This is a genomic window from Bartonella bennetti (assembly GCF_045945445.1).
In the GTDB taxonomy this organism is placed as follows: Bacteria; Pseudomonadota; Alphaproteobacteria; order Rhizobiales; family Rhizobiaceae; genus Bartonella.
In genome coordinates this window covers 692,056-749,726 of sequence record NZ_CP174576.1, presented here as the reverse complement: position 1 = coordinate 749,726, position 57,671 = coordinate 692,056, and the positions used below count along the sequence as shown (strand labels likewise).

The window sequence follows — 57,671 nt, the reverse complement described above, 5'->3', positions numbered from 1 at the left end:
AATGATTCGATCTTTTGATAAGGAGCATATTGAGTCAATAGAATTGCAATCTGCTTTGCAAGAGCGCTATTTGGCATATGCACTTTCTACTATTACGCATCGTGCATTGCCTGATGTACGTGATGGATTAAAGCCTGTTCATAGGCGTATTGTTCATGCGATGCGCTTATTAAAGCTTAATCCTGGACAGGCTTATGCTAAATGTGCGCGGATTGTGGGTGATGTAATGGGAAAATTTCATCCTCATGGTGATGCATCTATTTATGACGCGTTAGTACGTTTAGCTCAAAGTTTTGCTGTTCGCTATCCATTAATTGATGGTCAGGGTAATTTCGGTAATATTGATGGAGATAATGCTGCAGCGATGCGTTATACGGAAGCACGCATGACTGAAGTGGCAATATTGCTTCTTGAGGGAATTAATGAAAATGCTATCGATTTTCGTTTAACCTATAATGAAGAAGATGAAGAACCTGTTGTTTTACCAGGAGCTTTTCCTAATCTTTTGGCTAATGGTTCATCAGGTATTGCTGTTGGTATGGCAACGTCTATCCCACCACATAACGTTGCGGAACTTTGTGATGCCGCGTTGTATTTGATTGCTAATCCTCAAGCAGATCATGAAGATTTAAATCAATTTGTACTTGGACCTGATTTTCCGACAGGTGGTATTTTGGTTGAGCCCAAAAAAAGTATTGAGGATTCTTATCGTACAGGACGTGGATTATTTCGATTACGTTCACGTTGGCATCAAGAGGAGGGAAATCGGGGTTCTTATGTGATTGTTGTTACAGAAATTCCATATCAAATACAAAAATCACGCCTTATTGAGAAAACAGCAGAATTATTACTTGCGCGGCGATTACCGATGCTTGAAGATATTCATGATGAATCGGCAGAAGATATTCGGATTGTGCTTGTTCCTAAAAATCGCACAATTGATCCTGAATTATTGATGGAGTCACTTTTTAAGTTAACTGATTTTGAAGTAAGATTTCCTCTTAATCTCAATGTACTGACTTTAGGGAAAGTACCTAATGTTCTTTCTTTACGTGAAAGTTTGCAACAGTGGCTTCAGCATCGTAAAGAAGTGCTTATTCGTCGTTCAGATTATCGACTGAATGAAATTGATTGTCGATTAGAAATTTTGCAGGGATATCTTATTGCATATTTGAATCTCGATGAGGTGCTTCAAATCATTCGTGAAAGTGATGAGCCTAAAAAAGAATTGATATTGCGCTTTAAATTAACGGAAAATCAAGCTGAATCTATTTTAAATATGCGGTTGCGTTCTTTACGTAAACTTGAAGAATTTCAGATTCGTAAAGAATTTGAATCTCTTAAAATTGAAAAAGAAAAATTACAAAATTTATTGGCTTCTAATATCAAGCAATGGAAAATCATCGCAGAGGAGATCACAAGAGTTCGTAAAATTTTTGGTCCTGAAACTTTTTTGGGGAAAAGGCGGACAACATTTGAAGATGCACCAAGGCATGATGTGAATGATATTCATCAAGCAATGATTGAAAAAGAACCAGTGACTATTGTTATTTCTGAGAAAGGTTGGATGCGTGCTTTAAAAGGCCATTTGAATGATTACAAAACACTTTCTTTTAAAGAAGGTGATTGTTTGAAACTAGCATTTTCAGCATTTACTACAGATAAGATTATAGTGATAAGTACTGGAGGAAAATTTTTTACTATTAGTGCAAATATTTTACCTGGAGGGAGAGGGCATGGTGAACCAATTCGTATTTTAGTAGATATGGATAATGAGCATAATATTCTCACAGCTTTTGTATATAATACGCAAAGAAAAAGACTTTTAATTTCATCCTATGGCAATGGTTTTATTGTTTCTGAAACCGATATTATTGCCAATACACGAAAAGGAAAGCAAGTGATGAATGTTAAATCTCCTGATAGTTTAAAACTTTGCATTCCGGTAGAAGGCGATCACATTGCAATAGTTGGAGAAAACCGAAAAATGCTTATTTTTTCTATCGAACAAATACCAGAAATTAGTCGTGGGAAGGGTGTTCGTTTACAACGTTACAAAAATGGCGTTGTTGTTGATGCTAAAACTTTTACTTTATCAGAAGGTTTAAGTTGGCAAGATACAGCTGAGCGCAGTTTTAATCGCCAGGCTGATGAACTCATTGAATGGATGGGAACGCGTGCAGGAGCAGGACGTTTGGTTCCAAAGGGATTTCCAAAATCAGGTAAATTTTCCGGTTAGGATAACGTAAGTATATTTGATTGCTTGTTTATATAAGTTTCATAAAAACATTGAGAATTTTTTTGTAGGAAAGTTGCATTTTATTGCTAGATTGATTCAGAATTATATTTTGTAAAAAAACGTCCATGCTCAGCCCATAAAACAAGAAGAATAGCTATGAGACTAAGAAAGAAAAATCCGGCTGAATTAGGAATTGTTGTTTCATCGAAGCATTGTGCTATGAAAAAACCAAGACCTGCACCGATGGACGTTTGAAGAAAACCGGATACAGAAGATGCAGTTCCAGCTATTTTTCCTAAAGGTTCTAGGGCGAGTGTATTAAAATTAGCCATAATGCCGCCACATGCAAACATCAGTATGCAATATAATAGCATAAAAAACGGAAAAGATACAACGCCGCCTGTTAAAACTGATCCAACAAACCAAATGCATGAAATACTAGAAAACAGTAAAAGCATTGTATGAGAAATACGTCGCATTCCAAAGCTTCCTACAAGACGAGAATTGAGAAAAGATGATATAGCTTGAAATGCAGCACCAAGAGCAAAAGCGACAGGAAACCAAATGCCTAAATTATAGATTCCTTCATAAGTTTGTTGCGATGTGTTAATAGCAGCAAAAATACAACCTAAAATAATAGAAGTTGCAAGTGTATAACAAAGTGTTGAACGATTGGTAATGATAAGCCATAAGTTATTTTTTACAGAAGAAAAAGAAAGAGATCGTGGTATATAAATGGTTTCAGGTAGACGTACTTGAATCCAAATCATTAATCCAAAACCAACAATTGCCATGAATATAAAAATTAATTGCCATTGTCCAAATAACAAAATAATTTGTCCTATTGCTGGCCCCATCATTGCTGCAAGAAGAAAAATCATCATGACTATGGACATAACTTCTGCCATTTTTCGACCATTGTAGAGATCTCGTACAATGGACATTGTGAGCACACGCATAGCTGCTCCTCCAATACCTTGCAAGACACGCAGAATAAGAAATATAGGAAAACTTGATGCAAATATACATGCGATTGCTGCACATGAATAGCAAGCAAGACCAATAAGAATAAGCTTATGCCGTCCATAACGGTCACTTATTGGGCCAAAAAATATTTGCGTAGCACCATAGCTGATTAGATAACAAGAGATGATATAATGCTGATCATTTTCATTAGTAGCATGCAAGCTGTTTAAAATATCAGGCATAGCTGGTAGCATAATATCAATTGCTATCGAATTGATTGCCATAAGTGCTGCAATGAGGATAACAAATTCTTTATATCCAATTTTTTTTTTAATTGCATCTATGTGCTTTTGTTCGTCGGCAGAATATGACATATGTATCCTTAAAATAAGAATTTCGACTGAACAATACCTAATAAGAATTTGAATAATTAGAGGTATTTATGATTTGGTAAAGGTTATACTTTTTTCTTTCAGCAGTTCCTGCAACTCATTGTTTTGAAACATTTCCTTGACAATATCACAGCCACCAATAAATTCACCTTTAATATAGAGTTGTGGAATTGTTGGCCAATTTGAATAATCTTTTATTCCTTGACGTAATTCGTTAGAAGTTAAAATATTAATCCCTTTATAATTTACTCCTAAATAGTCAAGGATTTGAACAACTTGTCCAGAAAATCCACATTGAGGAGAATTAGGCGTCCCTTTCATGAATAAAACAACTTCGTTTGTTTTAATTTCATTATCAATAAAATCATGAACAGCAGTCATTATTATTCCTCAATATTGCCGATTTTGAAAAACACATATTTATACTAATACCATTTTTTTAACCGTATTAACAGAATGAATGCAAGAGAAAATTTTGAGATTATTTAGGAACACTTGTTTGCAGAGCTAAAGCATGGAGAACGTTTCCCATATTCCCTTTAAGAGCATCATAGACCATTTTGTGCTGTTGAACGCGGCTTTTTCCTCGAAAATTTTCTGAAATAATTTCAGCTGCGTAATGTTCACCATCTCCAGCAAGATCACGAATTATTATTTTTGCATCGGGAATGCTTTCACGAATAAGGATTTCAATTTCATTTGCACTCATTGCCATGGAAATTCTCCTTGATTTATTTACTTTTATCCATAAATTTTGGAAACCAATTTTCATAAGCCTGTGTAAGTTCAGTTATTGAAAGTGTTAATACATCTTTTATATCAAGCGTGTTACCTTCAACTATACCAAGCTCTATTAAGGGAATTGTGTTTGTTTGCGCAAGCATTTTAAGATTATCTAATGCATTAGGTTTAATGGCTAAAAGGTAACGCCCTTGGTCTTCACCAAAAAGTTCAGCGTGATGTGGTGATTGATTACTTAATTCTACTTTGATTCCTTTATTTGCTTTAATTACCATTTCTGCAAGAGCGATAGCTAATCCTCCATCAGAAATATCATGAGCAGCATGAACAAAACCGCGATGAATAACATTGCGAACAAATTCGCCATGTTTTTTTTCAAGGTGTAAATCTACATAAGGTGGAGCACCTGCTTCAATATTTAAGATGTTATGCATATAGATTGATTGTCCTAGGTGTGATCCGCAGGAGCCAACTAAAACAATAATATCTCCATTGTGCATACCATTGATCGTAGCCATTTTTGACCAATCATCAAGGAGGCCAACACCCGCTATTGTAGGTGTAGGAAGAATTGCTGCTCCATTAGTTTCATTGTAAAGAGAGACATTTCCTGAAACGATTGGAAAGTCGAGTATTTTGCAAGCTTCGCTTATACCTTTGATAGCTAAAACAAGTTGCCCCATAATTTCAGGTTTTTCGGGATTACCAAAATTAAGATTGTCTGTGGCAGCGAGTGGTGTTGCGCCTGTGGTGCTTATATTACGCCAGCATTCTGCAACGGCTTGTTTTCCTCCTTCATAAGGATCAGATTCACAATAACGAGGTGTTACATCGGTAGAAAAAGCAAGAGCACGTTTATCATTATTCCTTACACGGACAACACCTGCATCACCACCTGGTCTAACAAGAGTGTTGCCTTGGATCAAGGTATCATATTGTTCGTAAATCCAGCGCCGTGAGCTTTGATTAGCAGAATTCAAAAGCGTAAGAAGTACATTACCAAGATTATCAACTTTTTCAACTTCTTCTACTTTTAAGGCAGGTTTTTTAAGGGGTTCTATCCAAGGACGATCATAGATAGGTGCTTCATTACCAAGTTCTTTGATTGGGAGATTTGCTACTTCTTTTCCTTTATGTAGCACACGGAAACGTAAATCATCAGTAGTTTTTCCGATAACAGAGAAATGAAGTCCCCATTTTTGAAAAATTTCTTCTGCTTGTTCTTCTAGCTCTGGCTTAAGCACCATAAGCATACGCTCTTGGCTTTCAGAAAGCATCATTTCATAGGCTGTCATATTATCTTCACGAACTGGTACTTGATCAAGATTAAGTTCTATACCTAGATCTCCTTTTGCACCCATTTCCACCGCAGAGGAGGTTAGTCCTGCGGCTCCCATATCTTGAATAGCAATAACAGCTCCTAATGCCATTAATTCTAAACAGGCTTCAAGAAGACATTTTTCAGTAAAGGGATCACCTACTTGAACAGTTGGACGTTTTTCATCAATCGTATTATCAAATTCAGTGGAAGCCATTGTTGCTCCACCAACACCATCACGCCCTGTTTTAGCACCAAGATAAACAACAGGAAGGCCTACACCTTGTGCTTTGGAATAAAAAATGGAATCTACCTTCGCAATACCAGCTGCAAAGGCGTTAACAAGAATATTACCATTGTAGCGTTTATCAAAATTAACTTCTCCACCAACAGTTGGCACGCCAAAAGCATTACCATACCCACCAATTCCAGAAACAACACCAGAAACAAGATGACGTGTTCGAGGATGGCCAGGAGAGCCAAATCGTAATGCATTCATAGTCGCAATAGGTCGGGCTCCCATCGTAAAAACATCGCGTAAAATGCCACCGATGCCTGTTGCAGCACCTTGATAGGGCTCAATGTAAGAAGGATGGTTATGACTTTCCATTTTAAAAACAATGCATTCACCATTACCAATGTCAATGACTCCTGCATTTTCTCCAGGGCCTTGGATGACACATTGCCCTTTTGTTGGTAAGGTTTTAAGCCATTTTTTTGATGACTTATAAGAACAATGCTCATTCCACATAGCAGAAAAAATTCCAAGCTCTGTAAATGTTGGTTCTCTACCAATTAACTCCAAAATACGTTGATATTCATCAGTTTTTAAGCCATGGTTTGCAATTAATTCTGGTGTAATGGCAATATCATTGCAAAAGGTCATATTAGTTTTCATTCCGTTAAATTAATTAAAATTAACATTTATTATTGCCAGTAATCCAATAATCCAGATTATTAGCTTTATTCATTTATAAATCAACAATACTGCGTATATAGAGTAATATATTTCATTATGATGGCTGAAGAAACATAACTGATAAAATTTATTTTATATATTTTCGTATTATTGGCTGTTTTGTATAGACAGTTAATGCAAAAATATCTAGAAATTCCAAGAAATATTTTTATGGTCATGAGACTAATTCTAAAACACTTTGAAAAAGTAAACGGCCATCAGTACCGCCATGTGCTGATTCAATAAGGTTTTCAGGATGAGGCATCATACCAAGCACATTACCAGCTTTATTAATAATACCAGCTATATCATTTATTGAACCATTAGGGTTTTCGCCTTTTGCATAGCGGAAAACAATCTGCTTGTTATCTTCCATTTGTTTCAATATATCATTATCAGCAAAGTAATTGCCATCATGATGAGCAACAGGGCAGCGGATAATTTGTCCTTTTTTATAAAGCCGGGAAAATTTCGTTTCAGCATTGGTTACTTCAAGTTTTACTTCACGGCAAACAAATTTCAAGGAAGTGTTACGCATTAGAGCACCTGGCAATAATCCTGCTTCTAACAAAATTTGAAAACCATTACATATTCCTATAATTGTTATACCCTGTTGTGCTTTATCGCAAACAGCCCGCAAAACTGGTGTTCGTGCACCAATAGCACCACATCTTAAGTAATCACCATAGGAAAAACCACCAGGAATAACAATCATATCCACATTTGGAATTGTTGTTTCTGTTTGCCAAATTTTTAATGGCTCAACACCTGTTATATGATACAAAGCTGCAATCATGTCTTGATCGCGATTTAATCCGGGTAATTGAATGATAGCAGTTCTCATGATTAATTTACTTAAAGAAGTTCTATTGTATAATTTTCAATAACAGTATTCGCAAGCAATTGTTCACACATTTGTTCAAGTGTTTGTTTTGCAGATTCAATAGCCATATCATTAAGGATAATATCAAAAACTTTCCCTTGGCGAATAGATTGAATATTTGTAAAGGCTAAGCTATTTAAAGCATTAACTATTGCTTCCCCTTGTGGATCAAGGACACTATTTTTTAAAGTAACTGTGACACGTGCCTTCATTTTTTTTCCTATTATTTAAATAACTCTTTTTTGAAGAATAGTATTTTTATTAAGTAAGTTAGGAATTGAGTTATTTTGCTTTTTATTTAACTAAGACTGGACCACTAGGCCGTGGAGGTTCGTTTTCATTCATAATACCAAGACGTCTTGCAACATCTTGATAGGCATCAATAAGTCCACCCATATCACGCCGAAAACGATCTTTATCCAATTTTTCTTTTGTTTGAATATCCCATAAACGAGAAGAATCAGGTGAAATTTCATCTGCGAGAACAATACGCATTGTTTCACCTATCCATAAACGGCCAAATTCCACTTTAAAATCAACCAACTGGATACCAACGCCTGCAAACAGCCCAGAGAGAACATCATTAATACGAAATGAAAGTTGCATAATATCTTCTACTTCTTGTGGAGCAGCCCATCCAAAAGCAACGATATGTTCTTCTGTTACCATTGGATCATCAAGAGAATCATTTTTATAATAAAATTCAATGATAGATTGTGGAAGAGCTGTTCCTTCTTCTAGTCCTAAACGCTTAGAAAGGGAACCTGCGGCGATATTACGTACAACAACTTCTAATGGAATAATTTCAACCGCTTTAATAAGCTGTTCGCGCATATTGATACGTTTAATAAAATGTGTTGGAATTCCTAAACGACCAAGTTGAGTAAAAATATATTCTGAAATACGGTTATTTAAGACTCCTTTGCCATCGATGATTTCATGCTTTTTTGCATTAAATGCAGTTGCATCATCTTTAAAAAATTGAATATAAGTTCCCGGCTCAGGCCCTTCATATAGAATTTTGGCCTTTCCTTCGTAAATGCGGTGGCGACGATTCATCATATTTTTCTATTCGTTTAGAGGTGTCAAATATTACTACGAAGGAAAACATTATCCTAATTGTCAAGAATTCTCAATGATTGCTATAATATTTACTACAGTTTTTGTTATTTAAAGTATGTGAAAGAAAGGCTATAATAGATTCAGAGTTTTGCAAAGAAATGAGAAAGAATTATCAATCCTTCTGGCCAAGGTCCATGTCCAGATTCTACATTAATATGACCAGACTGTCCAGCATCAATGAAAAGTGCACCCCAGTCATGAGCAAGTTTTTTTGCTACTGAAAATTGGCAAAATTCATCGTTATGGCTAGCTATAACCACTGAAGGAAAAGGTAAACTTTTACGATGATATGGACCAAATGTTATCAAATGTTTAGGATGTATCTTTTCATTCTCTATATCCGGTGGGGCAACAAAGAAAGCACCACGAATTTTTTCCGGATTATGTGCAATTGCGTGAATAGCTGTTGGAACTCCTAATGAATGAGCTATAATAGCGATAGGTTTATTAGCTTGTTCAATAGCAGATTCAACAGCATTAACCCACTCTTCGCGAACAGGTTTTGACCATTGGATTTGTTGTACGCGGCGAGCTGTAGATAATTTTTGTTCCCAACGTGTTTGCCAATGATCAGGGCCAGATCCTTTATAGCCGGGGATAATAAGAATATCGAGTTGATTTGCTTTCATAAACTTTTTTATCCAAAAACCCGTTTGAAAATTGTATCAACATGTTTAGTGTGATAAGAAAGATCAAATTTTTCACGAAGTTCTACTTCACTTAAAATTTTTAAAACATCTTCATCTCTTAGCAATTCTTCTAAAAAATCTTTCCCTTGTTCCCAAGCTTTCATTGCATTGCGTTGTACAATCTGATACGCATCTTCACGGCTAGTACCAGCTTGTGTAAGTGCTAAAAGTACACGCTGCGAATAAATAAGGCCACAAAATTTGTTGAGATTTTTTTTCATATTTTCTGGATAAATAATTAAGTTTTCAATTACAGATGTTAATCGGGCAAGAGCGAAATCAAGTGTAATAGTAGCATCAGGACCAATATAACGTTCAACAGATGAATGAGAAATATCACGTTCGTGCCAAAGTGCTACATTTTCCATTGCAGGTACTACAAATGCGCGTACCATGCGGGCTAATCCAGTTAAATTTTCTGTTAAAACCGGATTACGCTTATGAGGCATTGCTGATGAGCCTTTTTGACCAGAGGAAAAATATTCTTCTACTTCAAGAACTTCTGTTCGTTGCAAATGGCGTATTTCTATGGCTAATCTTTCAATAGATGAAGCGATAATACCAAGTGTTGCAAAAAACATAGCGTGACGATCACGTGGTATAACCTGAGTGGAAATAGTTTCAATATGCATACCTAATGCTTTTGCTACATATTTTTCAACACGTGGATCAATATTAGCGAAAGTTCCAACAGCTCCAGAGATAGCACAGGTAGAAATTTCTTCTCGTGCAGCGAGTAAACGTTTATGACAACGAGCAAACTCAGCGTATGCGAAAGCAAATTTGACCCCAAATGTCGTAGGTTCAGCATGAATACCATGACTACGTCCAATCGTAATTGTTTCTTTATGTTCAAAGGCACGTTTTTTCAATGCTGCAAGAAGATGGTCTATATCTTTTAGAAGAATATCGGTAGCGCGCATCAATTGGATATTGAGCGTTGTATCTAATATATCTGACGATGTCATGCCCTGATGAATAAAACGAGACTCTGGTCCAATAAACTCAGCCAAATGAGTTAAGAATGCTATTACATCATGCTTAGTAATTGTCTCAATTTCATTAACACGATTCACATTAAATTTGGCAATTGCACCTTTTTCCCAGATGGTTTTAGCTGCTTCTTTAGGAATAATACCAAGCTGAGCCATTGCATCACAAGCATGTGCTTCAATTTCAAACCAAATACGATATTTTGTTTCTGATGACCAGATAGCCACCATTTCAGGACGAGAATAACGTGTGATCATGATTTTTCCTTATTGTGAGAGAATTACAGCTTGGCGCAGTGCACTAATACGTGTTTTGTAAAGATTTTTGTTACCATTTTTATAAATTGCAGAGCCTGCAACAAATATATTTGCACCTGCTTTTGCAGTTTTTCCAATTGTATCAACTGTAATACCACCATCAACTTCAAGATCAATAGGACGATTGGCAATCATATTTTTTACTCTTTTGATTTTATTTTCCATATCTGGAATAAAATTTTGCCCACCAAATCCAGGGTTAACTGTCATAATAAGGATGAGATCTAATTGATCCAGCAAGTATTCGAGTATATGTTCTGATGTGCTTGGATTTATTGCAATGCCGGCTTTTTTACCCATTGCTTTGATCATTTGCAATGAACGATGAAGATGAGTACTTGATTCTGCATGAATGGTTATAATATCTGAACCAGCTTTTGCGAAAGCTTCAAGATAAGGATCTACAGGTGCTATCATAAGATGAACGTCAAATACTGCTTTTGTTTGTGGACGTAAAGCTTTGACAACATCTGGTCCAAAGCTGATATTAGGGACAAAATGACCATCCATGATATCAAGATGAATCCAATCTGCACCAGCATCAAGAACATCTGATAATTCTTGACCAAGTTTAGAAAAATCAGAAGCTAAGAGTGAAGGGGCAATAAGATGGGAACGGGACATTAAGATCTCCTTAGTTGATCTTTTTTAGCATGTAATTTTAAATGATAAAATATACATTTTATTTTTCATATATGATATTAAGAGAGTGATAGTGTATAATAAAAGAAAATATTGAAATATATTTTGAAATTTTAATAGCTGTATAAGTCAAAAATTATGTCTAAGCATAAAATATATTTAACATCGAAATCTCAATCAATAGTTCCTGTTTCGTCTCAAGAATATCGGGATACAATGAGTTATTTTGCAGGAGCTGTCCATATTGTAACAACAGATGGTATTAAGGGTAAGCGTGGAGTAACAATTTCAGCTTGTTGTTCCTTATCAGATGATCCTCCAACACTTCTTGTCTGTTTAATGCGATATAATACTGAAAATAAGCTATTTATGGAAAACGGAAATTTTTGTGTCAATAGTTTAACAGGAAAACATCGTTTATTAGCTGATGTCTTTTCTGGACGCTATAGTTTCACGCAAAATGAACGTTTTGCTGCAGCTGAATGGGGTATTTTGCAGACCGGTGCTCCGAGTTTATCCAATGCTTTGGCTTCGTTTGACTGTAATTTAATTTGTTATCATGAACATGCAACTCACTATATTTTGATTGGTGAAGTTGTTGCAATAAACCGTAATCAAGAAAAAGATTCTTTAATGTATTTTAATCGCGACTATCACACCTTATCTTTACCTTTGTAAGCGTATATTTTGCAAATGTTGGTAATTTGTTATTAGTACGTTTAACATTTTAGTTTGGTGATTAGCTTATTCTAGGATAAAAAAATCTTTGCTAAATCATACTAATATTTAAAATATATGTATATCTGGTCTAGCAAGATAAACAATCAGTTATATTGGCTTGATTAACCTTTTTTGCAATTTTTCTAAAATTTCATGTGCTTCTCTTATTATATCATTTTTTCAAAGAATTAATTTAGCACAAAATATGTTTTTTCTGCTCATTTATAAAACGATCATTTTTACTAGCATAATATTTATCATCATTCATTTTATACAACTTCTACATATAAAAAGCTTAAACGCATATTTTGAATATAATTGGAGTGATACAATTGAATTACGTATTCTTGGTCGATGAAAAAAACTGTTGCAAAAATAGATGCAGCTTTGAAGCGTATTGATGATGTTAATTACAGATTTTGTAAGAGAAATGAAGAATCTAATCGTATAAAGCATTTTGAAATCAGACTAATTGGAGTTTTGCATTGGCAATACAAGAAAACGCTACGAACAACAAAAAACAATCTATCGTGCTGATTTAAAAACAGCTATTTGGGAGAACATACATCAATCAAAAAACTTACTGTCTAAATTTTAATATAGTCATAAAGGGAGAGAAAATACTAGCTATAAAGAAGTATAAATTTACGGAAGAGGATTTTGTTTCTAAGAGTTAGAAACATAGAACAAATATTGATTTCTACTGTATTAATATCAGCTATCTATTTTTGGGTTATTTATATGAGGTATTTTATGCAGTATATTTTCTAACAATATCTGATTCCACATTGGCAATATTTGATTCTATAATAACAGCTGTTGATCCACCGATAAGAACTAAATGTTCTATATTATCTCGGCGTATTAAAACGAGACGATGTGTACGATCAATAGCGACTGTATCACATATAGCTAACCGTGGTTGATACTTTCTGCTAGTTCTAAATTGTATTTTATTTAACTTAGTTAAAAGCTTAATAATTATGGCGATTGCTACAATTATTAGCATGAGATAAAAAAAGTTGATCATCACTTGTGTTATCGGCACGTTTATATAATCTGATAACCAACTTTTCATATTATCCCTCTTAAATCTTAATAATAAGCCTATTATTTTTCCATTTATAATATTATAAAAATTAGACTTTTAAAATTACATTATACAATATATTATTTAATATCAATAATTTATAGAAACCGTAAAGGCAATTTGTGACATAAAAATAGTCATAATTGAGGTAAAAATGGATAAAAATTTTGAGAATATTAATAAATTATTGTCTACTTTCGTGCGTCGGGAAATTATAATTGGAGTTACTATTTTTACAATAATTTTTTTATTCATTATTGGATTGATAGGTTTTTTTTATCCGCAAGGCTATTTTTATAAGACTGCTTTGATATTTCTTTTAGTTTTAGCGATAATAGGTATTATAGCACTTTTTTTATTAGGAATGAACATTTTCAGATGTAGTGCTGTGCAATTACATAAAGATTTAGATTTTAACATTTTTAATGAGATAGATGATATAATTATAGTTTCTGATTTATCTGGCTTTGTTTATTATTCTAATCAAAATTATCAAAAAATTTTTACTTATAAGCCTGAAGCTTCTTGTTATGTAGTTATTGCTGATCTTCCAAACACTGGGGCGCTTTTATACCGTTTAAAAGTGGCAGCATTAAGTGGTTCTGCAGCTCAAGAAGTATTGAGAATGGATCGATCAATTTTTATTAATTCAAAACAAAAAGACGCTATTTGGTACAATATTTCTACTCATCCTATTACAGTTAAGAGGGGAAAGAAGCTTTTATTTTGGCGTATCACAGATGTTTCTCATTTACAGCAATATCATCAGTACAATGAAGCTTTTTTCTTAAATTCACAGGAAGCTATTAGTTATTTAGATCAAGCTCCTATTGGATTTTTATCTGTGAATGCACAAGGAATAATTATATATTTGAACACTATTTTTGCTAAATGGTTTTTAATCGATTTAACAAATTTTACTGTTGGTCAATATAGTTTTGATCAATTATTTCATTCCGTTGGAAATAATAGCACATGGAGTGATATCTGTTCGAACAATAACAAATATCAGAATTCAAATTGCACGATACCCTATACATTTTCTTTATGTTCGATTTCAGAAACTGGTAATAAAAGAATATTCAATTGTTTTATGTATGCTTCTGCTCTTGTAGAAGATGAGGCTATTTATCGCATTATTATGATACCACAGAAAATAAAAAAGAATGAAAGTAATAGCCAATCAAAATTGCCAAGCATATTGATCGAATATTTTAATGCGAGCCCTTTTGCGATAGCAATCGTTACTCAAAACGGGCAATTTATATATGTCAATAATGCCTTTTTATTACTCACGGGAAAATCTAGTAAAGCTGTTAGTTTTTATGATATTATATCTCCCTGTGATCATGAACAGTTAGATCGTGTATTTCAGCAGATTACAACGAATAAAAACTATTTAGCTCCAATAGAAACAGTATTAGAAGGTAATCAAAAACGCTATTTGCGTCTTTATACAATGCTTATAACATTAGATCACGATAATGCATTACAAGATTTAGTGATTGTATCTGGAATAGAAATAACAGAACAAAAAATCCTTGAAGATAAAATGATACAAAGCCAAAAAATGCAAGCTGTGGGACAGTTAGCTGGTGGTATTGCTCATGATTTTAATAATGTTTTAACAGCAATTTTAATGTCATGTGATTTTCTTTTAAATACACATCGCAGTTCTGATCCAGCACATGCTGATCTTATTAACATCAAAAATAATGCTAATCGTGCAGCTGCACTTGTACAACAGTTATTAGCTTTCTCCAGAAAGCAAACGCTTCGACTTGAAAAAATTGATTTTACAGAGCTTTTATCAGATATACGTAATCTTATTTTACCTCTTTTAGGGAATAATATTCAATTAAAAATCATTCATGGAAAAGATCTGTGGAACGTTAAAGTTGACCAAGCATCTTTTCAACGTGTTATTATGAATTTAGTTATCAATGCGCGTGATGCTATGCTTGATGGAGGAATAGTAACAATTGCGACAAATAATATTACAAAACAGCAAAGTGCAGAATTCGATTATGCTGGTTTTGTTGTTGGTGAATATGTACAGTTAAGCATTTCAGATACAGGAACTGGTATATCTGCTGTTATACAAGAAAAAATGTTTGAACCATTTTTTACAACAAAAGAAGTTGGTAAAGGTACAGGGCTTGGCTTATCAATGGTTTACGGTATTATCAAACAGACAGGGGGATATATTTACTGTGATAGTCAAGAAGGAGAAGGCACAACATTTCATATTTTTCTACCACGTTATATTCCTATGAGTGGGGAGATTTTTCAACAGATTGAAAAAGTAGAAGAACAGGAAAAGAATACAGATCTAACAGGTTCTGCTACTGTTTTATTAGTTGAAGATGAAGATTCTGTAAGAATGAGTAGTGTAAGGGCTCTCCAAATGAGAGGTTATACGGTTTTAGAGGCTGCAAGCGGGGTGGAAGCACTTGCTATACTTGAAAAAAACAGAGGTGTTGTTGATATTATTGTATCTGATGTAGTTATGCCAGAGATGGATGGACCTACTTTACTCATAGAAGCACGTAAAAATTATCCTAATATAAAAATCATTTTTGTTTCTGGATATACAAAAGATGCTTTTACTAAAAATCTTCCAGAAGAGGCTGTTTTTGGGTTCTTATCTAAACCATTCACACTTAAACAGTTAGCACTAGCAGTTAAAGAAACCCTCGCACAATAGAATATGCATTTTTATATTTTTAACTTTTAAAAGCCATAAGACTTCTATATTTTCAAGTATTGCACCTTAAGTAATAATGAATAAATGCTAAATGTATTCCTATGTTAAATATTCTTTTAGCAATTTTGTATTTTTATCTTAAAATTCTTGATAGAAAATTGTTGTTTAAAGGGAAAAAAGTTGTTGTTGATAATCTGTTGCTTTATTACTTCCTTGAATAAATGCTTTTAAGGCTTCTGGATAGAGTTTATTTTCAGCTTTTAAAACTCTTTGTGCCAAACTTTCTACAGTATCATGGGGGTGTATTGGAACCGCAGCTTGCGCAAGAATCTTTCCTGCATCCATTTCTTCTGTAACCAGATGAACAGTACAGCCAGTGATTTTCATTCCCGCTGCTAAAGCTTTTTCATGGGTATTTAGGCCCCTAAATAAAGGAAGAAGAGAGGGATGAATATTAAGTATCCGTTTTTCATACAGCTTGATAAAATATGATGAAACAAGCCGCATATAACCAGCAAAGCAGATTAGATCTGGTTGATATTGGGATAAAATAGTGAGGATGTTCTCTTCATGTGTTTCTTTTGTTGGATAATTTTTGCGATTAACGACATGAATAGGTACATTATTATCACGTGCTTTTTTAATGCCAGCAGCATGAGGATTATCACAAATAACCGCAACGATTTTAGCAGGATATTCTGTTTGTTGGCTAGCCTTAATAAGCGAAACCATATTAGATCCGTTACCGGAAATAAAGACAATGACTTGTTTTTTCATAAATTAAGCTTACCTTTATAAGTAACTTTTTTATTTTGGTATTTTTTTAAAATACCAATTGGAGTAATGGTTTCTCCTTGCTCCTCAAGTGCTTTTGTAACAGCTTCAACTGAATTTTGTGCTACAATAACAATCATGCCAACACCACAATTAAAGGTTCGGAGCATTTCTGTTTCTTGTATTTTACCCAGTTGAGCAATCCATAAGAATATTGGTGAAATAGGAATTGCAGAGAGGTTAATTTCAGCGCAAAGAGAAGATGGTAGAACACGTGGAATATTTTCAGGAAAGCCACCCCCTGTGATATGAGCAAGAGCTTTAATTCCTTTGTTATTCCTTATAACTGGCAGAAGAGATTTTACATAAATACGAGTTGGTATTAGCAGTGCTTCACCAAGAGTTATTTCAGGATTAAAAGGAGCAGGGTAATTCCATTTAAGATCATTTTGTTTAATGATTTGTCTTATGAGAGAGAAGCCATTTGAATGAACTCCAGATGAGCTAAGACCTAAGATAACATCCCCTTCTGCAAGGTCTTTTGAAGGTAACAATGAATTCCGTTCAGTAGCCCCTACAGCAAAACCTGCTAGGTCATAATCCCCTTTTGCATACATACCAGGCATTTCTGCAGTTTCCCCTCCGATAAGAGCTGCTCCTGCTTGTTGACATCCTGCTGCAATACCAGAAACAATTTCTACTCCTTGTTTTGTATCTAGTTTTCCAGTCGCAAAATAGTCTAGGAAAAAAAGAGGCTCCGCACCTTGTACAATTAAATCATTAACACACATGGCTACGAGATCAATACCAACAGTATTATGAATACCTGTTTCAATAGCAATTTTTAATTTTGTACCTACGCCATCATTAGTTGCTACGAGAATAGGATCTATAAAACCTGCTGCTTTTAAATCAAATAGACCACCAAACCCGCCTATTTTTGTATCTGCACCTATTCGTTTTGTTGAGTGCACATAGGGCTTAATTTTTTCTACCATTATATTGCCTATGTTAATATCAACGCCGCTATCTGCGTAGGTAAGATTCTTATTAGTTTTTTTATTCACTAGTTGTTGATTGCTCATTGGAGCCTTCCTTATAGGAAATGAGATTTTGATATTTATGCAATGCCATGATAAAGTTATCTCTGCAAGAGTTATTGGATTTATTAATCAAAATACAATTATTGTTTACTTGACTCAAGCAGAAGAAATTCCATAATCTTTTAAAAGAATTTCAGTAATATTTATTAAATGGATATCAAGTAGTTAAAAGAACTCTTTAATGCCAATGAACAAGAAAATGAATAAAAAAAACAAATCTCACGATTATTATACGGCCTATATACCCGCTTATGCCCAAGTACCATTACCAAATGGTATGAAAAAGCAAATTTTTTTCTGGCTAGGCACATTGATTTTTTTTGTTATTTTTATGTTTATTTTTGGATCAATTTTGTTTCCTTTTATAGCAGGAATTGTATTAGCATATTTTCTTAACCCAATTGTACAAATCTTTGAAAGAATTGGAATTCATCGTGTTTTTGGTACTGTACTAATTACTTTGTCTATTATTATTATTTTTGTGGTTGCTTTAATAATTTTGATTCCTATTATCAGTGGACAAATACAACAATTTGTAAGCAACGGTTTACCGATTTATGTCAATCGCATTCAAACTTTTTTTGTTGAGCATAATTTTGATTGGGTAAGGCGTTACTTTGATAGTGATCCAAATGAGCTACATACTAATATTAAAGCGCTTTTAGGACAAAGCTCTGACTTTATTACGTCTCTATTGAACTCGCTTTTAAAGTCAGGAAAATCTATCGTTAATATTGTTAGTCTATTTGTAGTAACGCCAGTAGTAACATTTTATATTTTATTAGATTGGCCACAAATGGTTAAAGCCGTTGATTCTTGGATACCACGCAGTCATCTTATAACTGTCCGCAGTCTTTTTCATGAAATGGATAAAGCTGTCGCAGGTTTTGTACGTGGACAAGGAACTGTTTGTTTAATTCTGGCGGGGTATTATGCTATTGGTTTAACTATTACAGGACTGAATTTTGCTCTTTTAATTGGTATATTTGTTGGTCTCATAAGTTTTATTCCTTACATTGGTACAATGATTGGCTTTATACTATCTATTGGTGTTGCATGGGTTCAATTTTATCCAGATGATTGGGGTTGGGTTTTTGTTGTGATGATAGTTTTCTTTATTGGACAATTTATTGAAGGTTATATTCTACAACCAAAGCTTGTTGGTTCATCAGTTGGCCTTCATCCAGTTTGGTTGATGTTTGCACTTTTTGCTTTTGGTTCATTATTAGGATTTACAGGTATGCTTGTTGCCGTTCCTGCAGCTGCTATTATTGGCGTTCTAGTTCGTTTTGTTCTGCATATTTATCTGAATTCTCAGATGTATGCTCAAAATGAAAATTTGGAGTCAATAGAATGAATAAATATGAAACGCAGTTACCTTTGGATCTTTCTCATAAATCAGTTTTTCAATTTGATGATTTAATAATGACAGATAGCAACCGCATGGCTTTTCAACTGATTAATCATTGGCCGAATTGGGTTCCACCTATTGCCGCCTTAATCGGAGATAAAGGATCTGGGAAGACGCATTTTTCTAGTATCTGGGCTCAAAAAGCTAATGCTTTAAATATTTGTCATGATGAAATTGATCAGGTTATAGCCATAGCTTCTTCAGGTAAATCATTTTTAATTGAGGATATTGATTCAGCTGAGATCAGTGAAATTGGTCTTTTTCATCTAATTAATAGCGTTAAACAAGCAAATCTACATATGAATCAAGCTACTTTATTGATGACTGCACGTACATTACCGTCTACATGGAACTTGCAATTGAATGATCTGAAAAGTCGCCTTAACTCAGTTATGCTAGTTGTGTTAAAACAGCCTGATGATGCATTATTAACGGCTATTGCTTTTAAACTATTTTCTGATCGGCAAATTACAGTTCATCCAAGTGTTATTCATTATCTTATAAACCGTTGTGAACGTTCTTTGTTCTCATTAAAGAGTATCATTGATTCCGTTGATCAATTAGCTTTACAAAGAAAAAGTAAAGTAACGCGTGCTATTATTAGTGAGGTTATCAATATGCAAATTCAGTAAATACTTTTTGACATATTCTAATGTTTTTTAATCTTAATGTTATATAAATTTATGATAAAAATACAGCTTATTTTTTTAAATAAATATCTATTTAACGAGTAATTATTTCATTTGCAGTTTTTAGTATGGGCGTATTTTCTGATTTTAATGATAATTTGAAGGATAATATTAGGATATTTTATAGTGCATTCTATTATAAATATACATAATAATAGCCTATCATTTGCTATAATGAATTATTATTAACTTCGTTGAAAATCTATATTAAGGACATTTTATTCTACCTGATATGGATTTTGTTTCTTATAGAGTATTTTTTTATTTTTATAGTTTATCATTTGATTAAAAAGTGTTTAAAAGAATTATTATATATTAAGGAATAGAAAAATTAAAAAAAGTGTGTTTTTCTCTTGCACTTCTGCTATGAAAATTTTAGGGAAGATAGGTTAAATATAAATGACGGAGCGTAGCGCAGTCTGGTAGCGCACCTGATTTGGGATCAGGGGGTCGTAGGTTCGAATCCTATCGCTCCGACCATGTTTATTCGATGAAAGATAATATCACGAATTGGATGATATGTGGTAAAGTTATTATTTAGCTTTAGCTATTGTCTTATCTAAGGGAAAAAAAGATCTATGGTTGCGCGTATTTATAGTCCTGCAAAAACACCAATGCAGTCAGGCAAGGCAAATACTGGTTTTTGGATTCTTCAATATGAGCCAGCACAGAGAAAAATGATTGAACCTCTTATGGGTTATACAGCAACATCTGATATAAATAGTCAAATAAAAATTCGGTTTCAAACAAAAGAAGAAGCAATAAATTTTGCTATAAAAAATGCTATTCCTTATCGTGTAGAAAATTTGCATAAAACTTTACGACGCGCTATTTCTTATTCTGATAATTTTCATAGTAATCGGCAACAACCTTGGACCCATTAACAAGGATGTCGCTCATAAATTAAGATGTTTTTTGTTTGGTCCCGTAGCTCAGCTGGATAGAGCAACGGCCTTCTAAGCCGTAGGTCACAGGTTCGAATCCTGTCGGGATCGCCAAATATCAATAAAATAAGTGAGCTATATAAAAGTTAAAAATTTTTGCTCATATTGATTTAATTTTTTATTTCCTCTGTGTTGCTAATATTTTCTGAGAATGCTCCATCATGGTGGAAAAAAGTTTGGAAAGCATTTATAAATACTATAAACTTTTAATTTATTATCTTATCAAATATTTGAAATGGTTCGAATAGATGATTTTCACTTAGATTATCCAAATTATTAATCAAATCAATTCGATAAATAATTATTATTAAAGAACTCAAAAATGCTGATAATCTATAAATAATAGAATGCTTTAGCAGTTTTATTACACAATGGAGCTCACGGAATATGACTGAATATTAAAATAATACTCTGAATGCAAATATTTGTATTGAGTGAGCTTTTTCATATTTAAAACTAATTTTTATAAAATATTTAGCAATATTAAATATACTATTCGTCAAATGAGATATCATCAATTAATATAAAAAATCATTAAAATTTATGAGATTGAGATATATAATTTAATGCCTTTATGAGTAAAATACGTTAAATATTTTTTTAACGCCATGTATAAAAAAGTATAAGCAGTATTTGCTTTTATAACTGTAGATATATATTTGATTTCAAAATTATTGAGTTTCTTTTTTGGTTTTAAATCATAAATTTCTCAGCTTTTTGAGTAATTTAAATATTATTTTTTATTGAAATGATATTTATAATTAATTTAATTGTATCACTGTACGATAAATAATGAAAAAATGCTTCTATTATGGTTTATTTAGATTTTTTAAAATTTATAGTTTTTTATCATCTTAGCTTAGTGATAATTTATTCTAGTATATAATAGCCTTTTTATATAGGAAGGGCAGGAGTTATACGAATGTTAAAAAAAGTCATGATCGTGGAAGATAACGAACTTAATATGAAGCTATTTCGTGATCTTATAGAAGCGTGTGGCTATGAAACCATTGAAACGCGTAATGGACTTATTGCGTTAGATCTAGCTCGTTCCTCAAAACCTTCTCTCATTCTCATGGATATTCAATTGCCTGAAATATCAGGAATTGATATTATTAAACAATTAAAAGAGGATGAAGAACTTAAATCTATTCCCGTTATTGCTGTAACAGCTTTTGCTATGAAAGGAGATGAAGAACGAATTCGCGCAAGTGGGTGTGAGGAATATATGTCAAAACCTATTTCTGTTCCTCATTTTATTACAACGGTAAAATCTTTTTTAAATTAAAAGCTTTATTTTAGACAGCAACAAGAAAAAATATCGTTTTATTAAATAACTTTAGTTGTTTTTTAAAACAAAAAAAACTCCATTGAAAACAGAAATTGAACATATCATTATAAAAATTCGAATTAACGTTTTGAAAATTGGAAAGAACGCCGCGCTTTCGCTTTACCGTATTTTTTACGTTCAACAACACGGCTATCACGTGTAAGAAATCCTCCTTTTTTTAAAATAGTGCGGAGTGTTGGTTCGTAATAAGTTAGCGCTTTTGAAAGTCCATGCCGTATTGCGCCTGCTTGACCGGAAAGACCTCCTCCAGCAACGGTTGCAACAACATCAAATTGAGTATCCCTTTTGGTTGCTACAATTGGTTGGCGAAGAATCATTCTAAGAACAGGACGAGCAAAATATTTGTCGAACTCTTTATCATTAATAGTAATTTTTCCAGATCCTGGTTTGATCCATACACGAGCAATAGCATCTTTACGTTTGCCTGTTGCATAAGCACGTCCTTGTGAATCAAGTTTTTGTACGTGAATGGGAGCAACATTTTCATTAGATTCTACAATACCTGCTGCGGTACCAAATTGAGAAAGAGAATTGAGTTCAGCCATATCTAAGCAATCCTTTTATTTTTGCAATTTAAAGCACCTACATCAAGAACTTCAGGCTGTTGTGCTGTATGTGGATGCTCATTACCAGCATAAACACGCAAGTTTTTCATTTGACGGCGACCAAGAGGACCACGAGGGATCATACGTTCTACAGCTTTTTCAATAACTCGTTCAGGAAAACGCCCTTCGAGAATTTGGCGAGCTGTGCGTTCTTTAATGCCACCAATATAACCAGTATGCCAATAATACTTTTTATCGGTATATTTTTTCCCGGTGAGAGCTACTTTATCTGCGTTTATAACAATAACATTATCTCCATCATCAACATGTGGAGTGAAAGTAGCTTTGTGTTTTCCACGTAAGCGGTTAGCAACGAGCGTAGCAAGACGACCTAAAACGAGGTTTTCTGCGTTAATAATGACCCATTTTTTTACCACTTCGGCTGGCTTTTGTGAAAAAGTTGCCATGAAGTATCCTTTATAAGAATCCCTTTGAAAGTAAGGGCATTTTTTGTTGCTTGGCGTTGTGTATTACTATCACAACAAAATACATTACAAGTATGCTATTTATTTGATATAATGTCTGATGATTTGCGTCAAGAGAAAATAAAACTTATATACGTGTACTGTTATAATAACTTTACCAATGATGATTTACTCATTTAAGGCGTGATTGTATTTTTGTTACTTGTTGGAGTATTATCAACAATAATGCGGCGATTTCGTTATTTACTTAATGTTCAATCTTCTGCTTGTAATCAAGCTTGGATTGATGCTCTTGATATGGATAGGATTAATAACGCTCGTGCCATTTCTCAAAAATTTGGTTTACCAGATCAACTTGCGCGGGTTCTTGCAGCGAGAGATGTTGATGAATCGGAAGCTATAGCTTTTATTAACCCAACACTGCGTATTTTAATGCCTAATCCAAAAAAGATTACAGATGTGGATTGCGCAGCAGAGCGTTTAGTTAAAGCTATTATAAATCGAGAAAAAATTGCTGTTTTTGGCGATTATGACGTTGATGGTGCTTGTTCAGCAGCGCTTTTAGCGCGTTTTTTACATTGTTTTGGTATAATAGTAAAAATCTATATTCCTGATCGTATTATTGAGGGATATGGTCCAAATGAACAGGCAATGAAAGGATTGGTACAAGAAGGGGCAAGTTTAATTATTACTGTTGATTGTGGTGCCAATAGTCCGGATGCAGTAAGAGCAGCGAGGCTTGCGGGTGCTGATGTCATTGTTTTAGATCATCATCAAATGGAGAATATTCACGAAGAAGCTGTTGCCCTTGTTAACCCTAATCGTCCTGATGATTTTTCTGAGCAAGGACATTTATGCGCTGCTGGTGTTGTATTTATTACATTAATGTGGGTTAATCGTTTATTGCGGGAGAAAAAATGGGGAGGGGCGCTGCCTGATCTTTTAAGTATGCTTGATCTTGTTGCATTAGCTACTATATGCGATGTTGTTCCATTGCAAGGTGTTAATCGTGCTTTTGTGGTTAAAGGGCTTCAGGTAGCTCGGTCTATGTATAATCCTGGAATAGCTGCTTTAGCGAAGGTTGCACATATAGGAGAGCCACTCAATAGTTTTCATTTGGGTTTTTTATTGGGACCCAGGATTAATGCGGGGGGACGTATTGGAAATCAGGCCTTAGGAGCATATTTGCTCAGCTGTAATGATAGAGATGAAGCAGATAGAATAGCACAAGAGCTAGACCGACTTAATAAAGAACGTCAAGAAATGGAGATGACTCAATTAGTTCAAGCTGAATCTTATCTTGATGCTATTTATCAGGAGAAAACAATACCATCATCTTTTGTGATTGCTCATAAAGAATGGCATCCTGGTATCATTGGCATTCTTGCAGCTCGTTTAAAAGAACGCTTTTTTTGCCCTGTTTTGGTAATAGCTTTGAAAGAAGATGGAAGAGGTATTGGATCGGGGCGTTCAATTAGTGGTATAAATTTGGGAGCACTTGTACGTGAAGCAGTTACATTAAATTTATTAGAAAAAGGGGGAGGACATAGTATGGCAGCGGGATTTACAATTCAGTCAACAAAAATTGAAGCTTTTCGTGAATGGCTAGAAGAAAAAGTGTCTTTACTGGTTTCACAATTACGTGCTGAGAAGTCTCTCAGTATAGATGGTTTTCTTTCTGCTTCTGGTGCTAATAAAGATCTTTTTGATATGATTGAAAAGGCTGGTCCTTTTGGTTCAGGAAATGCTATACCTGTTTTTGCCTTTCCTTCTCATCGGTTAGTTAACTTATATGAAGTTGGAAAAGGCCATTTGCGCCTTATTATTTCTAATATTGAAGGCGAAAAATTGCAAGGAATCGCTTTTGGTGCAGTAGGAACACCACTTGGTCAGTTTCTTTTTGAAAATATTGGTAAAACAATTCATTTGGCTGGTAATCTTAGTTTAAATCATTGGAGAGGAAACGTCAGTCCACAATTGCGTGTTATTGATGCAGCTGCAGTAGTTTAATAAATACATTTTAAAGATCAAATATCTAGATTATCTGCAAAAGTGGAGTTTTCTTGTATAAATCGAAATCGTGCTTCTGGTTTAGTCCCCATTAAACTTTCGACTATATTTGTAGTTTCTTGTATGTTAACTGAATCGATAACAACACGTAAAAGCGTGCGTTTTTGCGGATGCATGGTTGTTTCTTTAAGTTGTTCAGCGCGCATTTCTCCAAGGCCTTTAAAACGTCCAATTTCAATTTTAGCCTTTCCAGTAAATTCAGTTTTTAGCAATTCATCTTTATGGATATCATCACGCGCATAAGCAACTTTTCCTCCTTGTGATATTCTATAAAGAGGAGGCACAGCGAGATATAAATGGCCCTGACGAATAAGATCAGGCATCTCTTGAAAGAAAAAGGTAATCAAAAGTGATGCAATATGAGCACCATCAACATCTGCATCTGTCATAATAATAATACGCTCATATCTTAAATCATCTTCCCGATATTTAGAACGCGTTTGACATCCTAGTGCGAGAATGAGATCACTAATTGTTTGGCTTGCACTCATTTTTTCACGCGCTGCACTAGCTACGTTTAATATTTTTCCACGAAGGGGTAAAATTGCTTGATTAATTCTATTTCGTGCCTGTTTGGCAGAGCCACCAGCAGAATCACCCTCAACAATGAATAATTCAGCTCCAGCAGCAGAATTTTGGCTACAATCTGCTAATTTTCCAGGTAGTCTTAATTTACGTACAGCAGTTTTTCGATTTATTTCCCTATCTTGGCGCCGTTTTAAGCGTTCTTCAGCTCTTTCAATAACCCAATCAAGAAGTTTTGTCGCTTCTTGTGGAGAATTAGCGAGCCAATGATCAAAAGGATCACGTATTGCATTTTCAACAATACGGTGTGCTTCAATTGTAGCTAGTCGATCTTTAGTTTGTCCAACAAACTCAGGTTCTCTGATAAAAACTGAGAGGATTGCAACTGCTGAGATCATCACATCATCAGAAGTGATGATGGCAGAACGTTTATTACCTATTAATTCGGCATAAGCTTTTAAGCCACGCAAGAGAGCTTGTCGTAATCCTGTTTCGTGTGTTCCACCTTCTCCAGTCGGAATAGTGTTACAATAAGATTGTACACAAGCATTACCACCATACCAAGCGATAGCCCATTCAACTGAACCATGACCACCATGTTGTTTTGTTTTACCAGAAAAAACTTCAGAGGTTACACGATATTCATTTTTTAATGAGGATAATAAATAGTCTTTTAATCCATCTGGAAAATGAAAAATAGCTTTTTCAGGAACATTTTTTATACCTTCAAGTATTATAGGATCACAATTCCAGCGAATCTTTACTCCACCAAAGAGATAGGCTTTAGAGCGAGCTATCTTATAAATTTTCTCTGGTTCAAAAGCTGCTTTTTCGCCAAAAATTTTACTGTCGGGATGAAAGCGCACACGCGTACCGCGACGATTATAAACATCACCTAGATTTTCTAAATCAGATTGAGGAATACCGCGTGAAAAACGTTGGCGGTAAAGTTTACGTTCTCGTGCTACTTCAACTTCCATATCATCAGAAAGAGCATTAACAACAGAAATACCTACTCCATGTAATCCACCAGAGGTTTGATAAGCTTTTCCATCAAATTTCGCGCCTGAATGAAGTTGTGTCATAATGACTTCAAGGGTAGATTTATCCGGCATTTGGGGATGATTTTCAATAGGAATTCCACGCCCATTATCTGTAACTGTTATATAACCTTGTCCATCTAATGAAACATCAATTAAATCGGCATAACCAGCAACAGCTTCATCCATTGCATTGTCGATAATTTCAGAAAATAAATGATGAAGCGCTTTGCTGTCTGTTCCGCCAATATACATCCCAGGCCGTAAACGTACAGGCTCTAAACCTTCAAGTACTCGGATAGATAAAGCGTTATATTCATTTTCTTCTGTATCATTTTGGGAAGCAGATACAGAAATTGCCCGAGATACCTCTTGCCGGCTTACTGAAATTGGCTTATTTTTTTCTTTCGTTTCTATGCGAAATTGAGCATTATTTAAAATACTAAAAAGATCTTTATTATTGTCGCTCATAGCACTCGATCGTTTATCTAAATTTAGGTTATATAAATAAACCTTTAATCAGAATTAAGTTTTATGCCTGTTTTTTATTTAAAAATCAATGCACTTAAGAAATAGCAATTGTTGGACCAAAAATTTGTTCAAAAGTTTGTTTCATAGCAATATCAACATCATGCATTGTTACAGGTAAACCTAGATCTAATAAACTTGTTACACCGTAATTTGCAATTCCGCAGGGAACAATTCCTGTATAGTGAGATAGATCAGGATCGATATTAATACAAATGCCATGAAAGCTTATCCATCTACGCATACGAATACCAATAGCAGCAATTTTATCTTCTGCTGGTGTTCCATTTATTGTTGGTGGACGATCAGGGCGAATAACCCAAACACCAACTCGATCTTCGCGACGTTCTCCTTTAATGTTAAACTGTGCAAGTGTTTCGATGATCCACTGTTCTAATGCACTAATAAAAGCGCGTATATCTTGTCTTCGACGTTTAAGGTCAAGCATAATATAAGCAATACGTTGTCCTGGACCATGATATGTAAATTCACCACCACGACCTGCTTCATATACAGGAAGAGAATGAGGAGCTAATAAATCTTTTTGTTGAGCACTTGTTCCTGCTGTATAAAGAGGAGGGTGTTCGAGAAGCCAGACTTGTTCGTGTGCAGTTTTTGCAAAAATATTCTCCACGCGTTCTTGCATATAGCGTAATGCTTCAGGGTATTCGACTAAACTATCACTTATTTTCCACTCAACTGGTGAAGTATGGTGAGTTGCTTTAAAATAATGTGATAAATGATTGCGATCAGTATATTTCAATTTAGATGTCACCAAAAAAATGTATATTAAAGTTATTTGGTCTTTTATCACTTAAAATGATAGCACACGATATAGAGTTGCTTCTTGAAATGAAAATTAAAAAATAAAGAGTATCGACATTGTCATTAAAATGAAGGTTATTATTCTAAATCATTACAGTCTAACAAAATCTTAAAATAATTAGAAGATTTTTGATTAATAATTGAATTTATTATTATATTTCGTTTTTTAATAATTTTTTATCGTATGGATTAATATTTAATATATGAAGTGATAAAATTCGTCTTTTAAAGATATTTTACCATCTTCCTGACGCTCCACCACCACCTGATGAGCCACCTCCACCTCTAAAACCACCGCCATTTGAATGTCTTCTGAAGTTACCATCGGAGCGTCTGCCATTAGTGCTCAAATTGATAAACCAAAGAGTAAAAATGATTCCCATCCAGCGATATTTTTGTGGACCTACTTTTTTACCAAAAATCATTGCTAAGATGGGTAAACCAATCACTGTAAAAAAGATTAAAAATATAATTGCATTAACTATCATTTCTTCTTCTTTTTCTCGTTGACGTTGTATTTCAATGGCTTTAGCCTTTTCTTTGATTCGAAAAGTAAAATCAGAATCATTTTCTATAATAATTCTCGCAATTGCATTGATTGCTTCGATAATTCCCTGTTGATAATTTTTTTTACGAAAATTAGGAAGAATAAAATTATTAATAATGACGGCAGAAACTGCATCTGTTAATTCTCCTTCTAAACCATAGCCAACTTCAATACGTACTTCACGTTCATTTGGTGCAACAACAAGTAATACGCCATTATTAATCTTCTCCTGACCTAAAGCCCATTTTCGGAAAAGGGTATTACTATAGGTTTCAATATCAATTCCAGAAAGAGTAGGGATAGTTACAATAACAATTTGATCACCTGTTTTTTTTTCTAAAGCAGAAAGCTTTGTTGTCAGATTTTCTATTGTTGCTTGATCAAGTAAGTGAGCTATATCATTAACGTGGCCAGTTAAGCGAGGGAATGAGCTTTGAGAATAGACAACACTATTCAATATAGTAATTAAAAATAAAACACTTATAAAAGCCAAAAAATATAAAATAATACTACGTTGAATAGAATATCGAAATAGCATCATTTAATTAAAATTAACCTGTGGTGTTTGGTGAGCATTACTGTCAATAGTAAATGTTTGCATAGATTTTGCATCGCGAAACCATAATTTTGCCCAAAGCATTGTTGGCATTGTTTTAAGTGCAGTATTATACATACGTACTGCTTCAATATAATCACGACGAGCAACAGAAATACGATTTTCAGTTCCCTCTAATTGTGATTGAAGAGTTAAAAAATTCTGATTTGCTTTAAGGTTGGGATAATTTTCAACAATAGCCATCAGGCGTGAAAGTGCGCTTGATAAATTTGCTTGATTACTGAGATATTGTTGCATAATTTCTGGGTTATTTAACATATCAGCATTAATGGTTGTTTGCGTTGCTTTTGCCCGTGCTTCGATAACATCAGCAAGTGCAGTTTTTTCGTGTGATGCATAACCTTTAACAGTTTCTACAAGATTAGGAACGAGATCTGCACGACGTTGATATTGGTTTAACACTTCACTCCACGCTGCATGCGCTTTTTCTTCATTTGTTGGTATCACATTAAATCCACATCCGCTTAAAAATGGTATTAAAAACGCTAAAAAAATAACAATAAAAAATAGCTTTAATATTTTTAATTTAGGATAGACAGTTATAGTTCGTTGTGTAGTGAGTGCATCTAGCATAAAATATCTCCAAAAACTTATTCATGTATATAGGGCATAGCTTATTATATGACAAAATTTATATGACAAAATATTTTGAACTTTGTAAATTAGCTCATTTATATTAACGGATTAGTCTAATTTTCAATAACTAGTTTAGCGAAAAAGCTAATTATTCATTCTTTAACAAGAATTTATGAATCTTGGTTATTTATTAATGATTAAAAATTAAAATGATTATTGAAGTTACTCCGCACAAAAAATGTAATTATGGAATTCCAAGTGTTTGTGTTATCTCTGCTAAAGAGACAACAGGAAAGCTTAAGCCAAATTCAATATTTTTAGAAGAAATTATAGATAAAATACGTTAATAAAAAAGTTTTCAATCAGAACGAAAATTAATCAATAAAAAAAATCTGATAATGGCAGTAGCTGTATTTTTTGCTTTGTTTGAATTATTAGCAAAAGTTTTTTGCTTGGTAAAAAAGCTGAGAGCTGTAATGTGCTTTTTTGTATTGGTTTGTCTCTAATTTATCTGAAGAGAGAAGACTGTACTGTCATCAGCTCAAAAAACAAAATTTGATAAGACAGATCTTAAAGTATAGCAAAGAGATTGGCCTTTATCGCTTTTATGTCTGTTATTGATATTACCCATCTTTATGGGATGCATCAAATTCTCATTAAAAATAGTTTAGGCTTTTAAAAGCTTGAGTAAATGGACTTTATTATAGCATATAATTTCACAACTCTAATTCCTACGTGCTCATCAATAATATTTTTTAATATTTTCTATGCATAAATTAATAAAAAATTGTTGAGACGATTCGTTGAATATGTCTATCTGCTATTCTTAAATTAAAAGCATTTATAAGTTATTCACATAAATATATACTATTTGTTTAATAAACTATATCGTGATTATTTTATTCAAGATTCTACTTTAATGAATTGATTTTATTAAACTTTAATGACTATTTTATCTTTTTAAAATGGTATTTATCATTTCTAATAATATAATAAATATTTTGAACGTTGTGTTAAGCTATTGATAAAAAGTCAATTTTAATAATACCATACACATTCGCATGGGAGTAAGGATTTTTAATAGCGTTAATTTCCTTATCATATGCAGAGATTTTAGTTTTGTTTGTTTAAATGATGTAAATATAGAAATAAGCGGGTTGATAAATGCTTTTAGATAGCAGAGTAAAATTTACCTCCATTGTTAAACTGATATTTCGATTTATTTTTATAATAGTTGCCACTCAATTGTTGACAGCTTGTGCAAGTCCAATAATGCAACTTTCAACAAAAAATATTGATAATAATAAAGTTATAAAGGCTAAAGCTGTTTCTGTACCTGAAAGAATTTTAAATGGACAAAATAAATCAAAAAATAAAGTTGTAAAACGAGCTGTTATTGGTAAACCTTACCAAATAAAAGGAAAGTGGTACTATCCAAAAGCTGATCCAACATATCAGCGTGTTGGGCAGGCATCGTGGTATGGTTCGTATTTTCATGGACGCTTAACTGCAAATGGTGAAGTTTATAATATGAATCTTTTAACTGCAGCACATCCTACTATGCCGTTACCTAGTTATGCTCGTGTTACTAATTTGAAAAATGGATCCTCTATCATTGTTAGAGTAAATGATCGTGGTCCTTACATGAAAAATAGAATTATTGATCTATCAAAACAAGCTGCAACAATGCTTGGTTATTTAAATCAAGGCACCGCGGATGTTAAAGTAGAATATGTTTCTGAAGCACCCATTAATAATTATGATAGTGAATATTTAATAGCTTCTTATAAACCTGGAAATTATAACCCATCTATGATGATGGCATTATCAAATAGCATAGAAGCACAAAAAGATGTTACATTATTTACTTTTAATGCGAATAATGATAATGTGAGCAATCAAAATGAAACTATTTCAATAAAATTGCCGCAAATTGGCCCGGTTTTGCTTGATAAGCCCACGTCATTCTATCAAGTTGCTTCTATTAAATATTTAAAATAGGTTCAGTAAGCTAGGCGTTTAAAGCATTTTTCTAATCTGCAAACACTTTATTTAAAAAGAGAATAAATCTTTTCTTGTGTAATAAACCTCTTTATGTTGATTCTAAAAAATAGGGAGAATCAGCATGTATCTGTTATTAAAAGTTTTATTTTCCTTAGTTTGGATATTAATATTCAATGAACAAGGACAAACAAAAAAATTTCAGACATCTGCATTACAATTACTGATATTTGATGATAATACAGATACAATACTTTTTGAAAAACAAAGCGACGTTGTTTTTTTTCCTGCTTCATTAGTAAAATTGATGACAGCTGAAGTGGTTTTTTATCAACTTAAAAAAGGATTTTTAAATAAAACACAAAAATTTAAAGTCAGTGAAAATGCTTGGAGAAAAGGGGGGGCACCTTCCGGTACAACCACTATGTTTGCAAAGGAAAAAACAGAAATTAGTGTTTTTGATCTTTTGCAGGGTCTTATTATTGTTAATGGAAATGATGCAGCTATTACTTTGGCTGAAGGAATAGCTGGTAATGAAACTAATTTTGCAAAATTAATGAATAAGAGGGCTAAAACACTTGGATTGCTACAGAGCCATTTTGTTAACGCAACAGGGCTACCTGAAAAAGGGCAATTTATAACATTACGTGATATAATTACGTTAGCACGCCATATTTCTCGCGAATATCCTGATTATTATGCTCTTTATCGTGAGCCTAAATTTACTTGGAATAAGATTACTCAACATAATAAAAATTCCTTTGTTTTTCAAGAAAATGATATAGAAATAGAGGGGCTAGGTTTCGGTTATAGTGAAGAAATAGGTTTTTCAACAGTTGTTTCTGCTTGTAAGAATCAGCGACGTATTTTTCTTGCAGCTAACGGTTTGCAAAATAAAAAAGAGCGTACAAAAGAAATAGAACGCATTCTTGAATGGGCTATGACAGCTTTTGATCTTAAAACAGTTTTTACAAGAGGTGAGACGGTTGGTTACGCTTCTGTTTATGGTGGAGCACAAAATTCTGTTCCGCTTATTGTTAAAGAACCGATAAGTTTTATGCTTTCAAAGCAAAAAACTTTTAATGATGTTAAAGCAATAATTCAATATCATGGTCCGTTAAAAGCTCCTATCACTATAGGGCAAAAAATTGGTATTATTCAAATTTTTTCAGATAAACAACTTCTTGTTGAAAAATCAATCTGGGCTGGAGCAGATATTCAAAAAGGCAATTTTTTTGCAAAAGTAAAAGATGCAATTTATGAAATAACAATTGGATGGTCACGAAAATACTTATAATGCGCAAATGTGCACCAAAATAAGGAATTAAGAGATTCTTACATGTCAGGCTATTTTATTACATTTGAAGGAGGAGAGGGCACAGGAAAAACAACTCAAATTTCTTTGCTTGCTCAACATTTAGGTAGAAAAGGTTACGATGTTATTATAACACGTGAACCTGGAGGAACAGCAGGTGCAGAAGCAATACGCTATATTTTATTATCAGGTAGCGTAGCCCAATATGGGCCATTTATTGAAACGTTTTTATTTACAGCAGCACGTGTTGATCATGTTTCTGAAATCATTAAACCTTCTTTGCAAGCTGGAAAGATTGTTTTATGTGATCGATTTATTGATTCTACACGTGTTTATCAAGGATTAGATAATAAAGTGGATGCACATATTTTTTCTATTTTAGAGCATATTGGTATGCAAGGAATAAAACCTGATTTAACGTTTTTATTAGATATACCTGCAAAACTTGGGATGGAGCGTGTAAACTTACGAAGAAAAAAAATAGAAAAAATTGATTATTTTGAAAAAGCTAGTCTAGCTCTTCAAGAACAAAGACGCCAAGCTTTTCTTGAATTAGCGAAACATGAACCTCACAGATTTCAAGTTATTGATGGGACATGTTCAGTCGAAATAATCGCAGATCAAATAAAAGATATTTGTCATCAGGCACTATTGGCTTTTCCATGAATGATATAAATTTTTTACGTCAGTATGACGATATTGATGGCATTTTATCACCTTCACAGAATAATATCCTCATTGGCCATGAAGAGGTTCGTCATTTTTTAGAGCAAATGCTTAGAGAAGGGCAGCTACATCATGCGCTATTATTTGAAGGAGAACGTGGAATAGGAAAAGCAACGTTAGCATTTCATCTTGCTTGGAATATTTTAAACTCTCAAAAAAATAAATTTTTACAACCAAGACAAGATTCAATCATATGGCGCCAAATTAAGCAGGGTAGTCATCCTGGTATTATACACGTCTCACGTCGTTTTAATGCAAAAACAAAAAAGTTCAAAACGGGTATCACAGTTGACGATATCCGTGATATCAAGCATTTTTTAAGTCAGACGTCTCAAGATGGTTTGTGGCGCATTATCATTATTGATTCTGCGGATGATATGAATAGAAATGCTGCAAACGCTATTCTTAAGACACTTGAAGAGCCTCCAACAAAAACTTTATTCATTATTATTTCTCATTCTTTAGGAAAATTGCTTCCAACAATTCGTTCACGTTGTCAAAAAATCTCTCTAAGACCTTTACATGATGATGAAATGCAAAAAGCCATTTCACATTTTTTTCCTAATCAGGTATTAACTAATCCGCAAAATATTGAAACAATTATTCAAAAATCTCAAGGTAGTCTTCGAAAAGCAGCATTACTTCTTTGTCATGGTGGACTTGAAATTATTCAAACCATTAATAAACTCTTAGAGCAATCTATTTGTGATCCAGTTATTGTACATAATCTTGCTCAAGCACTTTCGTTATCTGATACAGACATACAATTTCAACAGTTTTGTGATGAAATTCTTGATAGAATTCATAAAAAAGCTATTATGTTGCTAAAAGAGGGAGCTATTCATTTATCGAAAAAGTATGCAGAAACATGGCAAAATATCTTTCAAGAAATAATAGAAATACAATCATTTAATCTTGATAAAAAGCAATTCGTCATTAATCTTCTTTTTAAAACTCATGAGATTGTTTATGAAAATAAGCTTTTTCCGTGACAATGTTACAAACAAACGTTATGTCATTCATATTCTTTGATTACATTTTATAATGGGCATAATTATGCGTGACATATACTATATAACGACTCCAATTTTTTATCCCAATAGTGCTCCGCATATTGGACATGCCTATAACGCAATTGTAAGCGATGCCTTGGCCCGTTTCCAAAAAGCCGATGGAAAAAATGTATTTTTTCTATCTGGTACGGATGAGCATGGTCTAAAAATGCAACAAACAGCACAGATGTTAAATATGACACCTCAACAACTTGCAGATCGCAACAGTGCTGTTTTTCAAAAAATGCTTGCAATGCTTAATTGCTCTAATAATGATTTTATCCGCACAACGGAAGAACGGCATCATAAAGCTTGTCAAGAACTTTGGAAAAAAATGGAAGCTAAAGGTGATATTTATCTTGGTTGTTATGCTGGTTGGTATTCAGTTCGTCAAGAAGCTTATTATGAAGAAAAAGATACCGAAATTGATCAAGAAGGGATCCGTCGTGAGAAAGAATTAGGATCTCCAGTTGAATGGAATGAAGAAGAAAGTTATTTCTTCAGGCTTTCACGTTATGAAAAAGTTCTTCTTCAGCATTATGAAAAATATCCTGATTTTATTGGGCCTAATGAACGACGCAACGAAATTATAAATTTTGTCAAATCAGGCTTAAAAGACCTTTCCATTTCACGAACAACTTTTGATTGGGGAATTCGTGTTCCAGGGAATCCAAAGCATGTAATGTACGTTTGGGTTGATGCACTTACAAATTATCTTACTGCAGTTGATTTTTTTGATGAAAATTCAAAGAAACGTAAGTTTTGGCCTGCAGATATTCATATTATTGGTAAAGACATTATTCGTTTTCATGCGGTTTATTGGCCAGCATTTTTAATGTCTGCTGGAATTGAATTACCTAAACGGATTTTTGCACACGGATTTTTACTTAACCGCGGTGCCAAAATGTCAAAGTCTGTTGGAAATGTCGTTGATCCTTTTGAAATGGTTGAGCGCTATGGTCTTGATCAAGTACGTTATTTTTTTCTTCGTGAAGTACCATTTGGACAGGATGGTAGTTACAATCATGATAATTTTGTCAATCGCATTAATGCTGATCTTGCTAATGATCTTGGTAATTTAGCTCAACGTTCTTTATCTATGATTGAAAAAAATTGTAATATGAAAATTCCTACACCAGCTGCATTTCTAATTCAAGATGAACAGCTACTGAAACAATCTCTTCAAGTGCTTGAAATTGTACGCCGAACTATGTTAGATCAGGCCCCACATTTAGCGCTTTCAGCTATTTTTTCAGTTGTAGCAGATGCCAATCGTTATTTTGCTAGTGAAGAGCCTTGGAGTTTACGTAAAAATAATCCAGAAAGATTTTCTACAGTTCTTTATATAACCTTAGAGGTTTTGCGACGAGTAGGGATCATGCTTTTACCTTTCATTCCACAATCAGCAGCTAAACTTCTTGACAGTCTTGCAGTTGCTGAAGAGGATCGACTATTGCATCATATTAGTGATTTAAGAATTAAAGAAGAGACTGTACTTTCACCACCAGTGCCAATTTTTCCTCGTTATATTTCTAAAGAAAGCTGATATTGATGATGTTAATTGATACACACTGTCATCTTGATTTTGAGGATTTTTCGCAAGATTTGAATGGAATTATTCAGCGAGCTCTAACTGCCAATGTTGGACGTATGATAACGATTTCAACGCATATTCATAAATTGGATAAGCTTTTAGAAATTACACAGACTTATGATCAAGTCTTTTGTTCTGTTGGAACTCATCCTAATTATGTAAATGAAGAACAAAATATTAAAGTTGAAAATCTTATTCATTTATCAAAGCATCCTAAAATCGTTGCATTTGGTGAATCTGGACTTGATTATCATTACAATTATTCTTTACCTCAAGAGCAAAAGGAAAATTTTATAAAGCATATTATCGCTTCTCAAGAAACACAATTACCTCTTGTAATTCATTCGCGCAATGCTGATTTAGATATGGAACAAATATTACGTGAGAAAACAAAAGAGAAATGTTTTCCATTTATTCTTCATTGTTATTCTTCTGGAATGCAACTTGCTCATACTGCTATTGAACTTGGTGGCTATATATCTTTTTCAGGTATTCTCACTTTCAAGAATGCTCTTGAAATTCGTGAAATAGCGAAAATTGTTCCTCATAAGCGCTTATTGATTGAAACAGATGCTCCATTTTTAGCACCTGTTCCTTATCGTGGCAAAACAAATGAGCCATCTTTTTTGTGTCATATAGCTACTGTTCTTGCTAAAACTATTAATTTAAGCATTGAAGAAACAGTACAAGTAACAACGCAAAATGCCTTTCGTTTGTTTAGTAAAATGAGATAGAACACAAAATGTCTGATCGATACCGTTTTACAATATTGGGTTGTGGTTCATCACCAGGGGTGCCACGTCCTAATGGCTATTGGGGAGTTTGTGATTCAAATAATCCTAAAAATAAACGTTATAGAACTTCTTTATTAGTTCAACGAATTGATAAATCAGGAATGAAAACGACAGTCATTATTGATACTGGTCCGGATTTTCGTTCACAAATGATTAATGCGCGTATTAGTCATCTTAATGCTGCTGTTTATACGCATTTCCATGCAGATCATACTCACGGTATTGATGATTTACGCAGCTATGCCCTCGCACAAAAATGTTTAATAGACATTTATGCAGATGCTTTTACGTTAAAACACCTTAATAAAGCTTTTGGTTATTGTTTTCAAACACAAAAGGGATCACATTATTCACCCATTTTAAAAGAAAATCTTATATATGAAAACAGTGAGTTTAAAATCCAAGGGCAGGGTGGAGCCATTGTTTTTAAGGCACATTTACAGATTCATGGTGCCACTCATTCTTTGGGTTTTCGTATTGGTAATGTTGCTTACTGCACAGATGTTAGTGAATTTCCTGAAAAAACACTGTCAGGTCTTATGAATTTAGATGTTTTAATTATTGATGCTCTCCAATTTAAACCTCATCCAAGTCATTTTTCAGTTGATCAAGCATTATATTGGATAAAATATTTTAAACCAAAACGAGCTATATTAACACATATGGATAACTCACTTGACTATAATGATGTTGCAAACTATGTCCCAGCGCATGTTGAACCAGCTTATCAAGGACTTATCTTTGAAACGAATGTATTATAGTATTATAAGCGTAGCGGATATTTTATAAATTATCGCATAATATATATTATGGAACTTTAATTCATTAAAACTGATGTAAGAATAATTAGGTTATTTTTTATTATCTTTTACACCTAATTTTGGAAAAAATTGCATAACAGCACCAATACAATAAATGTAAAGACCAGAGATTGAAATACCAATTTTAATCCAATTTGGAGCATTTAGCTGGTAAAAAAATGCAGCTATACCAAAACAGCACCATATAAGAAAAATTGAAAAATTAAGCATACGTAATCGGATAACTCTCACTGGATGGATAAAATAAATGGGTAAAAAAGATACAATTGCCGATAAAGAAATAATAATGAAAGCAACCCATTCCCCCGGTCTTACCACAAAAAGCATAAAAATCATCATATTCCAAACGACAGGAAATCCTTTAAAAAAATTTTCTTCAGTTTTCATTCCAGTATTTGCGTAATAAATAGCTGATGAAATGACAATAATAGCGCTTGATATAAATGATAATCTAGGATTCATAAAACCACTTTGGTAAAGTGCAAATGCTGGAATTAAAATATAAGTTATATAATCAATAATACTATCCAGTATTTCACCAGACCATGCTGGAAGTATATATTTTATGTCTAATTTACGTGCAATTGGCCCATCAATACCATCGACAAAAAAAGCAAGTCCAAGCCAAAAAAACATAGAGACCCATTCTTTTTCGGATGCAGATATTAGAGAAAGAAATGCCAAAAATGAGCCTGATGCTGTTAATATATGAACAGAAAATGCTTTTGCTTGCAACACTGTCATTATTTTTGGATATAATCTATCTCTATTAATTTGAGTCTTAAGTTTCAAGGCTTTTCTATCCTAAATTAGAGCTTTTATTTATTTTCTCAAATGCTATCTCTATTTATTATATGACTGATAGCTAAAAAGAGTACAAGATAATTATTTTATATTTATTTAAGTATATAATAAGATATAATTTATTTGAAGATGCTGTAACGATTAATATTAAAAAGGCTTAAACAATCGTGATATCTAAAAAAAATATGCATCAAAACATTGCTGTTATTGGTGCAAGTCAAATTGGTATGTTAGCAGCACTTAATCTTGCTCGTAAAGGACATTCTGTATCTCTGATTGGTCCACCTGCTGCAATAGATGAATTACGAACAACTGCTATTATGATGCCTACAATCCGTATGCTGCAAACGCTCAGTATTTGGGATACTATAAAATGTCATGCAGCTGCCTTATCTTCAATTAGAATTATTGATGTAACATCTCAGATTGTACGAGCTCCTACTGTAAATTTCCATTCCACTGAAATTGGTGAAAAAGCTTTCGGTTATAATATACCTAATTTAAAATTAAATGACGCTTTGATCAATACTATTAAACAAACACCAAATATTACCAGGTTCTTTTCTTTAGCAAAAGACTTTGATCATCAAAAAGATCATATTTGTATTACTCTTGAAGATAGACAAGTTATTAAAGCATCACTTGCCGTTGCTGCTGACGGACGTTATTCTCCGACAAGAGCTGCTGCTGGAATTAATATTAAACAATGGAATTACCCACAAATAGCACTTGTTTTCAATTTTTCACATAATTTACCTCATCAAAATATATCAACTGAATTTTATACAAAAGATGGTCTTTTTACACAGGTTCCTTTACCAGGAAATAAATCTAGTCTTGTATGGATTGGTAACTCCTCTCGTGCTAAAGAGCTTTTGAATATGAAATTAGAAGCAGTTGCAAAAATAATTGAAAATCAAATGCAATCAATTCTTGGTGAAATAAAAATAGAAACTAAAATTCAAACATGGCCTCTTTTAGGCCTTATTCCTAATCTTTTTGCCGCTAAAAGAATAATTTTGGTTGGAGAAGCAGCTCATGTTTTTCCTCCTATTGGTGCGCAGGGATTTAATTTAGGGATGCGTGATATTCAAACTTTGGTTGATCTTATACCTAATGAAATATCTACTGCTATTTCTCAAAAAATCACTGCGAATTATAATCAACATCGTAAATATGATATTTTTACTCGAAGCGGATTTGTCCATGCACTTAGCTATACTCTGCTCTCCAATATGCTACCTGTTCATATTTTGCGTAGCGTTGGGCTTGAATTGTTACGTAATTGCTCACCATTACGTAATTTATTTATGAGAGAAGGAATGTGTTATGGTTATAGCTTAAAAACAATTATGAATATGTTTATAACAAAATCAACTAATATTAAGATTGAATAATAAAAAATACGTTCTTATTCACCCCTGCACGGGTCTATCATATGAAAATGGAAATCTTGAATTTTTTTTCATTATTAATATAGGCTCTAGTAGCTAGAAAATTCCTAAAAAGTTTTTTTCATAAATAAAGACCGATATATAAATGCGCACGCATTAAAACAAACCTTCGTACAATTTGTTAAAACGAAAACAATCTTATTTATTCGATAAACAAGATTTGAAAATAAAATGTTAGGGAACCGATTAAGAATAAAAGGGTTAAGTTAACATGAAAGTAAATATTTTAGAGATTTTTTTAATCAATGGCAAACATAAATGAAACTAAATAAAAGTTTTAGAGCAACTATTATTCTTTTTATGGTGATGGTTTGTATCTCGCCCACCGTTATAGCTTTACCAACAAATATTTATTACGATCCCTGTTATCAAACATCCCAATATATTTTCTTTCAAAAAAACAGCAAAGCAGGAAAAAACTCATTCACCGCTTCACAAATCAAAAATCATCTTACAGAAAATGGTTTTAAAAATATTAAACGATTACGTTTAGATGATCAAGGTATTTGGCGTGCTTTAGTAGAATTTAAAAACTGTTATTTTCTTATATCCATTGATTATTCTGGAGCAATTAGTATTCAAAATGAAAGAAAAAAATATGATTAATTTTAAAGCGCATAGCGATATTAACTCAAAAAATTATGAAAAAAACTTTTTGAAAAGAATCTATTATTGTATTAAAGATTCAGCATTTATTGGAGGCCTCAATGGTAGTTTATCAGGAGCACTTGCGGCAATTCTTGCGAATTATGGCTATATTGCTCTTCCAGGATTTGGCCCAATTGTGGCAATAGGTATAAGCCTAACACTTCCTGCTGGAATAATAATTGGCGTTACAGTAGGATCAATAATAGGTGTTATTATTAGCATTGTTTTCAATTTTTTAAATAATTTTAATATTTTGTAATAATTATTTTTTAAGTTTTGTGGTGAGAAAAAATTCCCTTATTTATATTATTTTGCTAAATTGGCTCACTATACCTTGCAAACATGTTAATTGATATTTGTTAGAGTATTGCGTTTTTTCTGTATTCTAATGATAAATGTTATAAAATATTAATCTCTGAAAAGACGAAAATAGTAATCTGTTTTGATCAAAGTAATTTTTATGTGTTTGAACAAAAAACTAAACAAAAGTTCATAATTTGAATGATCGCCCTCCTCCCCCTTTTCTGCTTTTTAATATTAGAATTTACAATCTGGCTTCTTAAAAGTATTACTATTATCGATAATGTTTATTCATTTTGATAAAAATACTTAAAACGATTTAATTAAAATGTTTAGAAATACAATTTAGGTCATTGACCTTTTAAAAGAACCTTGTAAAAAGTATATTGCTCTTTAAATAAAGTTGTATTTACTTTGGAGGGGTGGTCGAGTGGTTTAAGGCACCGGTCTTGAAAACCGGCGTGCAGGAGACTGTACCGTGGGTTCGAATCCCACCCCCTCCGCCACAGCACTTTTATAGTTCTATAATATTTTGATTTTGTACATGTTTTTTTAAGGCGCAGGATAACAAAATAAAGGTTAGGGAATAGGAATTCACATATTTTCTCTAAAATATATGTGGGTCAATATCGTTTTTTAGGTCTTTTTAATTTTTATGATTTGATCTTTTGCGCATGTTGGCACCCACAGAAATGTTCACCTTATTTGTTATGCTTTAAAATTTTTTTGCCACGCTTGAGTCAATGACAATACATAATTCTTTCTTTTCAAATATATTGTGGAGACTGGCCAATACAAGAGAGCATTTCATGAATGCTATGAGGCTAACAACGATAGTGCATGATAAATGAATATGCTTCTTGGATTAATGTTTTTTTACATCGGTTTGTGATGTGATGATTCAATACGAATCAATTGGAAAAAAAATATTTATCTGTGATAAATAAAGCGTCAACTATTAAAATAAGCATAAAGAATCAATCAAAAGACTACAATCAAGTTTAGAGCTCCAAAAAAACTAAAAAGAATCAATAGAAGCAAAATTTCTGAATATATAATCTACTGATTTTATTTAAATATGGTGAGCGCGCAGGGATTCGAACCCTGGACCTACTGATTAAAAGTCAGTTGCTCTACCGGCTGAGCTACGCGCTCCCCAAACAAGTTAATCTTGCTTATAGAAAGTGGGTCGAACATACGATTGACTCTTCATTTGGTCAACACTTTATTAAAAAAAATATCATTTTCTAATTTTATTTATTAAAATTCTATAAGAGTGTAAGTTTGATTTATAAAATATTTAGCGCAAAAAGAAATTAAATACTTAATTTACAAAGTTATTTAATAAATAACCTTTCTTAAGAAAAGTAGTAAAATGGCAGAAATAATGAATCAAATGAGACCTTCATTAAAGAATTTGCAGGAATTGTTATGGTAGCGCCTCGTATTAGTTTTGTTTCTCTCGGTTGTCCAAAAGCACTTGTAGATTCTGAGCGCATTATCACACGCCTTCGTTCTGAAGGTTACGAGATCTCAAATAAACATAAAGGAGCTGATTTAGTTATTGTTAATACCTGTGGTTTTATTGATTCTGCTCGAAATGAATCATTAGCTAATATTGATGAAGCTATCAAAAATAATGGAAAAGTTATTGTAACCGGATGTCTTGGTGCTCAACCTAATATTATTCTTCAAGCACATCCTAATGTATTAGCTATTACTGGACCACAAGATTACGAAAGTGTTATACGAGCAGTTCATAAAGTAATACCTCCAGTTCATGATCCTTTTGTAGATTTAGTACCTCCGCAAGGTATTCGTTTAACACCTCGCCATTACGCTTATTTAAAAATTTCTGAAGGATGTTCGAATCGGTGTAGTTTTTGTATTATCCCTACTCTACGTGGTAATCTCATTTCACGCCCTATAAGCGATGTTCTTCGCGAAGCAGAAAAACTTGTACAAGCAGGTGTGAAAGAACTTTTGGTTATTTCTCAAGATACTGGCGCATACGGGATTGATCTTAAATACGCTGAAAGTGTTTGGAAAAATCGCATTATCAAAACAAAATTTTTAGATCTTTGTCGCGAACTAGGTGAAATGGGAATTTGGGTGAGAATGCACTATTTATATCCTTACCCTCATATTGATGAAGCTATTGAGCTCATGGCTGCAGGAAAAATTCTTCCTTATCTAGATATCCCTTTTCAGCATGCATCACCAACTGTTTTACGTAATATGAAACGTCCTGCCCATGTCGAAAAAATAAGCCGTAGAATTGAAAGATGGCGAAAAATTTGTCCGGATTTAACGTTACGTTCAACATTTATTGTTGGCTTTCCAGGAGAAACCAATGAAGATTTTAATATGCTTCTTGAATGGTTAGAGGAAGCAAAAATTGAACGTGCTGGCTGCTTCAAATATGAAGCAGTGAAAGGTGCTGTAGCAAATGATCTTGGATTGGAAAATATTACAGAAGAAGTGAAAGAACAACGTTGGCATCGCTTTATGACAAAACAACAAAAAATTTCCGCACATCTTTTAAAGAAAAAAATTGGAAAAAGACTTCAAGTTCTTATCGATGAAACACAAGGTAAAATCGCTAAAGGTCGTAGTAAATATGATTCTCCAGAAATAGATGGTGTTGTGCATATATCATCTCGGAGACCACTTCGTATAGGTGAATTTGTTACTGTTAAAATCGAGCAATCAGATTCTTATGATCTTTATGGAAACGTAATTTGAAAATATCAACAACTTAAACTTATTTTCTAGTATCTTATAATTATAACAAACTCTTAAAAGAAAAAAGTTTTTTATCAAGTAAATGACTAGGACGAACATTTGTCAAGGCACGGATCATGATGTCTTTGCGTCCTGGCATTTTTTTTTCAATATCATTGAGCATTTTTTTCATTGCATTGCGCTGTAAACCATCTTGACTCCCACAAAAATTACAAGGAATGATAGGGAATTGCATCGCTTGAGAAAATTTCTCTATATCTTCTTCAGCAGCATAGATAAGAGGACGTAAAACAAAAAGATCTTTTTCATCATTTATAAGTTTTCCAGGCATAGCTGCTAATCGGCCGCCATGGAACAAATTCATAAGGAATGTCTCTAAGACATCATCACGATGATGACCAAGTACCAAAGCAGAGCATCCCTCTTCACGTGCAATCCGATATAAATGTCCACGTCGCAACCGAGAACAAAGTGAACAATATGTTTGTGTTTGTGTTAATTTATCTGTAACAATTGAATAAGTATCTTGATACTCAATGCGATATGGAATCTGATGGTAATTTAAAAAATCAGGAAGAATATGCTTTGGAAAAGCTGGCTGACCTTGATCAAGATTACAAGCTAAAATGTCAATAGGTAGAAGACCACGCCATTTTAAATCAAGCAAAAGTGCTAGTAAAGCATAAGAATCTTTTCCACCTGATAAGGCAATAAGCCATTTTTTTCCTGAAGAGAGCATAGAAAAATCATCTAATGCCTGCCTTATATGGCGCAAAAGACGTTTACGTAATTTATTAAATTGTACAGTTGAAGGAGCAACCCGGAACATCGGATGACAATCATCAGTCTTTTCTTCCAAAGGATCACTCGTATCCATATTTTTTTTTTCATCACACAAAATTTGATTAAAATTCAATTTATAATATCATAACTCTGTATAATACAATGATTTAATCCTGCAATAATAAATTATAATCCAATAGCAGACATATCACATAATCTAAGTCTATTTTAATCAATTTGTACGTTTGAATTATACAAGAAAAAATCATCAAAATGCACTGCTATAGAGCACAATAATAGATACCACCCGTTTCTATTATCAAGAACACTGCTATAGCATAACAATTTTGATATATAGAGAAAATTAAAACAATGATCTCTGTATTAAAAAGCTAACGAGAATAAAACTCAACAACCAAATTGGGCTCCATATGAACAGCATACGGAACATCTGCAAAAGCAGGTATACGGATAAAGGTTGCTTTCATCTTGTTATGATCTACACTAATATATTCAGGCACATCACGCTCAGCTAATTGTACAGCTTCCAAGACTAAGACAAGTTGTTTTGATTTTTCACGGACCTCAATCACATCTCCTGGTTTACAACGGTATGACTGAATATTTGTACGCCGACCATTTACATTAACATGACCATGATTAATAAATTGACGAGAAGCAAAAATGGTAGGCACAAACTTTGCACGATAAACAATAGCATCCAAACGCGACTCTAAAAGACCTATAAGATTTTCACCTGTATCTCCACGACGACGAGCAGCCTCTTCATAAGTTTTGCGAAATTGCTTTTCTGAAATATCGCCATAAAACCCTTTTAATTTTTGCTTAGCGCGCAACTGGACTCCATAATCAGAAAGTTTCCCTTTACGGCGTTGACCATGTTGTCCAGGACCATATTCACGACGATTAACTGGAGATTTTGGACGCCCCCAGATATTTTCTCCCATACGGCGGTCAATTTTATGTTTTGTTGTTTCGCGTTTACTCATCGCATTTCCTTTAAATAAAAAATAAGATCAAAAATTAGATCTTAAGGAAACGCACCCTCCTCTGTTTTCAAAAAAGAAAACCGACAGGACAACACCTGCATTAACTGCAAATTACCCACGGGACACGTCAATTAATGATCTTTCTCAGAAAAAACATTCTAGCTTCTACTTATCTTACAATTTAAAGTCAACTCCCTTCATTATTTTTAAGTGAAACTTTTGCAATAAATTTTCAGTTGAAGGGCTTATATTTTGTGATGTAAACAAAGTGAAATCTGTATATTCCTTCATATTCTTGTTTTGGATTTTCATTGGTAATAATGATCTTATGTGTTTAGCTATAGCTTTTGCTGGATCGATCCAATCAACTGGCCATAAAGCTTGTTCACGAAATAAGTTGATCAAAAAAGGATAATGTGTACAAGCTAAGACAATAATATCAGTTAATTTGCCATTTTTCTCAATAAAGCATGGCAAAATTTCATGGCGTAATTCTTCATAATTGATAGGATAACCACGTAAATAATTTTCAGCAAATCCTGCTAGCTTTTCACTTCCTACAAGCTGTACATAACATTGACCAGCAAAAGAATTGATTAATTCATGTGTGTATGCACGTTTAACTGTGCCAGGAGTTGCTAATACTGAAATAACACCAGATTTTGTTTGTTCAGCAGCTAATTTAATTGCAGGAACAGTTCCTACAAAACGAATATTAGGAAATTCTCGTCGTAAATCTTCTATCATTAATGTAGAAGCTGTATTGCAAGCAATCACACATAAAGCAGGATTATAAAGTTCTAGAAGATATGTAAAAATCTTTAAAATACGGTGTTTTAACATCTCCTCTTCCCAGATACCATAGGGAAATCCTGCATCATCAGCAACATAAATAAATTGGTATTCGGAAACAAAAAGGCGTACTTCTCTTAATATTGTTAGTCCACCAATACCACTATCAAAAAAAAGAAGAGGTTGTTCACTCATTAAGTATTCACATTTTTTTTAATTTTTTGCGATCACGCCCTTCGGGGGCTCCACTACCCCGCGGAAATTTAGGCGAAAAATGATCCAGTGAAGATATAACACCTCGTAAGAGCTGAATTTCAGACTCGCTAAAATTTGCGCGTGTAAAAACAGAGCGTATATTTGTAACCATTACTTCTTTACGCTCTTGAGGTCTAAAATATCCACGAACATCTAAAGCATCTTCCAACTGTGATAAAAAACCATGAAGTGTTGCTTTATCGGCTGGTTTTAACTTTATTGCACGAAAAGCCGTATCACTCAAATCTTCCAAGCCTGATTTCATCCATTCGTAAGCTATTAACAAAACGGCTTGCGCTATATTAAGTGATGCGAAAGCAGGATTAACTGGAAAAGTAATAATCTCATCAGCAAGGCTAATTTCATTATTTTCCAATCCCCACCTTTCTCTTCCAAATAAAATACCTGTTTTATGACCAATATTCTCATAATAACGCAAAATATTTGCAGCTTCTACAGCACTTTTAACAGTTTTAAAACCACATCTTTCACGTGCTGTCGTAGCGTAAACATAATTTAAATCCGCAATTGCATCGCATAATGTATCAAATATTAGTGTATCATTAATGATATGATCTGCTTTGCTGGCCGTAGCCTTAACTTTTTCATTTGGAAATATTTCTCGTGGTTTAACAAGTCGAAGTTTTGATAAACCAAAATTGGCCATCGCCCTTGCTACCATACCAATATTTTCTGATAATTGTGGCTCAACTAAAACAATAATTGGGCCATTCATTACGTTTTGACATTTTCTATTTGTTCCGGCCATTTACTTCACCAGTTTTCATAAATTATGCCTTCATTATTAATTTTTTGAATGCAACTTTTTAAATGAATATTTCATAAAATAACCTTATTGAGGACAACCATAACTAATTTATTTTTGTAAATGATGCTATTCTATTGATTGAATAGTCAATAGAATAATGAACTTTGAAAGAAAAATAACTAAAATATTTATAACAATAATTATAAAGACGCTATTTAAGCGCTAAGATAACGTTAGTATAACTTCTTTATTATGATCCGAGTTGAATTAAAAAATCATACATTTTAATAAAGGCCTTATGTTCTTTGTTTCCAAACTTCATCCTGCAAAACTTATTTGTCGTTATAAACGCTTTCTTGCTGATGTCAAAAAGAATGATCAACACATCTTTACGGTTTCTGTTCCTAATACTGGTTCGATGCTTGGATTAACAACTTCTGATTCTAATGTTTGGCTTTCGTATAGTGATGATCCAAAACGGAAATATCCGTATCGATTAGAAATTGTTGAAGCAGATAATACCTTAGTTGGTATTAATGCAACTTTAGCAAATAAACTTGCTTTGGAAGCAATTCAAGGTGGGATATTGCCTGAATTTAGTGATTATAAAACAATTTTGAGCGAACAACGCTACGGCCAATCACGTATTGATTTTCTCTTACGCAATAACGATTTGCCTGAATGTTATTTAGAAGTAAAAAATGTCCATTTTATTCGCCAAAAGCAATTAGCAGAATTTCCTGATACCATAACAAAACGTGGTGCACGCCATCTTGAAGAACTTATAAAAATTGTGCAACAAGGAAAACGAGCTGCCATGTTGTATGTAATTCAACGAGAGGACTGTTCCGCTTTTAAAATTTGCCATGACCTTGATCCCGTTTATGGATGTAAATTTGATTTAGCATTAAAATCAGGGGTAGAATTTTATGCTATAAAATGCCACGTAAGTGTCGAAGGTATTTTTCCGATTCATCAAGTAAAGATAGAAAATAGCAAAAAAAATGGTTAGTTATATTGAATATAATAAAGCTCCCTTAAAATTTAATGGTCAAATCCGTATTTTCGATGATTATGCTTTTTCTCAAATGCGTAAAGTTGGTCGAATTGCAGCAGAATGTCTTGATGCACTCACCGACATTATTAAGCCTGGTGTTACAACACAAGAAATTGATGATTTCGTTTTTGTTTTTGGAGCTGAGCGAAATGCTTTGCCCGCTGATCTGAATTATCATGGATATGGTCATTCGTGTTGTACATCTATCAATCATGTTGTTTGCCATGGCATACCAAATGAAAAACCCTTACAAGCAGGTGATATTGTTAATATTGACGTCACATTTATTCTCAATGGTTGGCATGGAGACTCAAGCCGTATGTATCCTGTTGGAAAAATCAAGCGCGCTGCAGAACGCTTATTACAAATAACTCATGAAAGCCTCATGAGAGGAATTGCTGCAGTCAAACCTGGAGCAACTACAGGTGATATTGGTGCTGCTATTCAACATTATGCAGAATCTGAGCGCTGCTCCGTTGTAAGAGATTTTTGTGGACATGGAATTGGTCAACTTTTTCATGATGCACCAAATATTTTACATTATGGAAAACCAGGCGAAGGTGTAGAGCTTAAACAAGGCATGATATTTACTATTGAGCCTATGATTAATCTTGGCAAACCACAAATTAAGCTTTTATCGGATGGTTGGACTGCTGTTACCCGGGATCGTTCTCTTACGGCACAATACGAACATACAATTGGCGTAACAAGTGAAGGATGTGAAATATTCACTCAGTCTCCTAAAAACATTTTTTATACTTTAAATTCACCTGCTTAAATAAATGTAGAAATATCATGGCAAAAAAGACTAATAAAAATGGAGGCGCCGAAAATAGTTCCTTTGAACTAACATCAAGTGTTCCAACTCATCCAGTGCCACAAAGGAATAATAAAAAAATTAAGAAAAATTCAAAAGTAAATAGACATTATCAAGGACATCGTGAACGTCTTCGTAAACGCTATTTAAAAACAAAGGGTAACGCGATTGAAGATTATGAATATCTTGAACTATTGCTTTCTCGTACTATTCTTCGAGCTGACATCAAACCAATAGCTAAAAATTTATTAGCGAATTTTGGTTCATTAGCTGATGTGTTGACAGCGGATATTCATCGACTTCAAGAAATTGAAGGATGTGGTCCAGCTACTGCTATCGATCTAAAAATTATTTCAGATGTAGCAGGACGTCTTGCTCGTGCACAATTGTATAAACGTGATATTTTTTCTTCATGGGATAAAGTATTAGCTTACTGCAAAGCCGTAATGGCTCATGAAACGCGTGAGCAATTTCGTGTGTTATTTCTTGACAAAAGGAACGGTTTGATTTCCGATGAAGTACAACAAACTGGAACTATTGATCATACCCCTGTTTATCCTCGTGAAGTAATTTCTCGAGCTTTGGAATTATCGGCATCAGGATTGATCTTAATTCATAACCACCCTTCAGGGAATGCTTCACCTTCTAAAGCAGATATATCGATGACACATAGATTAAAAGACGCTGCAAACGCATTAGAAATTACTATTCATGATCACATTATTATCGCACGTAATAATTATACAAGTTTTAAAGACTTAAAGCTTATATAAAAATTCACTTAGAGAGAAATTCTGTTTAATTACAATCATATATCAATTATCTAAGTCGATACCTAATATGGCCATAGAAAAATTGTAAGATACTTCATTATCCTCTTCATCGCGATAAATAATACCTAAAAACTCATCTCCTATATAAACTTCGCAAGAATCATTCTTTTTAGGTCGTGCCTTTATTTGTAAGGATGAATTTTGAAATTTGGTTTTAAAATAACTATCAAGTTTTTTCATTTCATCAACATTCACTGTACTCTCCTCTATTTTGAGATTACTAACTTAAAACATTATTGTATCAATAAGCAGCTCTTATTACCATTGGTAAAGATAGAAATTTTGTCTAAATCCTCAATCAATAATATATGTATAAGCAAGATTACTTTTTATAAACTTTACTAAATGATCTTTACATAAAATTTGTAATGTTAAAATTTATCCGATAATATATGGCATAAAGGCTTTTCTTCGATGCATAAATAAAAATTTTAGCACTCATTACATCTTTTAGAACTGTTATGATAGATAGATTCTATATTTCATTGAATACACCACACGTTATTACTTATCTTTTATAAAATCTTATGGAAAATTTTTATTTAGATTTTTACTCATTTTGATATTAAAGAAAATAAAAAAATAGATAATTTATTCAATGAATTAGTATTATTAGATATTCTAAAGTTAAGATTATAAATTCATTTTAAATCCAATATCATACATTTTAATTATTACAATTATTTGTAAATCTCGTAATTGCGATTATTGTAATTTTTTTATAAAAGCTCGTATATTGCATTTTTTATCAAAAGCGAGCAATTATATTATGCATTAAAATATAAGAATTTGATAAGGATTCAAAAAAACAAAAACATAATTTATTGTTTTTTATATATTTTCTCCTTTTATCAATCTATCATTATATTCGCTAAAATTCTCGTTTCTTGTGAAAAGTGTACCATTTGATGATAAAAATTGTATTAAGTGCACAATATATAAACAGATATATAGTTAGAGGGAATGAGATTCATGTTTGCTTTTAAATCTGAATTTTTACATATTATGAGCGAACGGGGATTCATTCATCAAATTTCAGATGAAAAAGGCTTAGATGATCTTTTTTTAAAGGAAACCGTAACTGCTTATATTGGGTTTGATCCTACAGCTTCGAGCCTACATGCTGGAAGCCTTCTTCAAATTATGATGCTTCATTGGTTACAGAAAACTGGTCACCGCCCTATTATATTAATGGGTGGTGGAACAGGCTTAATTGGTGATCCTTCCTTTAAAGACGAAGCTCGGCGTCTTTTAACACACAATGATATTACTGAAAATATCATGAGCATTAAAAAAATATTTACGAATTACTTAACATTCGGCAATAAAAAAACTGATGCATGTATTGTGAATAATGCTGAATGGCTATGCCATTTAAACTATCTAGAATTTTTACGCAATGTAGGAAAATATTTTTCAGTTAATCGCATGTTATCATTTGATTCTGTTCGACTAAGACTCGAACGTGAGCATTCTTTATCATTTCTTGAATTCAATTATATGATTCTGCAAGCTTATGATTTCGTGGAACTTAATAAGCGTTATGGCTTACGGGTACAAATGGGTGGTTCTGACCAATGGGGTAATATTGTAAATGGTATTGAATTAGGACATCGCTTAGAAACACCCCAATTATACGCATTAACTTCACCATTACTTACAACTTCTTCTGGTGTCAAAATGGGTAAGTCATTCAATGGTGCTATATGGCTCAATGCAGATATGTTTTCTCCTTATCAATTTTGGCAATATTGGCGTAATACAGAAGATCTTGATGTTACACGATTTTTAAAGCTTTATACTACATTACCAATGACCGAGATCGCTAAACTTTCTGCATTAAAAGGTACTGAAATTAATGAAGCAAAAAAGATTTTAGCAACAGAAGTTACAGCAATGCTACATGGTCGCACTCTCGCAAATGAAGCGTTAGAAACCGCACGTAAGACCTTTGAAGAAAAAATGTTTGGAGAAAATCTTCCAAGTATTAAAATCAATGCTACAGAATTAAAAGCAGGCATTGGAGTGCTTACTCTTTTAGTGCAAGCAGGGCTCGCTAAATCAAATAGTGAGGCACGTCGATATATCCAAGGCAGTGGTGTACGTGTAAATGATCAAATTATTGAAGATGAAACGCACCTTATTGTTGAAAAAGATGTCAATGCAAATGAAGTAATTAAGTTGTCTTTTGGTAAGAAAAAACATGTTTTAATTAAACCAGTATAATTATTTATTTATATTAGTACACCATATTATGATAGAGAAAAGTTTTCTGAGTAATCTATCCTATAATTGAATAATTTTGTGCTATACGTTCATATCTTATGAAATGATTTTACATAACAAAGAGAGATAATTTAATGACAAGACTCATGAAAGGTGATACCGCTCCTAATTTTAATTTGCCGCGTGATGGTGGAGGCCAATTAAGCCTTTCTGATTTTAAAGGAAAATCAGTTGTTTTATATTTTTATCCAAAAGATGACACAAGTGGATGCACAAATGAAGCGATTGATTTTACCCGATTAAAAGAGAAATTTAATGAAATCGGAGTCACGATCATTGGTATATCTCCAGATAATATTGCTAAACATGATAAATTTAAAATAAAACATAAACTTGATATTATCCTTGTTTCAGATGAAGAAAAAACTACACTTGATGCTTACGGCGTTTGGGTTGAAAAAAGCATGTATGGACGTAAATACATGGGTGTTGAACGAAGTACTTTTCTAATTGATTCAACTGGAAAAATCGCTGAAGAATGGCGTAAAGTTTGTGTATCTGGACACGCTGAAAATGTTTTAGCCGCTGCGTGTGCTCTGTGTGCTGTAGGATAATACTACATAATTAATATCTCTCAATTCTTGTTTTTTCCGTGAACGCGTTGAGCAAGTGCGGCTTCTATAAACGTATCTAAATCACCATTGAGCACAGTTTGTGGATCAGTATTTTCAAGTCCTGTACGCGAATCTTTAACAAGCTGATAGGGCTGAAGAACATAAGATCTAATTTGATGTCCCCAGCCAATTTCTGTTTTAGACGCCTCAACTGCGTTAATTTCTTCTTCTCGTTTTTTTAGTTCTTCTTCATAAAGGCGTGCGCGTAACATTGACCAAGCTGTTGCTCTATTTTTATGTTGAGAGCGTTCCGTTTGACATTGAACAACAATACCAGTTTTTATATGCGTAATACGTACTGCGGAATCTGTAGTATTAACATGTTGCCCTCCAGCGCCTGATGCACGATACGTATCAATACGAACATCTGCTTCTGATAGATCAACTTCAATATTTTCATCAACAACCGGATAAACCCAAATGCTTGCAAAAGAGGTATGTCGTTTTGAATTTGAGTCATATGGTGAAATACGAACTAAACGATGAACGCCTGATTCAGTCTTTAACAAACCATAAGCATTATGTCCTTTTACAAGAATAGTAGCTGATTTTATACCTGCTTCTTCACCATCATGAGTTTCTAGTACTTCAACTTTCATTTTATGCTGTTCAGCCCAACGAGTGTACATACGCAAAAGCATAGAGGCCCAATCTTGGCTTTCTGTTCCCCCTGCTCCAGCGTGAATTTCTAAATAAGTATCGTTTGAATCTGCTTCTCCTGAAAGAAGCATCTCAATTTGTCGCTTGTCTATTTCGCTTTTAAGTTGACGTATTGTATTTTCAGTTTCAGTAATAATTCCTACGTCATTTTCTTCTTCACCCATTGCTATTAGCTCGATACATTCCTCAAGCCTTTGTGCAAACAACTGAGTGCTATTCATCGAGTCTTCGAGATTTTGACGTTCACGCATCATATCTTGTGCTTTTTGCGCATCATTCCAAAGCAATGGATCTTCTGCTTTTTGATTGAGATACTCAAGGCGTTTTAGTGACTCCTCCCAGTTAAAGATGCCTCCTTAGCAAACTAATCGCCTGCTGAATTTCACCGACTAATGTTTCTATTTCTGCTCTCATAATTTAACACCTTAGTCATTATTTTTAAAATAATAATTTTTTTGAATTTTTTATTCTAATAATTTTACAAAGTTATTTATTACATCTCAATTATGAATAATACGGCGAATATTATTCATATCTGTTACCCTATCAAAAGAATTTCTTTTCAAATCAATATAATCCACCGCTACCATCTTGAAGAGCTTTATTAACTTGTGGAGAAGTAGTGACGGCTGGAATTCCTTCTTGAAAAAAATCTGTTCCACCAATCACTTGATATATATCAGCAGGGCCAGTTCCTGGTTTAAATGCTTCTATGATAACATCATTATCTCCTGCTTGAGCAAGCATGCCTGTTTTGCGATTAATTGGCATTAAAATCATATCTTCTGGCACTTTAAACGGCACATCTGGTTTGCCTTGCAGAGCAGCTTGTATAAATTCACCAAAAACTGGTATTCCTAATGAACTTCCTGTTTCGTTATATCCCAATGAAGCTGGTTGATCATATCCCATGAAAACACCAACAACAAGGTCAGGTGTAAATCCTACGAACCATATATCTTTAGAATTATTGGTTGTACCCGTTTTACCAGCGATATGCCGATTAAGATAACGTAAACGTGCAGCTGTACCACGTTGAACAGCTCCTTCCATCATAGATGTAATTTGATAAGCCGTCATAGAATCAAGAACTTGATCTCGTTCATCGATTAATGTCGGTTCGCTTTGATTATCCCACGATTGAACATTACAATTTTCACATAGACGGTTATCGTGACGGTAAATAGTTCTGCCGTAACGATCTTGAATTCGATCTATAAGAGAAGGTTTAATAGAACGTCCACCATTAGCAATAACTGAATAAGCTGTTACCATCCGTAAAAGTGTTGTTTCTCCAGCTCCTAAAGCCATGGGAAGATAAGGTTGCAATTTATCTGTAAGACCAAAACGCTCTGCATATTCAGCAACAATAGACATGCCCATATCATTGGCAAGCCGCACAGTCATAAGATTACGAGAGTGTTCAATTCCATAACGTAATGTAGAAGGTCCTGCAAATGTACCACCATAATTTTTAGGTCGCCAGATTTGCCCATTAGTTTGACGTACTTCAACGGGACCGTCTAAAATTACTGATGCTGGTGTATATCCATTATCGAGCGCTGCAGCATAAACAAAGGGCTTAAAAGCAGAACCTGTTTGGCGATAAGCTTGCGTTGCACGATTAAATTGAGATTCAGAAAAGGAAAAACCTCCTACCATTGCAAGAACACGTCCTGTATGAGGTTCCATAGCAACAATAGCCCCTTCAATTTTGGGGATTTGTTGTAAACGATAAGTATCATTACTATTTGATATTTTTTCGACAAAAATAACATCTCCAACTTGCAAGACATTCGATAAACTCTGAACAGTTTTTCGATCACCATTTTTGTCAATAACACTCAATGCCCATTTTGATTCAGATTCGGATAATGTAGCAATTTCTTTTTTTTGTGATAATAAACCTGAATTTTGATTCTGTGGCTGTAAACCAATTTTTACTGTATTAGTGTCAGTAGAAAGAACAACCGCTAAACGCCATTCAGGTACATCACTTAATCCAGCAATACCTTTGAGTACACTATCCCAATCATCTCCGATATTGATATGTTTATAAGGCCCACGCCATCCCTGCAAATGATCAAATCTAATTAAACCATTTCTCAAAGAACGTTGCGCAATAAGTTGAAAATTTGGATCAAGTGTTGCACGAACTGAAAGCCCACCTTCATAAAGTGTTGTGGCTCCATAGAGATTCATTAAATGACGGCGTATTTCTTCAGCAAAATAATCAGCAGCAAAAACATAGCTATCACGACCGCGTATCACTGCTCCCAAAGGCTTTTCTTTAGCTTTCTCACCTCGTTCTGGCGTTACATATCCATTTGCAACCATTCTATCTATAACCCAATTTCTCCGATCAATGGCACGCTGTATATGCTTGAATGGATCGTAATTTGCTGGACCTTTAGGAAGAGCAGCCAAATAAGCACATTCTTCCAAAGTAAGTTCACTCACAGGCTTATTAAAATAGGTCAGTGAAGCTGCTGCAACACCATAAGTACCACGACCAAGGTAAATTTCATTGAGATAAAGTTCAAGAATATGATCTTTTGAATAAGTTTTTTCAATACGCATTGCTAAGATGGCTTCTTTTAATTTACGCTCAAATGTTGCATCTGAGCTTAAAAAAAAGTTTTTAGCAACCTGTTGTGTAATAGTTGAAGCTCCTTGTGGACGTTGGCCAGAACCAATATTCATAATGTTTTTGATTAGAGCTCTAAAGAGCCCAGCAGGATCTAAGCCAAAATGATGATAAAAATTTTTATCTTCAGCTGCAATAAAAGCTTCTTTAAGAATCTTCGGTATTGATTTGATAGGTAAATAAAGGCGATATTTGTTGGCAAATTCGGCCATAAGATGACCATTTGCAGCATGAACACGAGTCATCACAGGTGGCTCATATAATGAAAGAACCTCATAATCAGGAAGCTCTTTAGCTTGATTAGGAGTCATTATTACCCACATCATTGCTCCACAAAGCGCAATAACTTTAGAAAAATTCAAAAAACATCTAAAAAAAATTATCATTGAAATGGGTATCACTCTCTTTAAAATTTATCAGACGGAACATACTTTAATTTACCGCTAATGAAATGTAATTTTTACTAATATTGAGACAAATATAAGACTATTATTTATTTTCATATAAAATATTAATATTGTTTACTCTATCTTCCCATATACTTAAAGAGACTGTATAGTTTTCTGCCGATCTGCTGCAAATTGGCGAATAGAGTTAGCAATAGCAGTAACCATTTTTTTTCTCCATTGGGAATCATTTAGTAATTGTTCATCTTCTTTATTAGATAAATAACCTATCTCTATCAAAATAGAAGGGATATCTGAAGCTTTTAAAACTAAAAAATCAGCATATCGATGAGGTTTATTTATCAAATTGATTTTATTTTTTGATAAATTTAAAATAACACGATTAGCAAAATCAATCGAGAATATCTGAGTTTCACGTCGAATAAGATCAATTAAAATATCTGTAACTTCAGCTGTTTCTTCTGCTATTAATCCATCAAAAAAATCTACTTTATTTTCATGATCAGCTAAAGACTTTGCAATAGCGTCAGAGGCTTTATCAGAGAGAGTATATACTGTAACACCACGAAGGGAAGGAATATTAATACTATCTGCATGAATGGATATAAAAAGATCAGCGTCAAAATCTTGTGTTTTTTTGACTCTTTCGCTTAACCTTAAAAATTCGTCAGAGTCACGTGT

The 57,671-nt window shown here is 33.5% G+C and carries 52 protein-coding genes and 4 tRNA genes (2 of these 56 only partly in view); 27 read left to right on the top strand and 29 right to left on the bottom strand.

What is annotated here, in order from left to right; genetic code table 11:
* Nucleotides 1–2,239, top strand: the 3' portion of a protein-coding gene (parC, locus tag ACJTDF_RS03450) for a DNA topoisomerase IV subunit A (RefSeq protein ID WP_407966157.1). Its footprint begins 11 nt before the window's first position; the window shows 2,239 of its 2,250 coding nt (coding positions 12–2,250); its start codon lies beyond the left edge, outside the window; it ends in the stop codon at nt 2,237–2,239.
* Nucleotides 2,240–2,325: 86 nt separating this feature from the next.
* On the opposite strand, the gene ACJTDF_RS03445 is transcribed toward parC, so the two are convergent.
* The 10 genes from ACJTDF_RS03445 to rpe form a co-directional block, all read right to left on the bottom strand.
* Nucleotides 2,326–3,579 (bottom strand): multidrug effflux MFS transporter, encoded by a 1,254-nt coding sequence (locus ACJTDF_RS03445; RefSeq protein WP_407966156.1) that lies wholly within the window; start codon nt 3,577–3,579, stop codon nt 2,326–2,328.
* A 66-nt stretch (nt 3,580–3,645) separates the two neighbouring features.
* Nucleotides 3,646–3,978, bottom strand: coding sequence for a Grx4 family monothiol glutaredoxin (grxD, locus tag ACJTDF_RS03440; RefSeq protein WP_407966155.1), 333 nt, complete (start codon nt 3,976–3,978; stop codon nt 3,646–3,648).
* A gap of 100 nt (nt 3,979–4,078) precedes the next feature.
* Entirely contained in the window at nt 4,079–4,312 is a 234-nt protein-coding gene (locus ACJTDF_RS03435) for a BolA/IbaG family iron-sulfur metabolism protein (protein WP_407966154.1), read from the bottom strand.
* 16 nt (nt 4,313–4,328) lie between these two features.
* Nucleotides 4,329–6,542 (bottom strand): phosphoribosylformylglycinamidine synthase subunit PurL, encoded by a 2,214-nt coding sequence (purL, locus tag ACJTDF_RS03430; RefSeq protein ID WP_407966153.1) that lies wholly within the window; start codon nt 6,540–6,542, stop codon nt 4,329–4,331.
* Nucleotides 6,543–6,789: 247 nt separating this feature from the next.
* Nucleotides 6,790–7,458: a phosphoribosylformylglycinamidine synthase subunit PurQ gene (gene purQ / locus ACJTDF_RS03425; protein WP_407966152.1), complete on the bottom strand. Its 669-nt coding sequence runs from the start codon at nt 7,456–7,458 to the stop codon at nt 6,790–6,792.
* An 11-nt stretch (nt 7,459–7,469) separates the two neighbouring features.
* Nucleotides 7,470–7,709, bottom strand: a complete 240-nt coding sequence (purS, locus tag ACJTDF_RS03420) for a phosphoribosylformylglycinamidine synthase subunit PurS (protein WP_407966151.1) — start codon at nt 7,707–7,709, stop codon at nt 7,470–7,472.
* Between the two features lie 82 nt (nt 7,710–7,791).
* A complete protein-coding gene (purC, locus tag ACJTDF_RS03415; RefSeq protein WP_407966213.1) occupies nt 7,792–8,556 on the bottom strand; it encodes a phosphoribosylaminoimidazolesuccinocarboxamide synthase in 765 nt (254 codons plus the stop codon).
* A 143-nt stretch (nt 8,557–8,699) separates the two neighbouring features.
* Nucleotides 8,700–9,248, bottom strand: coding sequence for an RBBP9/YdeN family alpha/beta hydrolase (locus ACJTDF_RS03410; RefSeq protein ID WP_407966150.1), 549 nt, complete (start codon nt 9,246–9,248; stop codon nt 8,700–8,702).
* 8 nt (nt 9,249–9,256) lie between these two features.
* Nucleotides 9,257–10,558: an adenylosuccinate lyase gene (purB, locus tag ACJTDF_RS03405; protein WP_407966149.1), complete on the bottom strand. Its 1,302-nt coding sequence runs from the start codon at nt 10,556–10,558 to the stop codon at nt 9,257–9,259.
* A gap of 9 nt (nt 10,559–10,567) precedes the next feature.
* The gene (gene rpe / locus ACJTDF_RS03400; protein ID WP_407966148.1) at nt 10,568–11,242 is read right to left on the bottom strand and encodes a ribulose-phosphate 3-epimerase; all 675 of its coding nucleotides are present in this window, start codon (nt 11,240–11,242) and stop codon (nt 10,568–10,570) included.
* Nucleotides 11,243–11,398: 156 nt separating this feature from the next.
* On the opposite strand from rpe, the gene ACJTDF_RS03395 reads away from it, so the two are divergent.
* Complete coding sequence (locus ACJTDF_RS03395; protein WP_407966147.1) at nt 11,399–11,938, top strand: flavin reductase; 540 nt, start codon at nt 11,399–11,401, stop codon at nt 11,936–11,938.
* A 793-nt stretch (nt 11,939–12,731) separates the two neighbouring features.
* Here the strand turns inward: ACJTDF_RS03395 and ACJTDF_RS03390 are convergent.
* Complete coding sequence (locus tag ACJTDF_RS03390; RefSeq protein WP_407966146.1) at nt 12,732–13,013, bottom strand: hypothetical protein; 282 nt, start codon at nt 13,011–13,013, stop codon at nt 12,732–12,734.
* A 211-nt stretch (nt 13,014–13,224) separates the two neighbouring features.
* Here ACJTDF_RS03390 and ACJTDF_RS03385 point away from each other — a divergent pair, with 211 nt between their 5' ends.
* Nucleotides 13,225–15,777 (top strand): response regulator, encoded by a 2,553-nt coding sequence (locus tag ACJTDF_RS03385; protein WP_407966145.1) that lies wholly within the window; start codon nt 13,225–13,227, stop codon nt 15,775–15,777.
* Nucleotides 15,778–15,942: 165 nt separating this feature from the next.
* Here ACJTDF_RS03385 and purN read toward each other — a convergent pair whose 3' ends face one another.
* On the bottom strand, nt 15,943–16,554 hold the full coding sequence (gene purN / locus ACJTDF_RS03380) for a phosphoribosylglycinamide formyltransferase (RefSeq protein ID WP_407966144.1): 612 nt from the start codon (nt 16,552–16,554) through the stop codon (nt 15,943–15,945).
* Nucleotides 16,551–17,636: a phosphoribosylformylglycinamidine cyclo-ligase gene (gene purM / locus ACJTDF_RS03375; RefSeq protein ID WP_407966143.1), complete on the bottom strand. Its 1,086-nt coding sequence runs from the start codon at nt 17,634–17,636 to the stop codon at nt 16,551–16,553. The genes purN and purM overlap by 4 nt, the downstream gene beginning before the upstream one ends.
* Before the next feature lie 217 nt (nt 17,637–17,853).
* Between purM and ACJTDF_RS03370 the strand changes: the two genes are divergently transcribed.
* The 6 genes from ACJTDF_RS03370 (at nt 17,854) to ACJTDF_RS03345 (ending at nt 21,986) form a co-directional block, all read left to right on the top strand.
* Nucleotides 17,854–19,011: an AI-2E family transporter gene (locus ACJTDF_RS03370; RefSeq protein ID WP_407966142.1), complete on the top strand. Its 1,158-nt coding sequence runs from the start codon at nt 17,854–17,856 to the stop codon at nt 19,009–19,011.
* A complete protein-coding gene (hdaA, locus tag ACJTDF_RS03365; RefSeq protein WP_407966141.1) occupies nt 19,008–19,697 on the top strand; it encodes a DnaA regulatory inactivator HdaA in 690 nt (229 codons plus the stop codon). Before ACJTDF_RS03370 ends, hdaA begins: the two co-directional genes overlap by 4 nt.
* A gap of 460 nt (nt 19,698–20,157) precedes the next feature.
* Nucleotides 20,158–20,234: transfer RNA gene (locus ACJTDF_RS03360), tRNA-Pro, on the top strand.
* A gap of 98 nt (nt 20,235–20,332) precedes the next feature.
* A complete protein-coding gene (locus ACJTDF_RS03355; protein WP_407966140.1) occupies nt 20,333–20,638 on the top strand; it encodes an ETC complex I subunit in 306 nt (101 codons plus the stop codon).
* A gap of 37 nt (nt 20,639–20,675) precedes the next feature.
* Nucleotides 20,676–20,752 (top strand) — tRNA-Arg (locus ACJTDF_RS03350).
* Between the two features lie 868 nt (nt 20,753–21,620).
* Nucleotides 21,621–21,986, top strand: coding sequence for a response regulator (locus ACJTDF_RS03345; RefSeq protein WP_249676824.1), 366 nt, complete (start codon nt 21,621–21,623; stop codon nt 21,984–21,986).
* Between the two features lie 122 nt (nt 21,987–22,108).
* Here the strand turns inward: ACJTDF_RS03345 and rpsI are convergent, their stop codons facing one another.
* On the bottom strand, nt 22,109–22,594 hold the full coding sequence (gene rpsI / locus ACJTDF_RS03340) for a 30S ribosomal protein S9 (protein ID WP_407966139.1): 486 nt from the start codon (nt 22,592–22,594) through the stop codon (nt 22,109–22,111).
* A gap of 2 nt (nt 22,595–22,596) precedes the next feature.
* A complete protein-coding gene (rplM, locus tag ACJTDF_RS03335; RefSeq protein WP_407966138.1) occupies nt 22,597–23,061 on the bottom strand; it encodes a 50S ribosomal protein L13 in 465 nt (154 codons plus the stop codon).
* A 243-nt stretch (nt 23,062–23,304) separates the two neighbouring features.
* Between rplM and recJ the strand changes: the two genes are divergently transcribed.
* On the top strand, nt 23,305–25,089 hold the full coding sequence (recJ, locus tag ACJTDF_RS03330) for a single-stranded-DNA-specific exonuclease RecJ (RefSeq protein WP_407966137.1): 1,785 nt from the start codon (nt 23,305–23,307) through the stop codon (nt 25,087–25,089).
* 17 nt (nt 25,090–25,106) lie between these two features.
* On the opposite strand, the gene parE is transcribed toward recJ, so the two are convergent.
* The 4 genes from parE to ACJTDF_RS03310 form a co-directional block, all read right to left on the bottom strand.
* Complete coding sequence (parE, locus tag ACJTDF_RS03325; RefSeq protein WP_407966136.1) at nt 25,107–27,185, bottom strand: DNA topoisomerase IV subunit B; 2,079 nt, start codon at nt 27,183–27,185, stop codon at nt 25,107–25,109.
* Between the two features lie 94 nt (nt 27,186–27,279).
* Nucleotides 27,280–28,017: a lipoyl(octanoyl) transferase LipB gene (gene lipB / locus ACJTDF_RS03320; RefSeq protein ID WP_407966135.1), complete on the bottom strand. Its 738-nt coding sequence runs from the start codon at nt 28,015–28,017 to the stop codon at nt 27,280–27,282.
* Between the two features lie 286 nt (nt 28,018–28,303).
* Nucleotides 28,304–29,155 (bottom strand): TPM domain-containing protein, encoded by an 852-nt coding sequence (locus tag ACJTDF_RS03315; protein WP_407966134.1) that lies wholly within the window; start codon nt 29,153–29,155, stop codon nt 28,304–28,306.
* Entirely contained in the window at nt 29,156–29,803 is a 648-nt protein-coding gene (locus ACJTDF_RS03310) for a LemA family protein (protein ID WP_407966133.1), read from the bottom strand.
* Between the two features lie 1,167 nt (nt 29,804–30,970).
* On the opposite strand from ACJTDF_RS03310, the gene ACJTDF_RS03305 reads away from it, so the two are divergent.
* From ACJTDF_RS03305 to ACJTDF_RS03275, 7 genes are all read left to right on the top strand, one after another.
* Entirely contained in the window at nt 30,971–31,807 is an 837-nt protein-coding gene (locus tag ACJTDF_RS03305) for a septal ring lytic transglycosylase RlpA family protein (RefSeq protein WP_407966132.1), read from the top strand.
* 124 nt (nt 31,808–31,931) lie between these two features.
* On the top strand, nt 31,932–33,104 hold the full coding sequence (locus ACJTDF_RS03300; RefSeq protein WP_407966131.1) for a D-alanyl-D-alanine carboxypeptidase family protein: 1,173 nt from the start codon (nt 31,932–31,934) through the stop codon (nt 33,102–33,104).
* Nucleotides 33,105–33,146: 42 nt separating this feature from the next.
* Entirely contained in the window at nt 33,147–33,788 is a 642-nt protein-coding gene (tmk, locus tag ACJTDF_RS03295; RefSeq protein ID WP_407966130.1) for a dTMP kinase, read from the top strand.
* A complete protein-coding gene (locus ACJTDF_RS03290) occupies nt 33,785–34,840 on the top strand; it encodes a DNA polymerase III subunit delta' (protein ID WP_407966129.1) in 1,056 nt (351 codons plus the stop codon). The genes tmk and ACJTDF_RS03290 overlap by 4 nt, the downstream gene beginning before the upstream one ends.
* A 64-nt stretch (nt 34,841–34,904) precedes the next feature.
* Nucleotides 34,905–36,446 (top strand): methionine--tRNA ligase, encoded by a 1,542-nt coding sequence (gene metG / locus ACJTDF_RS03285; protein WP_407966128.1) that lies wholly within the window; start codon nt 34,905–34,907, stop codon nt 36,444–36,446.
* A gap of 8 nt (nt 36,447–36,454) precedes the next feature.
* Nucleotides 36,455–37,228 (top strand): TatD family hydrolase, encoded by a 774-nt coding sequence (locus tag ACJTDF_RS03280; RefSeq protein ID WP_407966212.1) that lies wholly within the window; start codon nt 36,455–36,457, stop codon nt 37,226–37,228.
* 8 nt (nt 37,229–37,236) lie between these two features.
* Nucleotides 37,237–38,049 (top strand): MBL fold metallo-hydrolase, encoded by an 813-nt coding sequence (locus tag ACJTDF_RS03275; protein ID WP_407966127.1) that lies wholly within the window; start codon nt 37,237–37,239, stop codon nt 38,047–38,049.
* Nucleotides 38,050–38,139: 90 nt separating this feature from the next.
* On the opposite strand, the gene pcsA is transcribed toward ACJTDF_RS03275, so the two are convergent.
* Nucleotides 38,140–38,853 (bottom strand): phosphatidylcholine synthase, encoded by a 714-nt coding sequence (gene pcsA, locus ACJTDF_RS03270; protein WP_407966126.1) that lies wholly within the window; start codon nt 38,851–38,853, stop codon nt 38,140–38,142.
* Between the two features lie 227 nt (nt 38,854–39,080).
* Between pcsA and ACJTDF_RS03265 the strand changes: the two genes are divergently transcribed.
* The 4 genes from ACJTDF_RS03265 (at nt 39,081) to ACJTDF_RS03250 (ending at nt 41,821) form a co-directional block, all read left to right on the top strand.
* Complete coding sequence (locus tag ACJTDF_RS03265; protein ID WP_407966125.1) at nt 39,081–40,310, top strand: UbiH/UbiF family hydroxylase; 1,230 nt, start codon at nt 39,081–39,083, stop codon at nt 40,308–40,310.
* 315 nt (nt 40,311–40,625) lie between these two features.
* On the top strand, nt 40,626–40,973 hold the full coding sequence (locus ACJTDF_RS03260) for a hypothetical protein (RefSeq protein ID WP_407966124.1): 348 nt from the start codon (nt 40,626–40,628) through the stop codon (nt 40,971–40,973).
* On the top strand, nt 40,951–41,274 hold the full coding sequence (locus ACJTDF_RS03255) for a hypothetical protein (RefSeq protein ID WP_407966123.1): 324 nt from the start codon (nt 40,951–40,953) through the stop codon (nt 41,272–41,274). Before ACJTDF_RS03260 ends, ACJTDF_RS03255 begins: the two co-directional genes overlap by 23 nt.
* Nucleotides 41,275–41,731: 457 nt before the next feature.
* Nucleotides 41,732–41,821 (top strand) — tRNA-Ser (locus ACJTDF_RS03250).
* Nucleotides 41,822–42,394: 573 nt separating this feature from the next.
* Here ACJTDF_RS03250 and ACJTDF_RS03245 read toward each other — a convergent pair.
* Nucleotides 42,395–42,470, bottom strand: a tRNA-Lys gene (locus ACJTDF_RS03245).
* A gap of 276 nt (nt 42,471–42,746) precedes the next feature.
* Here ACJTDF_RS03245 and rimO point away from each other — a divergent pair.
* Nucleotides 42,747–44,060: a 30S ribosomal protein S12 methylthiotransferase RimO gene (rimO, locus tag ACJTDF_RS03240; RefSeq protein WP_407966122.1), complete on the top strand. Its 1,314-nt coding sequence runs from the start codon at nt 42,747–42,749 to the stop codon at nt 44,058–44,060.
* A gap of 40 nt (nt 44,061–44,100) precedes the next feature.
* Here the strand turns inward: rimO and ttcA are convergent, their stop codons facing one another.
* The 4 genes from ttcA to ACJTDF_RS03220 all read right to left on the bottom strand — a co-directional run bounded on the left by ttcA (nt 44,101) and on the right by ACJTDF_RS03220 (nt 47,669).
* Nucleotides 44,101–44,937 carry a tRNA 2-thiocytidine(32) synthetase TtcA gene (ttcA, locus tag ACJTDF_RS03235; RefSeq protein ID WP_407966121.1) on the bottom strand — a complete coding sequence of 279 codons (837 nt, stop codon included), beginning with the start codon at nt 44,935–44,937 and terminating at the stop codon, nt 44,101–44,103.
* 298 nt (nt 44,938–45,235) lie between these two features.
* The gene (gene rpsD / locus ACJTDF_RS03230) at nt 45,236–45,853 is read right to left on the bottom strand and encodes a 30S ribosomal protein S4 (RefSeq protein WP_407966120.1); all 618 of its coding nucleotides are present in this window, start codon (nt 45,851–45,853) and stop codon (nt 45,236–45,238) included.
* A gap of 174 nt (nt 45,854–46,027) precedes the next feature.
* Nucleotides 46,028–46,840, bottom strand: coding sequence for a glutamate racemase (gene murI, locus ACJTDF_RS03225; RefSeq protein WP_407966119.1), 813 nt, complete (start codon nt 46,838–46,840; stop codon nt 46,028–46,030).
* A 7-nt stretch (nt 46,841–46,847) separates the two neighbouring features.
* Nucleotides 46,848–47,669 (bottom strand): RNA methyltransferase, encoded by an 822-nt coding sequence (locus ACJTDF_RS03220; protein ID WP_407966118.1) that lies wholly within the window; start codon nt 47,667–47,669, stop codon nt 46,848–46,850.
* A gap of 298 nt (nt 47,670–47,967) precedes the next feature.
* Between ACJTDF_RS03220 and sfsA the strand changes: the two genes are divergently transcribed.
* Genes sfsA through radC form a run of 3 tightly spaced genes read left to right on the top strand, consistent with a single transcriptional unit; the run spans nt 47,968 to nt 50,316 of the window.
* A complete protein-coding gene (sfsA, locus tag ACJTDF_RS03215; RefSeq protein WP_407966117.1) occupies nt 47,968–48,681 on the top strand; it encodes a DNA/RNA nuclease SfsA in 714 nt (237 codons plus the stop codon).
* Nucleotides 48,674–49,504 (top strand): type I methionyl aminopeptidase, encoded by an 831-nt coding sequence (map, locus tag ACJTDF_RS03210; RefSeq protein ID WP_407966116.1) that lies wholly within the window; start codon nt 48,674–48,676, stop codon nt 49,502–49,504. Before sfsA ends, map begins: the two co-directional genes overlap by 8 nt.
* A 17-nt stretch (nt 49,505–49,521) precedes the next feature.
* Nucleotides 49,522–50,316: a DNA repair protein RadC gene (radC, locus tag ACJTDF_RS03205; RefSeq protein ID WP_407966115.1), complete on the top strand. Its 795-nt coding sequence runs from the start codon at nt 49,522–49,524 to the stop codon at nt 50,314–50,316.
* A 42-nt stretch (nt 50,317–50,358) separates the two neighbouring features.
* On the opposite strand, the gene ACJTDF_RS03200 is transcribed toward radC, so the two are convergent.
* A complete protein-coding gene (locus tag ACJTDF_RS03200; protein ID WP_407966114.1) occupies nt 50,359–50,571 on the bottom strand; it encodes a DUF3126 family protein in 213 nt (70 codons plus the stop codon).
* Nucleotides 50,572–51,348: 777 nt separating this feature from the next.
* Here ACJTDF_RS03200 and tyrS point away from each other — a divergent pair.
* Nucleotides 51,349–52,602 (top strand): tyrosine--tRNA ligase, encoded by a 1,254-nt coding sequence (gene tyrS / locus ACJTDF_RS03195; protein WP_407966113.1) that lies wholly within the window; start codon nt 51,349–51,351, stop codon nt 52,600–52,602.
* Between the two features lie 134 nt (nt 52,603–52,736).
* Nucleotides 52,737–53,216, top strand: a complete 480-nt coding sequence (locus ACJTDF_RS03190) for a peroxiredoxin (RefSeq protein WP_407966112.1) — start codon at nt 52,737–52,739, stop codon at nt 53,214–53,216.
* 20 nt (nt 53,217–53,236) lie between these two features.
* On the opposite strand, the gene prfB is transcribed toward ACJTDF_RS03190, so the two are convergent.
* The 3 genes from prfB to ACJTDF_RS03175 all read right to left on the bottom strand — a co-directional run.
* Nucleotides 53,237–54,350 (bottom strand): peptide chain release factor 2 gene (prfB, locus tag ACJTDF_RS03185; RefSeq protein ID WP_407966111.1). Its coding sequence is split into 2 segments (ribosomal slippage): nt 53,237–54,280 and nt 54,282–54,350, totalling 1,113 coding nucleotides; the frame shifts between segments, so codons are not numbered across the junction.
* Between the two features lie 153 nt (nt 54,351–54,503).
* The gene (locus ACJTDF_RS03180) at nt 54,504–56,969 is read right to left on the bottom strand and encodes a penicillin-binding protein 1A (protein ID WP_407966110.1); all 2,466 of its coding nucleotides are present in this window, start codon (nt 56,967–56,969) and stop codon (nt 54,504–54,506) included.
* A 156-nt stretch (nt 56,970–57,125) separates the two neighbouring features.
* Nucleotides 57,126–57,671: the final stretch of an N-acetylmuramoyl-L-alanine amidase gene (locus ACJTDF_RS03175; RefSeq protein ID WP_407966109.1), read on the bottom strand. 684 nt of this gene lie beyond the right edge of the window; only the last 546 of its 1,230 coding nucleotides appear in the window; its start codon lies beyond the right edge, outside the window; the stop codon is at nt 57,126–57,128.

Bases quoted from the DNA above. Each gene is read 5' to 3' on its own strand.
- ACJTDF_RS03445 (WP_407966156.1), bottom strand. From the start codon at position 3,579: ATGTCATATTCTGCCGACGAACAAAAGCACATAGATGCAATTAAAAAA.
- grxD (WP_407966155.1), bottom strand. From the start codon at position 3,978: ATGACTGCTGTTCATGATTTTATTGATAATGAAATTAAAACAAACGAA.
- ACJTDF_RS03435 (WP_407966154.1), bottom strand. From the start codon at position 4,312: ATGGCAATGAGTGCAAATGAAATTGAAATCCTTATTCGTGAAAGCATT.
- purL (WP_407966153.1), bottom strand. From the start codon at position 6,542: ATGACCTTTTGCAATGATATTGCCATTACACCAGAATTAATTGCAAAC.
- purQ (WP_407966152.1), bottom strand. From the start codon at position 7,458: ATGAGAACTGCTATCATTCAATTACCCGGATTAAATCGCGATCAAGAC.
- purS (WP_407966151.1), bottom strand. From the start codon at position 7,709: ATGAAGGCACGTGTCACAGTTACTTTAAAAAATAGTGTCCTTGATCCA.
- purC (WP_407966213.1), bottom strand. From the start codon at position 8,556: ATGAATCGTCGCCACCGCATTTACGAAGGAAAGGCCAAAATTCTATAT.
- ACJTDF_RS03410 (WP_407966150.1), bottom strand. From the start codon at position 9,248: ATGAAAGCAAATCAACTCGATATTCTTATTATCCCCGGCTATAAAGGA.
- purB (WP_407966149.1), bottom strand. From the start codon at position 10,558: ATGATCACACGTTATTCTCGTCCTGAAATGGTGGCTATCTGGTCATCA.
- rpe (WP_407966148.1), bottom strand. From the start codon at position 11,242: ATGTCCCGTTCCCATCTTATTGCCCCTTCACTCTTAGCTTCTGATTTT.
- ACJTDF_RS03395 (WP_407966147.1), top strand. From the start codon at position 11,399: ATGTCTAAGCATAAAATATATTTAACATCGAAATCTCAATCAATAGTT.
- ACJTDF_RS03385 (WP_407966145.1), top strand. From the start codon at position 13,225: ATGGATAAAAATTTTGAGAATATTAATAAATTATTGTCTACTTTCGTG.
- purN (WP_407966144.1), bottom strand. From the start codon at position 16,554: ATGAAAAAACAAGTCATTGTCTTTATTTCCGGTAACGGATCTAATATG.
- purM (WP_407966143.1), bottom strand. From the start codon at position 17,636: ATGAGCAATCAACAACTAGTGAATAAAAAAACTAATAAGAATCTTACC.
- ACJTDF_RS03370 (WP_407966142.1), top strand. From the start codon at position 17,854: ATGAATAAAAAAAACAAATCTCACGATTATTATACGGCCTATATACCC.
- hdaA (WP_407966141.1), top strand. From the start codon at position 19,008: ATGAATAAATATGAAACGCAGTTACCTTTGGATCTTTCTCATAAATCA.
- ACJTDF_RS03355 (WP_407966140.1), top strand. From the start codon at position 20,333: ATGGTTGCGCGTATTTATAGTCCTGCAAAAACACCAATGCAGTCAGGC.
- ACJTDF_RS03345 (WP_249676824.1), top strand. From the start codon at position 21,621: ATGTTAAAAAAAGTCATGATCGTGGAAGATAACGAACTTAATATGAAG.
- rpsI (WP_407966139.1), bottom strand. From the start codon at position 22,594: ATGGCTGAACTCAATTCTCTTTCTCAATTTGGTACCGCAGCAGGTATT.
- rplM (WP_407966138.1), bottom strand. From the start codon at position 23,061: ATGGCAACTTTTTCACAAAAGCCAGCCGAAGTGGTAAAAAAATGGGTC.
- recJ (WP_407966137.1), top strand. From the start codon at position 23,305: ATGCGGCGATTTCGTTATTTACTTAATGTTCAATCTTCTGCTTGTAAT.
- parE (WP_407966136.1), bottom strand. From the start codon at position 27,185: ATGAGCGACAATAATAAAGATCTTTTTAGTATTTTAAATAATGCTCAA.
- ACJTDF_RS03315 (WP_407966134.1), bottom strand. From the start codon at position 29,155: ATGATGCTATTTCGATATTCTATTCAACGTAGTATTATTTTATATTTT.
- ACJTDF_RS03310 (WP_407966133.1), bottom strand. From the start codon at position 29,803: ATGCTAGATGCACTCACTACACAACGAACTATAACTGTCTATCCTAAA.
- ACJTDF_RS03305 (WP_407966132.1), top strand. From the start codon at position 30,971: ATGCTTTTAGATAGCAGAGTAAAATTTACCTCCATTGTTAAACTGATA.
- ACJTDF_RS03300 (WP_407966131.1), top strand. From the start codon at position 31,932: ATGTATCTGTTATTAAAAGTTTTATTTTCCTTAGTTTGGATATTAATA.
- tmk (WP_407966130.1), top strand. From the start codon at position 33,147: ATGTCAGGCTATTTTATTACATTTGAAGGAGGAGAGGGCACAGGAAAA.
- ACJTDF_RS03290 (WP_407966129.1), top strand. From the start codon at position 33,785: ATGAATGATATAAATTTTTTACGTCAGTATGACGATATTGATGGCATT.
- metG (WP_407966128.1), top strand. From the start codon at position 34,905: ATGCGTGACATATACTATATAACGACTCCAATTTTTTATCCCAATAGT.
- ACJTDF_RS03280 (WP_407966212.1), top strand. From the start codon at position 36,455: ATGTTAATTGATACACACTGTCATCTTGATTTTGAGGATTTTTCGCAA.
- ACJTDF_RS03275 (WP_407966127.1), top strand. From the start codon at position 37,237: ATGTCTGATCGATACCGTTTTACAATATTGGGTTGTGGTTCATCACCA.
- pcsA (WP_407966126.1), bottom strand. From the start codon at position 38,853: ATGACAGTGTTGCAAGCAAAAGCATTTTCTGTTCATATATTAACAGCA.
- ACJTDF_RS03260 (WP_407966124.1), top strand. From the start codon at position 40,626: ATGAAACTAAATAAAAGTTTTAGAGCAACTATTATTCTTTTTATGGTG.
- ACJTDF_RS03255 (WP_407966123.1), top strand. From the start codon at position 40,951: ATGAAAGAAAAAAATATGATTAATTTTAAAGCGCATAGCGATATTAAC.
- rimO (WP_407966122.1), top strand. From the start codon at position 42,747: ATGGTAGCGCCTCGTATTAGTTTTGTTTCTCTCGGTTGTCCAAAAGCA.
- ttcA (WP_407966121.1), bottom strand. From the start codon at position 44,937: ATGGATACGAGTGATCCTTTGGAAGAAAAGACTGATGATTGTCATCCG.
- rpsD (WP_407966120.1), bottom strand. From the start codon at position 45,853: ATGAGTAAACGCGAAACAACAAAACATAAAATTGACCGCCGTATGGGA.
- murI (WP_407966119.1), bottom strand. From the start codon at position 46,840: ATGAGTGAACAACCTCTTCTTTTTTTTGATAGTGGTATTGGTGGACTA.
- ACJTDF_RS03220 (WP_407966118.1), bottom strand. From the start codon at position 47,669: ATGGCCGGAACAAATAGAAAATGTCAAAACGTAATGAATGGCCCAATT.
- sfsA (WP_407966117.1), top strand. From the start codon at position 47,968: ATGTTCTTTGTTTCCAAACTTCATCCTGCAAAACTTATTTGTCGTTAT.
- map (WP_407966116.1), top strand. From the start codon at position 48,674: ATGGTTAGTTATATTGAATATAATAAAGCTCCCTTAAAATTTAATGGT.
- radC (WP_407966115.1), top strand. From the start codon at position 49,522: ATGGCAAAAAAGACTAATAAAAATGGAGGCGCCGAAAATAGTTCCTTT.
- tyrS (WP_407966113.1), top strand. From the start codon at position 51,349: ATGTTTGCTTTTAAATCTGAATTTTTACATATTATGAGCGAACGGGGA.
- ACJTDF_RS03190 (WP_407966112.1), top strand. From the start codon at position 52,737: ATGACAAGACTCATGAAAGGTGATACCGCTCCTAATTTTAATTTGCCG.
- ACJTDF_RS03180 (WP_407966110.1), bottom strand. From the start codon at position 56,969: ATGATAATTTTTTTTAGATGTTTTTTGAATTTTTCTAAAGTTATTGCG.